The organism is Vreelandella sp. 21 (assembly GCF_050995515.1).
GTDB classification, from domain to species: Bacteria; Pseudomonadota; Gammaproteobacteria; order Pseudomonadales; family Halomonadaceae; genus Vreelandella; species Vreelandella alkaliphila.
In genome coordinates this window covers 3,683,369-3,741,039 of the sequence record NZ_CP194673.1, presented here as the reverse complement: position 1 = coordinate 3,741,039, position 57,671 = coordinate 3,683,369, and the positions used below count along the sequence as shown (strand labels likewise).

Genomic DNA, 57,671 nt, shown 5'->3' with positions numbered 1-57,671 from the left:
CGCGGGTCGCTTTGTTGGTGGCCCGGGGTTTGTCGCGGTATTCGCTTCAGGGCTTATGGGGTCAGTGTCTGGCTCCAGCGTAGCCAATACGGTTTCCACCGGTGTGATTACTATTCCCTTAATGCGTAAAGCGGGTTTTCCACCGCGTTTTGCGGCTGGCGTTGAAGCCGCGGCTTCAACCGGGGGCCAGCTTATGCCTCCCGTCATGGGGGCGGGGGCTTTTATCATGGCCTCTTACACCCAGGTTTCATATCTCACCATCATCGGGGTCGCTGCGCTTCCTGCACTGCTGTACTTCCTTTCGGTGGCCATGTTCGTGCGTATCGAAGCCAAGCGTAGCGGTACTCATCAGGTAGAAACGGAACAAGCTCCAAAACTGATTGATGTATTGAAGGGCGGTTGGCACTACCTGCTACCGCTCGTGGTGCTGGTCGTCGCCCTTATCAATGGCTTCACTCCCACCTATGCTGCCGGTATCGCTATCGTGTCGGTGGTCGTTGCTTCCTGGTTATCACGTTCACCCATGAAGCTTCAGGCAATTATCGACGCTTTGGTACTGGGCACCCGCAACATGGTTTCCACCGCCATTTTACTGCTGACGGTTGGTTTGATCGTCAATGTGGTGTCGACGACCGGCATTGGTAACATCTTTTCGTTGATGATCTCTGATTGGGCGGGCGGCAGCCTGTTAATCACCATCGTATTGATCGCGCTGGCCTCTCTTGTACTGGGGATGGGGTTGCCGGTGACGGCCGCTTACATCGTATTGGGCACACTATCGGCACCTGCGTTGTATGGTCTGATGGCACAAAGTCAGTTGTTAGAACTGATTATGGCCGGTGATTTGCCCGAGCAGGCACGGGCGATCTTTATGCTTGCCGCGCCAGATGCTTTGGAAGCGCTGAATGCCCCGATGGACGCTGCCAGTGCCCAACAACTACTGGCCGTGGTGCCGGACGATTTCCGTTCACAACTCTACGAGCAGGCGCTTTCGTCGCACACGATATCGATGATGCTGGTGGCGGCGCACATGGTGATTTTCTGGCTATCTCAGGACTCCAATGTGACTCCGCCAGTATGCCTTACTGCCTTCGCTGCGGCGGCTATCGCCAAAACGCCACCTATGCGTACCGGTTTTACCGCTTGGAAAATCGCCAAGGGGCTCTACATCATTCCCTTGCTGTTTGTGTGGTCGCCAATGATCACCGGGACACCGGCCGAGATGCTGGTGGTATTTGCCTTCGCGTTACTCGGTATTTACGCCATTATCGCAGGGCTGGAAGGCTATCTGGAAAGCGAGTTGCCCTGGTGGCTGCGCCTAGCCATGTTCCCCATTGGTGCTTTAATGCTGTGGCCCCACGGAAACTTGCTACTGGACTTCTTGGGCTTGGCACTGTTTCTGATGACGCTGGTGTGGAGTGCCAGACGTGACCGCCAGATGGTTCATGCGACGGCCTGACTCTAGGCGAGCATAAAGAGGGCAGCCCTCTTATAAATAGCGCTCAAATAAATGCCGCCATCAAAAGATGGCGGCATTTCAATGTAACGTCTTAATCAACGTGGGTGATAGGTTGTCGGTCTGGGTCAATATGCCAAGGCAGGCCGAGGCGTGTGTTGCGCTCTAGCTCAGCAATGACCTGCGCGCCCAGCAGCAAAATGATGGCACCGACTTCCAGGCTGAGCAGCACAATCACCAGCGTTGCTAGGGACCCGTAAACGGCGTTGACGAACGAGAGGTGAGTGAAATAGTAAACCAGTAGCAGCCGCACGCCTTCCCACAGCAGCGCCGCGACGAAACCGCCGATTACCGCTCGGCGCAACGCGATACGCACCACCGGTAGCACCTTATAGATAGCGCTAAACAATAAGAAAACCCCAGCAAAACTGAATAAATTAAGGACTGGTTCGGAAAACCCTGCAAACGGTAGTTGCCGCTCAAAAAGCGCCATCATCAGCGTATTGAGCGAGCTGGCCAGGGTGACGACCAGCGTTAAGGCCAGCAGCCCCGCCCCTAGCACTAACATGAAAGCGTACGGCAGCATCACCGATACCCACACACTACGTTTGATGTGGGGGCTTTCTGGCGCATGGAAGATAATCGCCAAGGCATCTTCGAGCATGCGAAAGGCGAAGGAGCTGAAGAGCAGCAGAATGGGTAAGCTAAGGATGCCGATGACGCCGCGAGACTTCAACAAACTGCGGACGGCGTCCATCAACACTTCGGCATGGGCCGGTGCTAGGTGGCGCGCTTGTACAGCAAGAACGCTGAGTAAATGCTGTTGATCTACCACTTTTGTCAACAGCACAACCAATACTGCAAATAGTGGCACGATCGAGAGCAAAATATTATAGCCCACCCCACCGGCGAGCAGGATGCCGCGATTCTTCAGGAAGTGACACACTACACGCCAGGCAAAATGAGCCAGCCGTGGCAGCAACAAAAGTAAGGCATTGAGTGCCGTTTGGTTGCGCCCCATTGTTTGCCATTCTCCTTGTGCGCCAATGCTATGCCTTGGCGGTGTGATTGTGCATCGACAACAAGCGTCAGTGGATAGACTGACGCACAGACCGGCAAAAAGATAGGCAATGATCGGCGTTGCGTTTATTCCTGGCACAGCGGCGCAGACCCGACCAGCTCATTGCGGCAGCGTTCAAGTGCCTGGGCAATGTAACGCCCCGCCATGCGTTCAGAAACGCCAATGCGTCGGCCGATCTCGGCTTGGGTCAGCCCCTCCAGGCGGTGCCAGGTCAACGCCTGGAGAAGCCGTGGTGGCAACGATGCCATGGCTCGCCGCAATTGGCGCTGGCATAGGGCGCTTTCGGTCGCCGTTTCTGGGCAAGAGTAGGGGCAGGCGAGGCAAAGGTGAGGGTCATCGAGTGGCTGGTGGTCAATGCGTGAGTAACAGCGGCGATGATGATCAATCATCAGGTTATTGGCGATGCGAAACAGATAGGCGCGTGGCTCTTCAAGGCCTTCGTTGCATGGCCGTTGGCTCAGGCGCAAGAACGCCTCCTGACAGAGATCATCGGCGAGGGCAGGGCAGCGAAGCCGTTGTCGTAAATAGCCATTTAGATCACCGGCGTGCAATCGATACAGACGGGTGAGGTCCAGGCGGTCAGTCATGTGAAAACGGTCATAGTGTCAGGGTCTCGAGTGATGTTGGTGCTTGTAGGGCCCGCCCTTACCGCGGGCCCGGTGGGACGGCTCAGGTCAGCTCCATTGGTTGAGTTGCCTTGGTGTAGGTGATGGGCCGGAAAGCAGCAATGGGGTTGGCTAGGTTGCCAGCGAATTTGAGGTTTTTTGCTGGGTCAGCCAAATCAAGCATCTGCTGATGGTCGCTGAGCTGAAGCCTGTTTAAGCAGGAGAGGGTGAACGCTGGTGCGAACAGATCGTGCTGGTCGAATTTCTCTGCGAACTCAGGATGGTCCTGCTGGTAATCAATGACGCAGCGTGCAACTTGCTCCCAGAAGGCGTCTTCCGTTATGTCGCCTTGCTCGACAAGAATTCCCGCCATGAAACGTAAGAAACAATCAAACACATCGGTGAATATCGATAATATTTTGAGCGACTCGGGAATATCGAGGCGGATTCGCGAAATGGCCTCGGGTAGCTCCACCTCGGTATTCATGATGGCGATCTCTTCGGCAATGTCCTTCATGATGGCACGCACTGGGACGCCGTCCTTAAGCTGTAAGATCAGGTTCTCACCGTGGGGCATGAAGACTAGTTCGTAGGCATAGAAGCAGTGCAGCAACGGGCGCAGATAAACTTTTAAGTAGCGACCCAGCCAGTCAGCAGTGGAAAGTCCGGAAATAGTGATCAGTTGCGGTAGCAGCGCGCGTTGATGTGCATCGACATGTAGCAAGGCGGCCATTGTCATCAGCTGATGACCTTCGCACTGGTAGCGCATGGGGCTCTCTCGCCAAAGGCAGGCCAGCATCTTCTTGTAGGCACTACGGCTATCGAAGGCTGGCTCGATGGTATCGCGGCGAAAGCCGATTGCAGCCTCCTCGCGGAGGATCGTGAAGCTCTGGGAGCGAAGCTCAGGGTCGCCGTCGACCAATGCCTTGATCCAGTCGTTAATGGTCGGTGTGGCGCGCATGTAATTGGGCGAGAGACCACGCATAAAGCCCATGTTGAGAATCGACAGTGCGGTTTTCACATAGCGCCGATTTGGCTGGCTCACGTTGAACCAGGTACGGATCGACTGCTGGGCCTGATACTGATCGTGACCGTAGCCCAAGCAGACGATGCGGTTCCGAGCTACCTCAGAGGCGAAAGTGATGGATAGCTTGTGGAACCACTGCCAGGGATGAGCGGGCATCAGCAGGTAGTCCGTGGGGTCGAGATGGCGCTCTCCCAGCCGTCGGTGAAAGTCATTTACTGTTGCTGTGCCGAGCTCCTCGCAAAGCAGTGCCTCGTAGTCTAGGCCTTCGATGGCACTGAAATGAGCGTCTTCGCGATGTACTGCGAGCCATACCAGGGTGATGGGCGCTGCGGCTTCTGGGGCAAAGGCGTGGTAGTCAACGGCGTCGAAGCCCATGCGGCCATTATTAGCCACGAACACTGGGTGGCCCTCCGTCATGGCGGCCTCCAGTGTCTGGAAGTCGGCATCGGCTAACCCATCGGCGTCGGGACGGTTGCTGTCTAGCTTGTAGGCGCTGCCGAACAGGGTGCTGGCAATCTCTTCCAGGTAAACCGGCAGCATCTCATCGCTGATCCCCAGGGGCTGGCGGAATTCGAGGATGAAGTGCTGTGCGTCGATCTCAGCTGATACGCCATCGACCCGCTTATCAAGGGAGTCGAGGTCGATCATCCAGTGATCCAGCGCCAGACGACGGGCGCGGAAGTGGTACTCGACCGCCGCGTTCGGGGCGGCCAGCCGGTAGTTGCCGTTGCCTTTGGTATCCACGTGCAGTGCCTCGGGGGCCAGCAGGCGCTCATGGGAGAACTCAGCAATCGCCTTGCGGGTCAGCCAGCGGTTGGCTTGAGCCCAGTGGTCGGGGGTTAGGTGGGAAGTGACCCGTGTGGGGTCGGCGGCCAGTACCTGGGTGATGCGCGGGTTCTCGCGGCTCACCGCCGAGGCGAACGCTTCTCGGTCGCAGAAGGCGAGGTGAGCGGTCTTCTCGGGCAGCTGCACTTCGCGTTCGTAAACAAAACCTACTCGGCGGTTGAGCGGATGGATCTTGCGGTTGTTGACGTCCGGCTCTACCACGATGCGCCGTGTGTCGGGGTCTTCAAACATAAAGGCCAGGATGGTGGTGATCACCTGGACGCTGAAGCCGGTCAGCGGCGTCTTGGTAGGCGCCACCAAAAAGTGCATCCCGCGGTCGCCCTCGGCCACATCATAGTGCTCACTGATGGGATCGTGGCGAGGGTCGTAGCACTCCACCAGAAAAGCAGGTTGATCGTTGAATAGTCCTAGGTAGCCCTGTGCTTGATTGCTTTCCTGCAGGTCGCGGTAGAAGGCAAGAACGCGCTCAGCCGAGTGGCCCTGCATTCCCCAGAAACTTGCTCGGGGAGCGGTAACCCAGTCGTGTATCAGGGGCAGGTCCTCGGGTAGGTGCAGTGGGCGGAGGCTGAAGCAGCCTAGCCCTTGAGCGTGGCGGCTGTAGTTGATGCGTGTGGTCGGGGTCGGTTGAAAGAGGTTCATGGTTAGGTCCTTGCAGAAACGGGATCAGTTGGCTGTGCTTGGCTCGCCGATGGCCCGGCCAGCAGCAAGCGATAGGCGAGGGCGCAGAGGGCGAAACCTAACGCCGCGACGAAAAAGGGGCTGGCCAGGCCCTGGGTGTCGACCAAGCGACCAGCGCCCCAGGAGGCGATGAGCACGCCGAGCCCCTGGAAGATATGGATTTTGCTGAAGTCGCTGGCGTAGCGTTTTGGTGTGCTGAGCTGGAAGAGACGTACTTCCAGGCGCACAGAGACGCGAAACAGTGCCCAGCCGAGTAGCAGCCGACCCGCTAGGATGGCGATAACCTCGCCACTGGCTTGGAGCAGTAGGCCCGTGAGGCCGATTGCCAGGGGCAGAACGATGGCCGCACCGCTCGGGCGTCGGCACAACAGATCGAAAGCCAGCAGCGCCACGGCGACACCGCCGGGAATCGCGAAGACCGCGCCAGCCAGCGTCGCACTCGGTTGGCCCGAGGCTAGCGCCCAGTACTGGGCGAAAAAGGGTCGTGCCAGATAGGCGCTGAAGGTGAACAGCAGCATCACCACACCCAAGCGCAGAATAGCGCCGTTGGCGCTCGGAGAGGTTGGAGTGGCGGGTGCCGCGTGGGGCACTTGTCCGCGGCTGAGCAACAGCAGGCAAACCGCCACCTGGAGAATATCGCTCACCGCCATCAACTGGAACACGCGAGCCGGCTGCCAGAGTTCCAGTACCAAGCCACCGACGATGGCACCGAGAATGCCGCCAGCATGTACCACCACTGACAGCATGCCGATTAGGGTGGCGTGGCGGTCCTGGGGTTCAAAGTGCATGAGGTACGGGTAGACCAGCAGGTAACTAGCCTTTGCCACCAACATGGCCAGCGACAGCCCCCAGAAAAGCGGAAGTGAAGTGACCAGCGCGCAGGACAGACTCAGGCCGCCGGCGACGAGTTGGGTGCCCACCAGCAGCTGCAGAGTGCCGAACCGTCGGGCCAGCAATGCCCAGATAGGCAGTGCCAGCATCACCACCAGGCAGCTCATGGCCAGGTAGCCGCCGACGTGGGCGGGGTCAGTCACACCGAATCTATCGGCAAAAAACTGCGGGTAGAAGGGCAGTAGCATGGAGTCGCTGACCACCGCCACGGCGGTGACACTTACCAGCCAGGGCGTCGGTCTCATGCAGGCTCCGCGTCCATCGGTTCAAAGACGGCCTCGCTCGGAGCGCCGAAGTGCTGGTAGGCGATGCGCTTCTCGATGGGGTAGACCTCTCTACCGGTCAAGGCGCGGATGATGCAGGCATTGCGATAGGGTCCCATGCCCAAATCCGGAGCCACCAAGCTGTGGGTGTGCAGTTCGGCGTTCTGCACGAAGAGTTCGCCGCGCCCGCCGTCGATGTCATAGAAGCGACCTACGGCGTAGCGTCCGGCGGTGTCGAAGGCGATGCGTGAGGTGATGGGCGCTAAGAAGTCTGGCACATGGTAGCGGTAGCCGGTGGCCATGATCAGCGCTGGGGTACGGTGACGGTAGTGGCGCCGCTGCTCGGTGTGCCACAGGGTCAGGTCGTACTCGCTGCGCTCGGCATCATAGCGGCAGGTTTCCAGGTTGGTGTTGGTGAGCAGGTCGGAACGGACCTTGCCGCCCAGCTCCTTGGCGTAGCGCAGGTCGTAAATCGCATCAATCAGCTCCAGGTTGATGCCCTTGTAGAGACTCTTCTGGCGCTGCATTAACCCGTTGCGGGTGGCTTCGGGCAGGGAGTGGAAGTAATCGATGTAGTCCGGCGAAGTCATCTCCAGGGTCAGCTTGCCGTACTCCAGTGGGAAGAAGCGTGGTGAGCGGGTTATCCAGTCGAGGCGATAGCCGAAGCGGTCGATGTCAGCGAGCAAATCATGGTAGATCTCGGCGGCACTCTGGCCGCTGCCAATGAGGGTGATAGCCTCCTGGCGCTGCAGCTCGGCCTTGTGCTGCAAATACTCGCTGGAGTGCAGCGGGCGTGGGTCTACTTCTCGGCAGCCCTCCGGCAGATAGGGGCTAGTACCGGTGCCAAGCACTAGTCGCCGTGCCAGATGGATCTGGGCCTCGCCGCTATGGGTGTCGCGGCAGCTCACCCGGTAAATTCCCGCGGGCTCGTCATAATCGATGCGAGTCACTTCGGTGCCGAAGCGGATGCTGTCTAGTTGGGCGGCTGCCCACTGGCAGTAATGGTTGTACTCCTTACGCAGCAGGAAGACGTTCTCGCGGATGTAGAAATTGTAGAGCTTACCCTGTTGTTTCAGGTAGTTGAGAACGCTGAAGCGACTAGTGGGGTCGGCCATGGTGACCAGATCTGACATGAAAGGCGTCTGCAGAGTGGCATCTTCAAGCAGCATGCCGGGATGCCAGTCGAAGCCGTCTTGGCGTTCTAGGAAGAGGCCATCAAGTTCATCAATTGGGTCGGTGAGGCAGGCTAAGCCAAGATTGAAGGGGCCAAGGCCAATGGCGATAAAGTCGTGGACAGTCTGTGTCATGATCATATCTCGCTGGAATCAGGAAGCTACTGCGCGGGTTGGCGTCTGGGCATCGCACCATGCTTGGCCGTGGTGAGAGATACGCTCGATGATGGCCACCAGATCTTTGAGACTGGTATCCGGGTTGAGTAGGGTGAACTTGAGATAAAGCCGCCCTCCGACGCGAGTGGCGGAAATTACCGCTTCGCCGTTGCGGGACAGTGTCGAACGCACGTGGGTGTTGAGCTCGTCTAGCTCTGTTTCGAGTAGCTCTGCTTCGAGTAGCTCTGTTTCCTGCAGGCTCGCCGGGCGGTAGCGGAACACCACGGTGCTCATGGGAGGATCGAGCAGCACCTCGAAGTCTGGGTGGCGGACCAGCTCGTTGTAAGCCTCGCTAGCCAAGTCGATGACCCGCTCGAACATCTCGCCGAGCGCATCGGCGCCCATGATGCGCAGGGTCAGCCATGGCTTGAGGGCGTCAAAGCGCTTGGTCGTCTGCAGGCTCTTGTTGACCTGGTCAGGGGTGCCCGCCTCGGCTTGGCATTGCGGGTTAAGGTAGTCGGCGTGATAGGTCACGTAGCGCAGGTCGCTGCGACGCCTTACCAGGAACGCGCTGCAGCTCACCGGTTGAAAGAAGGTTTTGTGATAGTCGATAGTGACCGAGTCTGCGTGCTCGATGCCCGCTAAACGGTGACGGTAGCGTCGCGAGCACAGCAGCCCACCGCCGTAAGCGGCATCCACGTGCAGCCAGATACCATGCTCCCGGCAAAGTGCGGCGATCTCCTCAAGGGGGTCGATGCTGCCGAAATCGGTGGTGCCAGCAGTGGCGACCACAGCGATGGGAATCAGGTTCATCGCCACACACTCTTCTAGGCGCGTCTTGAGGTACTCGGGGCTCATACGGTAGTGGTCGTCGCAAGCCACCGGCATCACCGCCTGATAGCCAAGCCCAAGAATTGCCGCCGACTTTTGCAAGCTAAAGTGACTGACCTCCGAGCCGAGAATGCGCAGTCGCCGAAAGTCTGCCGACAGGCCCTCATGCTTATTGCCGCCGTGCCCCTCAAGAGATGCGCCGTAATGGTCTCGGGCGATCATCAACGCCATCAGGTTCGATTGGGTACCACCACTGGTGAAGACGCCGTCGGCGTCCTGGCCTAAGCCAATGCGGGCAGCGGTCCAGTCGATGAGCGACTGTTCGACGAAGGTGCCTCCGGCGCTCTGATCCCAGGTGTCGAGGGATGAGTTGATCGGTGAGAGAATCGCCTCGGCGAGGATGCCTGGTAGCACAACGGGGCAGTTGAGGTGTGCCACGTAGCGAGGATGGTGGAAGTAAACGGCATCATCCAAATAGAGCCGTGACAACTCTTGCAGCGCAGGCTCTAGGCTGCCAAGCGGAGCGTCAAGATCGATGGCCTGGAACAATCCGCGCAGCTCTTCTGGGCGAGCGCCGGTGAAGGGGCGGTCTACTTGGGCGACCTTGCGCCTTACTAAGTCGATGCAACGAGTGGCCTGTTGCCAATAGGCTTCTGAATGGTCGGCATTGAACAGTTGGTTTGTTGCCAGCGGAGCGAATGCGCTGCTGAGGGACTTGCTCTCGTCTAGAACCTTTGTCGTCATGGTGTCATCTCGTTTATCCGTTGCGCTGCAAGGCAGTAGGTTCGCCGGTAGCTATTGATTGCGTCTCTTGCTGTGGCGCCGAGTGTTAGTAACGCCATTAAATTTCGTGAAATGATAATCATTACATTTTGTTCATAACACACGACGTATCAGTCGTCGCTTTCTGAACCGGCAGAGGCAATTTTTTGTAAGGTGGCGGGCGCCAGCGTCTAACGAGGAAAAAGAGGGCACATGAATGTCGCGATCTATAGGCGTCAGAAGACGCCTACCTGGCCATCACGAGTAGGTGTTAATTGATAATTGCTAGAGGGGCTTCTTAAAAGAGTTTAGTTTAATATCAGCTTAACCAATGCATACATTACTTTCCTGGTCTTCAAATACCGGTATTGCGTCAAGTTTATCGAAGGCGCCCGTTAAACAGTTGCCTGTTTTAATATCAAACGCTGCGCCATGAGCACTGCATAGCAAACGGCTTCTATCTGATGAAATGATACTTTCCGACCGGTAATTTAATGGTAAGTATTGGTGGGGGCAGGCATTAACGTAGCAATAAATGACACCATTTATGCGCGTTATAATGACGGGGAAAGATTCATCGTTACTGATAACTTCTATGCAGTGTGCATTGCCTTCTTCTATAAGATGAGAAGGGCAAACAATAGCCCCCTCTTGGGGGGCATTTGCATAATTACGCCAAGCGTCTTGCACAGTGTTTCCTTTTCGTCAGCGCTAATTTTGTTATTTAGCATTTTTGCTATTCTGCAGTACTTTGCAACACGCCTCGGTTAATTTGGTCCTCTTCGATGGATTCGAAAAGTGCTTTAAAATTGCCCTCTCCAAACCCATCATCGCCTTTACGTTGGATAAACTCGAAGAAGATCGGACCAATCACTGTTTTTGAGAAAATCTGTAGCAAAATTCTGGTTTCGCCACCGCCCACAACGCCTTCGCCATCAATCAAAATGCCGCGGTTACGAAGTTTATCGAGAGGTTCCTGGTGGTCTTTTACGCGCTCAAGTGATTTTTCATAATAGATGCTCGGCGGGCCAGGCATGAATTCAAGCCCCGCGTCAGCGATTAAATCAGTGCCGGTGTAAATATCGTTCGTTGCAATGGCGATATGCTGAATACCTTCGCCGTTATACTCGCGCAAGTACTCTTCAATTTGGCTGTGATCGTCGGCACTCTCGTTAATCGGGATACGAATTTTGCCATCGGGAGAGGTTAATGCGCGGCTAGTAAGACCGGTGACTTTACCGGTGATATCGAAGTAGCGTATTTCACGGAAGTTAAAGGTGTCGTGATAAAACTTATACCACGTATCCATATTGCCGCGAATAACGTTATGAGTGAGGTGGTCAAGATAGTAAAAGCCAAACCCTTTAGGCTTAGGGTTTACCTCATCTAACCACTCAAACTCATTTGAATAACAGCTGCCTTTTTCGCCATACGTATCAATAAAGTAAAGCAGCGAGCCGCCAATACCAACAACTGCAGGCGCATCGATGGATTTATTGCCAGTGAACTCTTCAGCCCCTAACTCAACGGCACGTTTTAGGGCGTGCTGAGCATCAACAACGCGCCAAGCCATGGCCGGTGCACAGGGGCCGTGCGCCTCAATAAACGCTGATGCATGCGAGTTAGGCTCGCTGTTAAGCAGATAGTTAATATCACCCTGACGATAAACGGTGATTGACTTATCACGGTGCTTTGCAACGGGGACGAAGCCCATTTGCCGAAACAGGCTGTCTAACTTTTCCGGCTCAGGATGGGCAAATTCAACAAATTCAAAACCATCGGTGCCCGCTGGGTTTGCATCGCTTATGGTTACTTTTGGCGCGTCATGAGGAAAAGGTCCCATCGCTGTCTCTCCTATTATTGTCTTATAAGTGAACAAGCTCAGTATAGGGAAGAGGCGGTGCAATTAGGTTGCAAACTAACCTAAGATATCGCCAAATAGCGCACAGCTTGTGCGCAACTGGAGTGTTCTATGCACGGGATTTCTTTGGATCGATATGATCTTGCAATTTTATCAGTATTGCAGAAGAACTCAGCCCTCACCAATTCAGAGTTGGGAGAACGTGTCAGCTTGTCTCCCTCTCAATGCTCCCGGCGTAAAGCGCGGCTAGAAGCCGAAGGGGTGATTAAGGGATATTCGGCGAGGCTTGATGCCTCCCGCCTGGGGTTTGGCTTGCGTGCGATCACTCGCGTTAATCTCAAAGCGCATGGTGAGAGCATGGATGATGATTTTGTAACGTTACTGACGAAGCACGCCATGGTGCGTGAGGCTTATTCTGTGTCGGGGGATGCGGACTATGTATTGCACGTTATTGCCAAGGACCTCACCGAGTTTTCAGACTTTATTCACCACCATTTATTACCTCATCCTAATGTCACCCAGGTTCGCTCTGAAATCATACTGCGTAGTATGAAAGAGGAGCAGGGGCTGCCGGTGAGTGGTGGCTAGGCGATGTCCGAAATCACTGATTTTTCAGGCAAAGCCTAAGTAGCTACGTTAGTTTTGTGCGGTGAGGGTTCTATGCGTCTTAAATTTTATTGTCAGAATCGAATCGGCATTCTTCGCGATATAGTGGCCCAGTTTGCTGACTACCGAATTAATGTCGCGCGGGGCGAGGTCGGGGGCGAGCAGGGCAATACCATCTATTTGCATGTCCCGAAGTTGCTTAATGCCCAGCTGAGTACGCTTAAGCCGGCACTGGAAGCTATCCCAGGCGTTTTTGGCGTCAAACGCGCGAGCTTGATGCCCAGCGAGCGTCGTCATTTGGAGTTGGATGCATTGCTGTCTTCGCTTTCTGACCCCGTTATGTCGATAGATATGCAGGGCCGCATTGTAGCGGCCAACCGTATCGCCGTTCAGGTATTGGGGGTGCGCGTTCAAGAAGTACCCGGGCTATCGCTGGATCGCTACCTTGACGAAGTCGACCTTCCCGAGGTGATTCGCCGCAACAACTCACGTATCAATGGGCTGCGGATCAAGCTGAAAGGCGATACCTATCTCGCCGATATTGCGCCACTGCACACCGAAGACACCAAGGTGGACTCATTAGCCGGGGCGGTGGTGACGTTGCATCGTGCCGACCGTATCGGGGCACGTATTTATCAGGTGCAGCGCCAGGAACTGCGTGGCTTTGAGGCCATCTTTCAGTCGAGTTCGCGATTGGCCGCCGTGATCAATGAGGCGCGGCGTATGGCGCCACTGGATGCCCCGTTGCTGATTGTAGGGGAAACGGGGACTGGGAAAGAACTGGTCGCCAGAGCCTGCCATTTGGCAAGCCATCGCGGGCAAGCGCCGTTTGTGGTGCTCAACTGTGCTGGGCTGCCAGAATCAATGGCCGAGACAGAGCTTTTCGGTTACGCGCCCGGTGCTTTTGAAGGCGCTCGGCCAGAAGGCAAGCTTGGCCTTCTGGAGCTTAACGAAGGCGGCACCGTGTTTCTCGATGAAGTCGGTGAAATGAGCCCACGTCTGCAGACAAAACTGTTGCGTTTTCTTCAGGATGGCGGCTTCCGGCGTGTGGGTAGCGACGAGGAAACCTTCCTGGATGTCCGGGTGATCTGTGCCACTCAACAGAACCTGCCGCAGTTATGTAGTGAAGGGCTGTTTCGGCTGGATCTTTATCACCGACTTAATGTGCTGTTGCTACAGGTCCCTCCCTTACGTGAATGTTTGGATGGTATCGAGGAGTTGGCTGCCTATGTGCTTGATCGTGCGGCGCGTCAGATAGGCTGCCCTTTGCCTGAACTTTCACCTGCTGCGTTGGAAAAAATCATCCGCTACGACTGGCCGGGCAATGTGCGTCAGTTGGAAAATGTGTTGTTCCAGGCGGTGTCGCTATGTGAAGAGAAAGCCATTCAGCCGGTGCATTTGCGTCTTCCTCACAGTGAAGTATCGCCTGAGCTGGCGGGTATTCCATTAGAAGGAAGCTTGAGCGACATGTTAGGCGAGGTGGAAAAGAATATCTTGAGTACGCTGTATCAGCAGCATCCCTCCAGCCGCCAGTTAGGCAAGCGGTTGGGTGTTTCCCACACAACCATTGCGAATAAACTCAAGCGTTACGGTATTGGTGCTCAAGATGGCACTTGAAACCGTACCTGGAACAGCACGTTAAGCCGTATTCAAGACTCTACTTAAGCAAAATCTTAAAAAAGTACGTATAGCAGGTGAATTAACTGTCACGATTTGTTTACAGTTTGTCAGAAAAATACAACGGCAAGACACCACTCTTCGGCATTTTTTTCTGGGTGTAACGATTGCTTTACAGTTTTATGCCGCTTCCGCGGGTAGCGCCTCGCCGAATGCGATTTAACCCCATTCCTGCCCTATGGCTATCTCCATAGACTCTTTATAGATTGCTCTTTATGACTGATTGACCGCAGTTGGTTGGCTTTTATAGGCAGTTAATCGCTCTTAAGTAGCTGTTCTAGCTGCTCATAATAAATAGCCTAAAAAACAATATAAATTTATAAGGTTTCCCAATGACAACGACAAATACGCCCCCCAAAACGCTGTGGCTGGGCCGCTGGGGGTTTGTGCTGGCAGCCACTGGCTCTGCAGTGGGCCTGGGTAATATCTGGAAGTTTCCTTACATCACTGGCGAGTTCGGGGGTGGCGCTTTTGTGCTGGTCTATTTGGCCTGCATATTGGCAGTAGGTGTTCCTATCATGATGGCTGAAATCAGCTTTGGGCGTCGCGGTAGGGGTAGCCCGATTGATGCTATCCGTCGAGTGGTACATGAGTCAGGGCGCGGCAGTTTCTGGTCGATCTTCGGCTGGATGGCCATGCTGTGTGGTTTCATGATTCTGTCGTTCTACGTGGTCGTCGCTGGCTGGTCATTTTCCTATCTGTGGAAAATGCTGAGCGGCGGACTGGCCGGTAATAGCGTCGATGATATGGCAGCAATTTTTGCCGCTAATAATGCCAACCCTTTCACGTTAGGCGCCTGGAGCACGCTAGTGACGGTGCTAACCATGTTCATCGTCGGTAAGGGAGTACAAGCAGGTATTGAAAAGAGTGTCAGTTGGATGATGCCAGGCATGGTGATCATGCTGGGCATACTGATTGGCTACGGTGCTTTTTCTGGTGGCTTTGCCGAAGCTTGGTCTTTTCTGTTTTCTTTCAATGCCGAAGGGTTAAGCAGTGAAGGGCTCTTAGCGGCACTGGGGCATGCCTTCTTTACCTTGTCGCTCGCGTCTGGTGCCATTCTTACCTACGGCTCTTACCTGCCAGAAGGGCACTCCATTGCGCGCACGACATTCAGTGTGGCCATTGCTGATACCGTTGTCGCGCTGATGGCAGGCTTGGCTATTTTCCCGATTATTTTCGCTAACGGAATGAATCCCGGCCAAGGGCCAGGGTTGATCTTTATGAGCTTGCCCCTGGCCTTCCAAGCAATGCCGTTTGGTACGTTGTTTGGCGTCCTGTTCTTTGTGATGCTGTCGATGGCCGCGCTTACGTCGTCGATTTCAATGATCGAAGCGACAGTGGCCTGGCTAGTTGCAAGCAAAGGGATGACGCGCAAACGGGCATCCTGGGGTGTGGGCATCGTGCTGTGGTTGGTAAGCACCTTGGCAATGCTGTCTTTCAATATGGGCGCGGATTGGACGGTGGCAGGCCGCACTTTCTTCGATTGGCTGGATTACCTGACCTCCCGTTGGATGATGCCATTAGGCGGTTTAGGTACGGCACTGATGGCAGGCTTCCTGCTGCGTACTGAGCTATTTAGAGAGGAGCTAGGGCTCTCCCGTACCCAACACACGCTGTGGCTGTTTATGGTGCGTTACGTCAGCCCGTTAGGCATCGTGTTAATTTTCATCGATGCGCTGGGCCTTGCCACCCTTCAAGTAGGCACTCAGTGGCCGTGGCTGCTAGCCCTGCTGGTGGTTATTACCGTGGTGGGAGAGTTAGCTAGCCCACGACTGCGGCATCAGGCTTCCTGAAGCAACTCATTAGAATAAGACATTAAGAAGAGTCATCAAAGCGCTCTCATCGATAGTCGATGGGAGCGCTTTGCGTTAGAGAAATACGTTGCTGGGATGTTAATCAACACGCTTCACTGTGCCGCTAAGGCATCAAAGGCATTGGCGTTAGGGCATAAGCGGCGGCACTCATCAAGCTCGGCACTTGCCCGCATCGCTTTCCAACAATCGCCAACGGCTGCGCAAGCGTTGCAGGTGTCACGCAGTGTACGATAGTCGGCATGCTTCATCAGAACATTCCCATGAAGCTCACTCTCTTTAAGACCGAAGCGCTGCATCATAACTGGCATTAAGGTTTTGGCTGGGCTGAAATGAGCGGGTTGGCCTGCTGCTAGCTGCCTTGCCACTGCCTGCTCAAAGCGTGGCTCTAGCGGTCTTTCCAGGTCGTTGATAAGTGCATCATAGCTAGCGCCTGCTTGCTGGTTTATGTTGCGGGCTAACGTCGCGGTTGATGCTGTATAGCAGCGCTCTGTGAGGCGGCCCCACCAAGAGGTGGTATCTGTATGCTGGGCAGTATCCATGGTCATTCTCCCTCGGCGGTTCTTGATGATGACATCAGTATCAACCGACGAGAGATAAACTATCTTGACGCGGATCAAGTTGGTTTCAAGTGAAACAGAGATGCGGAAGGAGGGAGTGGAGGGAAGTGATAGAAAAGTAGCTGCTTATAGGGCGTCATCAGAATGTGAGTGCTGCTCTCGCCGCCTATTATACGGCCGCGGCGAGAGCATCTAATCAAGCGGCTCAGTGATTAACAACACTCGCTTCGATACGCTCTTCGGCCGCTGCATTGACTAACTGCTCATGAAAGAAGGCAAGTGCGGCAGGCGCGTCAACACCACGACTCTTTATCGACTCACTCCAGGCATCTTGTAAGTTGCTTGCAACGCCCCTCAGGTAATCGATGTCTTGTTCCGATGCTTGGGTAAAGGTGGCGCCATTCTCTTCACCAAATTCAACGCCGCGCTGGTCGGAAATATCCATCATGTAGCCAAACAAGCGTGAAAGCCGCTCACCCGATACGCTTTCAATCGCCGCGCGGTCTTCGTCCGACACTTGGTCCCAGAACATCGGGTTCATAACAATCGCAAAGCTGCCGCGATAGAAACCGCCGTCTACGGTAAGGGTGTGCGGGGCAACTTCAGCCACGCGGAAGCTGCGCAAGCTCTCAAGCGTTAGCATCGCGCCGTCAACAACGCCCTGGGATGCCGCTTCGTAGGTGCCTGTGGGCGGAATGGAGACACCGGTTACCGACATTGCCTCGGCTAAGCCACTCATCACTCCGCCGCCCACGCGCAGCCGTTTGCCAGCAAGCTCATCGATGGAGCTTATTTGGTCACGGGTAAATATTTGCCCTGGCCCATGTACGCCCATCGCAACGACATCAACACCACGGTGCTCATTGGCTTGCTGCAAATACTCTTGGTGGGTATGCCAATAGGCCGCAGAGGCATCTTCTGAAGAGAACTCCTCAAAGGTAGGGAATTCAGGTAGCTGCGTGGCTAGAAAACGTCCCGCCATATGGGCGTGAAAAATCCAACTGGCGTCTGCAATACCATCAGCAACGATCTCCATTTGTGCGGGAGGAGGCCCCATGTCATGCACCACTTCTACCGTGACACGGTCATCAGTGGCTTCTTCAATCCACGCCTTCCAGGTCGGCCAAACAATGGTATTAATCCCGTGATTCGGCCCACCCCACGTGCTCACGGTGATCGTTGCCTGGGCAAATGAAGACATGCTGAACGCCATGCTGGAAAGCGCGATCGCACCCACGAGTAAGCGAGCTGGTTGTTTCATGCGGAAACTCCAAAACGACGTTATTAACGTCTGTGTTGTTATTGGTAACGCCTAACACCGAGCAAGTGGCGCCTTCTCAGGAGGCGTAAATCACAACGCTTACCTTGCCTCTAGATAGTTTCAATAGCAACTAATTTAAAGTTGGTTGAGTTGATACTTAAGTCTTAATTTTGAAGTTTTGGAGGCTCGTTCTAACGGGCAGTAAGGCTTGGTGGTCTCAATCGGCTGATTCAACGAATCGGGATAGCGGTCTCTTCTTTGATATTGCGCAGCACGAAATTGGAGCTGACCTGTGAGATACCGTCCAAGGTGAAGAGTTTTTCATTCAGAAATCGGTCATAAGCCGCCATATCTTCAATCACCACTCGCAGCACGAAATCAGCGTTGCCGGTGGTGGCATAGCACTGCAGCACTTCTGGATATTGCAGAATGCGATTTTCGAACTCGACGGTATTGTCGATGTGGTGGCGAACCAACGTCACCATGACCAGTGCCGACAGTGGCTGGCCCACTAGGCTGGGTTCCACCAACGCCGCAAAGCGGCGGATAACGCCACTCTCCTCTAGGGCTTTTACGCGTCGCCAGCAGGCGGCGGGGGAGAGCCCGATCTGCTCGGCAAGCTCATTGTTGGTAATACGCCCCTGTTGCTGAAGCAGGGTAAGAATGCGCTGATCATGTCTGTCTAAGGTAATTTCTTTGGTTGTTTCTTTCATAGTGCCATTTCATTTATTTGTGGTTTGTTGAATATCATTGCGTCAAAACTAAAAAAATGAAAGTAATGATTAATAACCAAGCTTTTGAAGAGTGAATTAGCAAGCACCTTTAGTGCGCTCTTGGCTAGACTCAAGCGTATTACAACCATAACTCTTCAACCGTACTGGTGATCTCTCATGACAACCCCCTCAACCGCTGAGCAGGCGGGTTCTATTACCCCGCCTCTCGACATTGCTCTTGATAACGATGCTCTTGATGACTATGCATTGGCTGACCGCTATACCCGCGGAGAAGGTCGCGTCTTTCTAACCGGCACCCAGGCATTGGTACGCATCGCCTTACGCCAAGCCGAGCTTGATCGCCACAGTGGCCGCCAAACGGCAGGGCTCATCAGCGGCTATCGTGGCTCGCCATTAGGCGGTGTAGACCAAGAGATTTGGCGGGCGAAAGCCGCTATGGAAGCGCATCACATCGATTTTGTCCCTGCGATTAACGAAGACTTGGCTGCCACCATGATGCTTGGTTGCCAGCAGGTGGAGACAGATCCTGAGCGACAAGTCGAAGGTGTCTTCGGTATGTGGTACGGCAAAGGGCCAGGCGTTGACCGCGCGGGCGATGCGTTAAAGCACGGTAATGCCTACGGTAGCTCACCGACTGGCGGTGTGCTGGTGGTCGCGGGTGATGACCATGGGTGTGTGTCATCCTCAATGCCACACCAGTCGGATGTCGCTTTCATGGCATGGTTTATGCCGGTTGTAAGCCCTGCATCATTGGCGGAATACGAACGCTTTGGGCTATGGGGCTATGCACTTTCACGCTTCTCGGGTTGCTGGGTGGGTTTCAAAGCCGTTTCTGAAACCGTAGAGAGCGGCGCATCGGTAGAGGTGCCACCTTTGCCGGAATATGTAACGCCGGATTTTGAAATGCCGGAAGGTGGGCTGCACTACCGCTGGCCTGACCTGCCGGGGCCGCAACTTGAGACCCGGCTTGAGCACAAGCTGGTCGCCGTTCAGGCGTTTGCCACGGCCAACCCGATTGATCAGTATTTATTTCGCCAAGAACAGGCGACGTTTGGGCTAGTTACCACAGGCAAGGGCCACCTGGATTTACTTGAGGCGCTGCGTTTATTGGGGCTGGATGAAGCGAAGCTGCGCGAATTGGGGGTAGAAATATACAAGGTCGGGATGGTGTGGCCGCTCCATCGCCCCGGCATTCTTGAGTTTATTCATGGCAAGCGCGAAGTGCTGGTCATTGAAGAGAAGCGCGGCATTATTGAAAGCCAGTTGAAGGAGTACATGTCGGAACCCGACCATCCAGGCGAGGTCATCGTGACCGGCAAGCAGGATGAAACTGGCAAACCGCTGATTCCGTTTGTTGGAGAGCTGGGCCCGCGTCTCTTGGCAGGCTTTGTAGCAGAGCGTCTAGCGCGCTTTTTCAAAATTGATTTTAGCGACAAATTGGCAACCGTTGACGCTTGCCAAGCCGGCGTTAAAGAGCTCGGTGGTGTACGCCGCATGCCGTATTTCTGCTCCGGTTGCCCGCACAATAGCTCGACCAAGGTGCCGGAAGGCAGTAAAGCCCTGGCGGGGATCGGCTGTCATTTTATGGCCTCGTGGATGGACCGCAGCACCGAATCGTTAATTCAGATGGGTGGCGAAGGCGTTAACTGGGTGGGCAAGAGCCGCTTTACCGGCAATGGCCATATTTTCCAGAACTTAGGTGAAGGCACCTGGTTTCACTCGGGCTCGATGGCGGTGCGTCAGGCAGTGGCTGCCAACGTCAATATTACCTATAAAATCCTGTTCAACGACGCGGTTGCCATGACGGGCGGTCAACCTGTGGATGGGCAAATCAACGTGCCGATGATTGCTCGGCAATCGCTGGATGAAGGCGTTCGTCGGGTAGTGGTGGTCAGTGATGAGCCCGAAAAATACCGTGGTCATGAAAAAGAATTTCCTAAGCAGGTGACCTTCCACGGGCGCGAAGAGATGGACACGCTGCAGCGTGAACTGCGCGAAATTCCTGGCTGCACTGTGTTGATTTATGACCAGGCATGCGCGGCTGAAAAACGCCGTCGGCGCAAGCGTGGTTTGATGGAAGACCCCGCCCGCCGAGTGTTCATTAACCATCATGTTTGTGAAGGTTGTGGTGATTGCTCCGTACAGTCCAACTGTTTATCGGTGGTGCCTCGCGAGACCGAACTAGGCCGCAAGCGCAAAATCGATCAGTCATCCTGCAACAAGGATATGTCCTGCGTCAGTGGTTTTTGCCCCAGTTTTGTCACTGTTGAAGGTGGCGGGCTGCGTAAAGGCCAAGGGGTCGCTGCCGATAACGCCTTTTGGCAACGTATAGCGCATTTGCCTAGCCCTGCTATTGCCCCTTTGGCGGCTCCTTATGACTTGCTGGTGGGGGGCGTTGGCGGCACAGGCGTTGTGACCGTTGGGCAGTTGATCACCATGGCAGCCCACCTGGAAGGCAAGGGCAGCAGCGTGCTCGACTTTATGGGGTTTGCGCAAAAAGGCGGGGCAGTACTTAGCTATGTGCGTCTGGCATCTCAGCCCAGTGAACTGAATCAGGTACGCATCGAAGTCGGTCAGGCCGATGCGATGATCGCTTGCGATATGGTCGTGGCCAGTTCGCAGAAAGCGCTGAATGTGCTGCAGCCGACCACGCGTATCGTGGCGAATCTGGCCGAGCTAGCCACGGCGGATTATGTCCTTTATCGCGATGCGGATATGCAGCCCAGCAAACGCCTTAACATGCTGCGTGAAGCGGTAGGAGATGAACGCTTTGCTTCCCTGGATGCCAATCGCCTAGCCGAGCAGCTGCTAGGCGATACGGTATTTTCCAATATGATGATGCTGGGATTTGCCTGGCAGCAGGGGCTGGTGCCGCTTTCTGAACCTGCGCTGCAGCGTGCTCTGGAACTTAACGGCGTCGCTGTGGAGAAGAACCGTCAGGCATTTGCCTGGGGCCGCTTGGCAGCAGTGGAGCCCGACTACCTTCAGCAGCATCTGGACACGATGCCGCTGTCCGCGAATGCCACACTGGACGACGTGGTTGCGCGTAATAGTCGCCACCTGGAGCGCTATCAGAACCGTGCCTGGGCTGAGCGTTACGTTACTCAGGTAACGAAAGTGCGTGAGGCCGAAGCCGCGCTGAACGGTGGCCAATCATTGAGTGAAGCCGTCGCCTATCAGCTCTATCGTTTGATGGCGTATAAAGATGAGTATGAAGTGGCGCGCCTTTATACCCAGAGCGAGTTTCTGGATGAGGTCAAAGCAACGTTCTCGGGTGATTACCAGCTAACCTTCCATTTGGCACCGCCGCTGCTAGGTGGTCGTAAAGATGCCCAAGGGCGTCCGGTGAAGCGCCGTTTTGGCCCTTGGGTGCTGAAGGCAATGGGCGCGCTGGCCAAGATGCGCGGTTTGCGTAACACGGCGCTTGACCCTTTCCGCTTCAGCGCTGATCGCAAGCTCGACCGCGCTTTATTGGCTGGCTACGAGCAGTTGATTGATGAGTTAGTGGCCCGTCTTGATGGCACGAATCACGCCACGGCCATAGCGCTTGCTAAGCTGCCAGAAGAAATTCGTGGTTTCGGGCCAGTCCGTGAAGCTGCCGCTGAGAAAGCTAACGAGCGCCGCGAGACGTTGTTGAAGGAGCTACGTGAAGGCCGCTCGAAGACCATCGCTGTCGAAGCTGCTTGAGGCGGGTTATTGCTGATCGTGTTAGAAAGCGCTTTTAAAAAGTTTTCATCAGGCCACGCGATGCGTGGCCTTTTGATAGGTAGTGATACAGTGATTCAACTACGTCTCTTTTCGGCGGCGTACCAGCAGCCAGTGGCTTAGCAGGGCGAGTAGCCCCATCAGTCCGATCGTCAAGGCCATGGTGCGCGAGCTGCCGTCGTGGAATTGCCCGACTAACCCACCTACCACAGCGGCAATCGTCATTTGCAGAAAACCAAACAACGAAGACGCCGCGCCTGCACATTGAGGGTTGGGCGCCAGTGCACCGGCCATTGTTTGTGGCATCAAAATGCCTACCCCCAGCATGAACACCATATGCGGCCCCACCACCGCCCACGGATGATGAACGCCAACGGCAGCCAAGCTCGCCATGACGACGCCCCCAGTTGCGCAAATTACGCTGCCCAGAGTGATAAGACGATCACGACCCAAGCGGTGGCTATAGCGGCCGCTGACCAGTGTACCGACGAAGAAGCCCGCGACAATCAGCGTGAACAGCACGCCATACAACGTGGGCGCGACACCGAGGTACTCGATGAGGACAAAAGATGAGCCAGAAAGGTACGCGAATAGCCCGGAGAACGCGGCCGCATTCACCAAGGTGTAGCCGATAAAGGCACGCTGAGTCAGTAGTAAGCGGAAGTTAGCCAGTACTGTTTTCGGGTGGATCGATTGCCGTCGCTCCTTCGTCAACGGCTCGGGTAGCATAAATATCAGCACCGCCAGCATCACTGCCGCGTAGAGCGCCAGCACCACGAACACCGATTCCCAGCCAAAAAACAGCAGTAACCCTGCGCCCACCACAGGGGCCAGAGCAGGGGCGAGGGCCATCGTGCTTGCCATATAAGAGAGAATGCGCCCAGCCTCGATAGGGCCATGAATATCACGCACCGATGCCCGTGCTAATACCGGTCCAGCAGCACCGCCGAAGGCTTGTAGAAAGCGGCCTGCCAGCAACCACTCAACGCTCGGCGCCCAGGCACACAGTAGGCTCGCAGCGAGAAACAGCGATAACCCTGCGATCATCACCGGTCGGCGGCCAAAGCGATCAGAGATTGGCCCGCACAATAGTTGGGCCAGAGCGAATCCAGCCATATAGAGGCTAAGGGTCAGCTGTATTCGGTCTGGGCCAGTATTCAGCGCTTCTGCCATGGCGGGCATGGCTGGCAAGTACATATCCGTCGCCAGCGGGCCAAGCGCAGTCACCGCGGCGAGAGCTATGACGGTGGCGGTAGAGGGCAGCTTTAGCACCCCTTAACTCCTTTTGGTTGGATGTGATGCCCCTTCGGACACGAGTCGGGCGCCTTCCCGAGTGGAAAGACGCCCGCTTATGTTAGCCTGCTTAGTATAGCTTAATTTGACTTGGCTTCAGCTTAGTTGGCGTCAGGCTGTGCTCCGGGGGCGGCTTTTTCGAAGGCTGGCAGCGAACGACAATTGGCAGCGATGCGCTGGATCGTCGGGTAGGCTGACAAATCGCACTCGAAGCGTTCTGCGTTATACACCTGGGGAATCAGGCAGATATCCGCAAGCGTTGGAGTGTCGCCATGGCAAAATTCGCCGCTGCTGGGGTCAGTAGAGAGCGTCGCTTCCAGGGCTGCGAAGCCCTCGGTAATCCAATGGCGATACCAGGCTAACTTGGCCGCCTCATCCACCCCCAGTTCATTGACGAGATACTTGAGCACCCGCAGGTTGTTGAGTGGGTGAATCTCGCAAGCCACCGACAGGGCAAGCGCACGAACCCTTGCGCGCGCTAAGGCATCAGCCGGTAGCAGCGCAGGCTCTGGGTGTACCTCATCGAGATACTCGCAGATCGCCAGCGACTGGTTAACTACTGAGCTATCGTCCAGTACCAGGCTAGGCACCATCCCCTGAGGGTTGCGAGTTAGATGCTCGCCACCCCGCTGCTCGCCTTTCACCAAGTTGACCGGAACCTGGTCGTAGTCCAGGCCTTTCAGGTTTAAGGCGATCCGCACCCGGTAAGCAGCCGACGAGCGGAAATAGCCGTAGAGCGTCGTCATGTTGCCTTCCTTATGTTGTCTTTCTCATATTGCTTTTTATTTGGGCTGGTACTTTACGACTTGCTGATCGATGGTACCGAATAGGTTGTTGCCATCGCGGTCAAACATCTCGATGCGTACCCGGTCACCAAAGCGCATAAAGGGGGTTTTCACCTGGCCGTACAGTATCTGCTCGACCATGCGCACTTCGGCCAAGCAGCTATAGCCGACGCCACCGTCAGCCACTGGTTTTCCAGGGCCGCCATCCGGGTCTGGGTTGGAAACAGTGCCCGAACCAATGACCGCGCCCGCGCCGAGATAGCGGGTCTTGGCCGCATGGGCAACCAGCTGCGGGAAGCTGAAAATCATATCGGGACCCGCTTCTGGCTCGCCAAACTTCTCGCCATTCAGGTGCACGGTCAGCGGTAGGTGTACCTTGCCATCCTGCCAGGCATCGCCCAGCTCATCGGGGGTCACCGCGATGGGCGAAAAAGAAGAGGCAGGCTTGGCTTGGAAAAAGCCGAAGCCTTTAGCGAGTTCGCCTGGAATGAGGCCGCGCAGGCTGACATCGTTAACCAGCATCACTAGCTTAATATGCTTGGCGGCTTCCTCGGGCGTTACAGCCATCGGCACGTCATCGGTAATGACGGCGATTTCGCCCTCAAAATCGATGCCATGCTCTTCGCTCACCGCTTCGATATCTTCGGTAGGTGCCAGGAAGCAGTCGCTACCGCCCTGGTACATGAGCGGATCAGTCCAGAAGGTTTCGGGCATCTCGGCGTTACGTGCCTGGCGTACCAGTTGGACATGGTTTAGATAGGCGGAGCCATCAGCCCACTGGTAGGCGCGCGGTAACGGGGAGTGCAGGGCACTCTGGTCAAGCGCAAAAGCACCTTCAGCGTCGCCACTGTTTAGTTGCGCATAGCGTGCTTCAAGCTGCGGGCTAACGGCTTCCCAGCTTTCAAGAGCCGACTGAAGTGTGGGCGCAATATCAGCAGCGCTTACCGCGCGGGAAAGGTCGCGAGAAACAATGATGAGTTCTCCGTCGCGGCCCTTGTTAAGTGTTGCAAGTTTCATGGTGATTCAATCCTTGTCGTCAGGGGGCGATAAGTTTTAGGGCTGGTTTGGGTTGAAGTGCGAACGCAGCGTTGACCAAACATCCACATAGTCACGTTGGCGGAAGTCAGCATCCAGAGCCGCAGGGGTTGGGTGGAAGAAGTAGCGGCTTTCAAACATGAAGGCTAGCGTATCCCCCAGGAACTGTGGCTTCAGCTCAGCGTTGGAAGCTTTTTCAAATGTCTCAGCATCCGGGCCGTGTGGTGACATTGAATTGTGCAGGCTGGCACCACCTGGAGTGAAGCCTTCCGCTTTCGCATCGTATTCGCCATGAATAAGCCCCATAAACTCGCTCATCAGGTTGCGATGGAACCATGGCGGCCTGAAGGTGTTCTCGGCAACCATCCAGCGCGGCGGGAAGATGACAAAATCAAGATTGGCCATTCCCGGCGTATCGGAGGGGGACGTTAATACGGTGAAGATTGACGGATCTGGATGATCGAAGCTCACCGTATTGATGGTGTTAAAATTAGCGAGATTATATTTATACGGCGCACAGTTGCCGTGCCACGCCACCACATCTAGCGGTGAATGGTTGAGCTTTGTCTCCCAGAAACGACCAGAGAACTTAGCCACTAAGCGGTAGTCGCCTTCCAGGTCTTCATAGGCTGCCACGGGGCTTTGGAAGTCACGCGGGTTGGCTAAACCGTTAGCCCCGATGGGGCCGAGGCCGGGTAGCTCTAAAGGACTGCCGTAGTTCTCGCAAATATACCCCCGTGCAGCGTCAACACCCTGAGCTCTGCGCACTTGGAATTTCACGCCACGTGGAATAACGGCAATTTCACCGTTATCGACCTCGAGTTCACCAAACTCGGTGCGTAGACGAATTGCACCCAGTTGCGGAACGAAGAGCAGTTCCCCGTCAGCGTTGTAGAAAAACCGCTCGGTCATGTCTTCATTGAACGTATAGACATGTACGCCCACGCCAGCTTGGGTTCCCGCATCCCCGTTGACCGCAATGGTGAATAAACCATCAATAAAATCAGTCGGTGCATCCGGTATCGAAACGGGATCCCAGCGCATTTGGTTAGGGTCCGCTGCGGGCTTGTCTAGCGGGGCTGTGTGTACGTTGTTATTTTCCAGTGGCTGATACGCGCTCTGAACAACCGAAGGGCGAATGCGGTAAAGCCAGCTACGAAAGTTTTGATGCCGGGGCGCAGTGAATGCGGAACCAGTGAGTTGTTCTGCGTATAAGCCGTAAGCGCACTTTTGCGGTGAGTTTTGCCCAATCGGCAGTGCACCCGGCAGCGCTTCGCTTGAAAAGTGGTTATGAAAGCCATTTTGATATTTCAATTGTTCAGTCATTGTTAAGGCCTGCTTTATTTGAACGTTATTTTGTTAAATCTGTATTTTGTTAAACCTATCTATTTATAAACCTATCTTTTTATAGATCTAAGAAGCGGCGATTAATCGCCATCACCAACCGCATGGGAAATTGCTTCTTCGAGCACGGTTTGATCGCCGATGTGGTTAGCCAGTAGCAGAATCAGGCGGGCATTGATGCGTTCGCTTTCGGCTTCGCTGCGGTCGCGATGTAGCGCGGTGAGTGCCGCGTAAAAAGCATCCGGGTCAGTGAAGTTGGGATTTAATTCAAGCTTTGGCATGGCAGCTTTCCTGAAAGGTAGTGTCAGCGGTACCCGCAAGATAAACGCCTAGCGCGCGGTATAATGCGTCTTCAACCTGGTGGGCAGTAATAGCGTGCCAGCGAGCAGCAACGTGCTGGTCAGGACGGATAAGGTATCCGGCACCTGCTTTCAGGCCGTAGCGTTGCGTCACTAATCCTTGGGTATCGTTTATAACGGTAGTACGCGGTAGCGTGCTAAGCGCATGTGGCGTGGGGCCAACGATCACTAGGTTTATATCAAAGCAGCGGTCTAGCAGGACACCCAGGTCTTTGAATAATGTGGCGGCATGTTCATCCTCAACGCGGCCGTCAAGCAGCAACGTAAAGCCATCGCCAAACTGGTTGAGTAGCCAGGCGTTCTGTTCGCCTAATCGAATAGGCGCGTCTTTGGTTGGGCTGCCAGGGCGCACCTCGCTTGGGCCACCATCAACATCAGGTGTATTAAGCGGTGAGTTGTCATAGCGACACGGCATGGAAAGGCGGCCGCTGTTGACTAGGCTACGTGCGAAGGCATGTTTCTCCGCCAGTTCCAACGTCACATCGCGGAATACTTGGCTGATATGGCTCTTCGGGGTAATAAAGTCAGTGGCACGGGTAGAGTTAAGCAGGTTTTCTGCCGCGCCGTGCTGGCGCTCGGTGTTATACGTGGACAATAGTGTTTTCGGCGCCTGGGCTTTGAGAACACGCGCCAGTTTCCAGGCTAAGTTTTCCACCCCCTGCAGGGCGCCGTTGGCACCTCTGGCACCAAAGGGGGATACCTGATGAGCGGCGTCGCCCATAAATATCACGCTGTGATGAATGAAGTTATCCATCTTACGGCAGCGGAAGGTGTAGACACTGGCCCACTCAAGCTCAAACTCAACGTCCGGGCCAAGCATCGCCTGCACGCGTGGGCGAATGTTCTCTTCTTTCTTTTCTTCTTCCGGGTCAGCGTCCCAGCCTAGCTGGAAGTCGATACGCCACACATTGTCTGGTTCTTTGTGCAGCAGCACCGATTGGTTGGGATGGAAGGGCGGATCAAACCAGAACCAGCGCTCTGTCGGGAAGTCAGCCTTCATCACCACATCAGCGATCAGGAAGCGGTCTTGAAATACTTGGCCTTTGCACTCAAGGCCGAGCATGTCGCGGATGCGACTGTTGGCACCATCCGAGACAAGCAGATAGTCACAGGTCAGCGAGTAATCACCATCCTGAGTCGAGACTGTGAGGGCGGTGCTGTCAGGCTGAGCATCGACATCAATGACCTTATGTTTCCAGCGAAGATCAATTTGCTTAGCAAAGTCGTGGGCGCGGTTGACCAGAAACTCTTCAAAGTAATACTGCTGCAAGTTGATAAAGGCGGGAATGCGGTGGCCATCTTCTGGCAGCAGGTTGAAGTCATAGACCTCACGATCCTGAAAGAAAACGCGGCCATGTTGCCAAGTGACGCCTTTTTCAAGCATCGGCTCGACGCACCCTAAGCGGTCAATAATTTCCAGTGATCGCTTGGCAAAACATAGCGCTCGCGACCCCACGCTAACGGTGTTGTTATCGTCCAGGACAATTGAGTGAATGCCCTGCTTAGCCAGATCGATGGCGGCAGCGAGGCCGCTAGGTCCGGCACCGACAATCACCACTGGGTAATGGCGAACGTCTTGAACATCAAGTTCAGACGGGCGTCGGTAAGGATAGACAGGATTTTTATAGGTTGTTGGCATCTATTGCTCCCCTACAGCGTCGGGTGCATTACACCCGACAGCTGGGCATGATCAGTGGGTGTCTCTAGTAAGCACTTACTGATTTTCGACGGCGTCCTGCAGGGAGTGCCACATAGCGGTATCGCGCTCTGCTGTCCAGATACGTGGATCAGGGTATTCGCCACCTGCTTCGTCATAGCAGCGAGTGATATCGAAAGGCACACAGTGATCGAAGATGACCCAGTGGCCATACTTCGGTTTCAGAACCGCGTAGGTCTCTGCGTAGCACTCGGAGAGTGATTTACCCGCCGCCTTACCGGCTTTGACGCTTCCATACATATCATTCAAGAAGTCGCGGGTGCCTTGAATGGCTTCCTGGCACTGTTCGGCAGTTTGCAGCGCATCGCCACGGCCGGGAACGAGCTTCTGGGGCTGCATGGCCTGTAAGCGATCAAGTGTTGTAGGCCAGTCCTCATGGTAAGCATCGCCGGTGTATGGGGTAGCGCCATACTCAACGAGGTCACCGGCAAACATCACTTTTTCTTTCGGTAACCAGACGATGGTGTCGCCCTTGGTGTGTCCGCGGCCCAGGTGGATGATCTGTACCTCGCGCTCACCCATGAAGACGGTCAGTTTTTCCTGGAAGACAGTAGTTGGCCAGGTTAAACCAGGGACAGAATCGACCCCTTTGAACAGGCGCGGGAAGCGGCCGACTTCTGATTCATAGTCTTGCTGGCCACGCTCGACAATTAGGTCATAGGTATTCTGGCTTGCGTAGATATTCTCAGCGTTATATGCAGAAGCCCCAAGTACACGCACCGCATGGTAGTGGCTCATGACCACATGCTTAATCGGTAGGTCAGTTACCTCGCGGATACGGCGGATAACGTCCTGGGCCATGATGGGGGTTGCCTGGGTGTCGATGACCATTACGCTGTCATCGCCAATCACTATGCCCGTATTGGGGTCACCTTCGGCCGTGTAAGCATAGAGCCCCTCTGCCAGCTTGGTGAAACTGATCTGTTTCTCTTCGGTATCGGCATGGGACGCGAATTTCTTACTCATGGTATCTCCGGTGCTAACAGGGTGGTTCAGGTGTTTATTGGAATGTTGTATGTTAGGAGGATAGTTTCTAATGAAACTAAATGTCCAGCACTCCATAGGCGGGCCAGGCGTCCTTATGCATGAATTAGACAATAACTCTCAATAAATCAGATGATTATTGCAAGATAATACCTAAGTATAATAATTAAAATCGGCAAATTAGTTGCAAGAGAGAGTATCTGTCGGCACTGTTTTGGCTTATTCTGACAGGGCTTGCCCTGAGCGTTGGCAACCTAACGCTGATGACATTTTTGTTTGATAAAGGCGAGTAAACGGTGAGTCGTTTTATTCGAAACAGCGTTATTGGATGGAGCTAAGAGGACTCTCTTCCTCAAGGTGGTCAGTATGATAGGCGCGTTGCTGGTGCCCATATTCCCAGCTATGGTGCTGATTTTTATCATCACCACCCCTGATTAAACGGTGGCTCTAGGAGAAACACAATGACGATGGATAAAGCCGCAAGCGATGCGCCTCAGGAGTCTTCAGCCAGGGCAGAGCTGGATCTCAACCAATTTTTACCCTATCAGCTTAACCGCTTAGCTGACCGCATCAGTCAGGCGTTAGAGAAGCTATATGCCGAGTCTTATGAGCTCAACATTGCCCAGTGGCGTGTACTTGCGTGGCTTAGCCACTGTGATGATTTAACCGCTAAGAAGGTGTGTGCCTACACCAATATGGATAAGGCACGCGTGTCTCGGGCTATTCAGTCGCTGGAAGAACGTGGACTGATAAGCCGCATGCCATCCCAGCAAGACCAGCGACTGCATGACCTACATCTGACAGATGCAGGGCAAGAGCTGCTTAATAAGTTAGTACCTGAAGCTCAGGCGTGGGAAGCCGATCTGGTATCGACCCTAAGCGTTGGCGAATATCGTGACTTGCTCAATACCATGCGCAAGCTTGAGCGCCAGTTGGAGAGAATTGGTTAAAAGCGAGACACAGGAAAGACCAGCCAAGATAGTAGAAAGTGCCCATATTCCGTCAGAGGCGTGTCATTGATATCAATAATGATGTGATTTTTGTAACAAAAGATGGGCTCTAAATGATCTTCTAATAGCCGTTGGTAATGACTTAGGAAGGCGGCCATTTTTTATATAACTATTTGTAAATTAATAATTATATCAAGATTAATACTTAAGTATTAACATCTATTAGTCGATGGGTCGTTGCATGATCCACGTATCTGCAGGCATTGTGATAAATAACGTGATTCACTAGATTTGTAAAAGATAAAAATAAAGTATCATGTTTTGCGCTTCCACTTCGTGACGACCAGAGGAAAGAAAAGTGAATAAAACAACAAACCTGATGATTGGCGCTATCGCCGCTGCAACGCTGAGCACCACCGCCTTGGCGCAAACGACCATCACCGTGAGTACCTGGGCGGGCCCTAATCACGGCATCAACACCATTGTATGGCCTACGTGGAAAGCGTGGATTGAAGAGGCAACAGAAGGTCGCGTAACCGTAGACGTGATACATGATATGGGACCCCCAGCGTCACAAATGGAGATGGTCGCCGATGGTATCGCTGATGCTACCTGGGTTTTTCACGGCTATAACACTGGCCGCTTTCAGTTAACCAAGCTGCCGGAGTTTCCCACCTTTCAAGAGTTTTCATCTGAAAATGCCTCCAGTGCCTATTGGCATACGCATCAAGAGTACCTGGAAGCCGCTGGTGAACACCGTGGTGTAGATGTTGTTGCTGCCGGTGTCCACGGGCCTGGCTGGATCTTCAGCAGCGAGCAGTATGAAACCTTAGAAGACCTTAAAGGTAAGCGCATTCGGGTTGGCGGTGGCGTGATGGGCGATCTCTCCAATGCCCTAGAGCTAACCGGTGTCGCATTGCCGCCCACAGGCGTTTATGAAGCAGGTTCTCAGGGCGTCATCGATGGGGCCATGCTTGTTCCTGAAGGGCTGCGCAGCTTCCGTGTCGCAGAGATTTTCCCCTACACCCTCACGGTAGACGGCGGTTTCTACCGCGGCAGCTTCACTATCGTCGTCAACCCGATGATCTGGGATGAAATGTCGCCCGAAGATCGTGAAGCCGTTGAATCCGTCTCTGGTGAGCGCTTGTCGCGTCTGTTCGGTTACATGATGGATGTCGTGGATGTCCGGGGCGTCGACTTTGCCGAAGAGCTTGGCCATACCTTTACCAAACTCGGTGACGAAGATCTCAATACGCTGAAAAGCATGAGTGACAGCATGATTGCTGAGTGGGCTGAGTCTGTTTCAGAGAACCGTAACGTGGATGCGATGGCCGCTATCGAGTTCTATCGTGAGCAACTCGTTGCTGCAGCGGAAGAAGAGAGCGTTAGCAGTCTAGTGCCAGACGAATTAGTACCAGACGACGCAAAGTAAATCCCCACTGGCGCTAGATGGAGAGTGACCATGCAAACCCAAATGGCACGTGCTACGCGCGTTAGTCGGGTTCTGCAGCTGACATTAGAGGGGGTGGCTGGCGCTACCCTCTTTGGCATGATGCTGTTGACCACTGCTGACGTAGGCGGCCGCTACTTTTTTAATTCCCCCATTCTAGGGGCTGTTGAATTAACCCAGCTAATGCTGGCGGCATTGGTATTTCTCTCGCTGCCAGTCGTTTGCTGGCGTCAAGAGCATGTCAGTGTTGATCTGCTCGATGCGGTATTTCCTGCAAAACTTATCTGGCTACGTGAAGTGATCGTTAACCTGATAGTGACGGCAGCTTTGTGGTTGATGGCGCAGCGTGTATGGGCGCTGGCAGAGCGTGCCTTCTCATGGGGAGATGTGACGGAGTTTCTGCGCATACCGCGGGGCTACCTGATCGGACTGATCGCTATCATGCTCGCGCTTTCAGCACTACTGACCCTTATACGAGCCGGTTTCTATTTGCTTGAGGGGCTTAAGGTAATCGAAAAAGGTGGCCCATTGAGTATAGGAGAGCCCCATGACTGAAGCGTTGTACGGTTTCGCAGTATTGTTAATACTTGTGTTCCTGCGTGTGCCACTGGCGTTCGCGATGGGGATCGTTGGTTTCGCCGGGTTCTATCTATTAACGGGTAACTGGAATGCTGCTGAAGCAATGGCGGCGCGCCGGGTAGTAGACACCGCCATGGATTATGGCCTGTCGGTGATTCCATTGTTCATTCTAATGGGTAACTTTGTTTCTCATGCAGGCCTGTCCGATGCCTTGTTTCGAGCATCAAATGGTTTCCTAGGTCACCGTAAGGGTGGTCAGGCAATGGCGACAATTGTCGCTTGCGGTGGTTTTAGCGCGATATGCGGATCGAGCTTAGCGACGTGTGCCACCATGGGCCGAGTCGCCATGCCGCAAATGCGCAAATATGGCTATAAGGATTCACTGGCTGCCGCTTCCATCGCGGCGGGTGGCACCTTGGGTATCTTGATACCACCCAGCGTCATGCTGGTGATTTATGGGATCCTGACCGAAACCAGTATCCGCGAGCTTTTTGCCGCTGGCTTTATCCCCGGCATTCTTGGCATCTTTCTTTATATTGGTGCCATCAAGTGGGTGCTTTGGCGCGACCCCACCGCTGGCCCTGCGGCAGAGAAAGTGCCATGGCCAGAACGGATCAAGGCGCTAAAAAGCGTAGGCAGTACGCTAGCACTGTTTGTACTGGTGATTGGCGGTATTTACCTCGGGGTGTTTACGCCCACTGAGGCGGCCGGTATCGGTGCAATGGGCGCTTTCTTAATCGCGCTAATGCGTCGGGCACTGACCCCACAAGTGTTAATGAACGTGTTAATGGACACCGTGCGCACCACCGCGATGCTGTTTGCCGTGGTACTAACGGCGCTGATTTTCGCCAACTTCATCAACCGTGCGGGGCTGCCTGGCGACCTGCTAGCACTGGTTAATGGCCTGAATGTGGCGCCTTTTGTGGTCATCCTGGTGATTATCGCGATCTATGTCGTACTGGGCTGTGTGTTCGAAAGTATGTCGATGCTGCTGCTCACCGTACCGGTATTTTTCCCGGTAGTGGCGGGGCTGGGTTATGACTTGGTATGGTTTGGCATTCTGGTCGTTATCGTCATTGAGATTAGCCTGATAACACCTCCCGTCGGTATGAACGTGTTCGTATTGCGAGCCGTATTGCCGGACGTATCCACAGGCACAATCTTCCGTGGCGTCACCCCTTTCTGGGTTGCGGGTACCATACGTGCGTTGTTGGTGCTTATCTTCCCCGCCATCGTGCTGCTCCTACCACGACTGATGTATTAAAACGCTTTTATTAACTTTCGTACGATACAAAAAGATGACAGGGCGTTTGCCCTGTCATTTTTTTTGCCTTGCTTTTATGTCTGGCTATTAGGCTGAGCCGTTACTGGCGCTTTGCGACCAGCGTTAGAATGTCATAGCTGGCGACCAGCTCATCATGCTGATTGGTCACCGCCACGTCCCACATCACCACGCCTTGCGGGTGGCCGTCAGGAGATGCCCGGCCCTGGTCAATCTTACGCTTACAGGTGAGGCGGGCGCGGATGGTATCGCCGACCAACACAGGTGTAATAAAGCGCAGCGTATCCAGGCCGTAGTTCGCCAGTACGGGACCTTCGCCTGGGTAAACGAACAAACCAGCAGCTGCCGACAGCACAAAGTAGCCGTGGGCAATGCGTTGGCCAAACTGGGTCTCTTTAGCGGCAATGTCGTCGAAGTGCATGTAGAAGTGGTCGCCGGAGAGGCAGCCAAAGTTGACGATATCGGCTTCAGTGACGGTGCGGCGGTGGGTTAGCAGTGACTCGCCAACCTGCAGGTCGTCGAAATGACGGCGGAACGGGTGGATATCGTTCTCGATCACCTTCGCGCCACGTACATATTCCCCTGTGACGGCCGCGAGCATGGTCGGAGAGCCCTGAATGGCGGTGCGTTGTAGGTAATGGTGAACAGCACGAATACCGCCGAGCTCTTCGCCACCACCTGCGCGGCCGGGGCCGCCATGCTTGAGCATCGGCAGCGGAGAACCGTGGCCAGTGGATTCCTTTGCTGCCTGGGCATCCAGAATCTGCAAGCGGCCATGCTGGGCCGCCAGCACGGGGATCATTTTGGCAGCAATGGCGGGGTCTTTGGTGGTCAGCGTGGTTACTAGGCTGCCCTTGCCTTTGGCGGCGATGGTCAAAGCTTCGTCGATGCCGTTGTAGGGCATTAACGTCGCGACGGGGCCGAAAGCTTCGATGTCGTGCGCGCCACCGTCGCTCAGTGGGTTGCGGTTGATCAGTAAGTGAGGAGAGATGAACGCGCCCTTTTCCACCTCCTGGCCGACAGGCTTGAAGCTGCCGTCTCTGCCAAAGACGCACTCACTAGTTTCCAGCAGCTGTTCGATCGCATGATTCACGTCTCTCAACTGGTCACGGGAAGAGAGTGCGCCCATGCGCACGCCTTCTTGATGAGGATCACCGACGACGATGTTGGCAAGGCGCGCCGTGATTGTGTCTGCCAATGCATCGAGATGCTCGGCAGGCACTAAAATTCGGCGGATCGCGGTGCATTTCTGGCCTGACTTGGCGGTCATCTCCTTGACCACTTCTTTGGCAAAAATCTCGAACTCTTCGTCTTCAGGACTTACATCTGGCGCCATAATGGCGCTGTTGAGCGAGTCCGCCTCGGCGTTAAACGGAATGCTCTTGGCCATGATGTTAGGGTGGCTTTTCAGCATTAGGGCAGTGCTTGCCGAGCCGGTAAAGGTGACAAAGTCCTGCTCTTCCAGGTGGTCGAGTAGGTCACCGGCTCCACCGATCACTAGTTGCAGCGCACCTTCCGGCAGCAGGCCAGAATCGTTGATGACGCGTACGGCTGCTTCGGTTAAGTAGCTCGTCGCCGTTGCCGGTTTGAAGATACACGGCATGCCTGCCAGAAAGGCGGGCGCGAACTTCTCCAACATACCCCAGATAGGGAAGTTGAACGCATTAATATGCACCGAGACGCCGCGGCGGGGTACCAGAATGTGGGTGCCGTTGAAGTGGTTCTCTTTGCCTAATTGGGTCACTGGGCCTTCGTGGGCCACATTGCCTGAGGGCAGTTCCTTGCGGCCCGTGGAAGCGTAGGTAAACAGGGTGCCGAAACCGCCGTCGATGTCGATCCAGGAGTCGGCCTTGGTGCAGCCGGTGTGGTGAGAGATGGCATAGAGCTCACGCTTACGCTCTTGGATATAGGCGGCCAGCGCCTTAAGAATGGCGGCCCGCTGCTGAAAATCCAGCGCCAGAATGTTCTTCACGCCGGTGTTGCGGGCGTACGCCACCGCTTCGCGGAAATTGATCTCTTCTTGGTGAGTATGCGCAACGGTGGTGCCGTTGATGGCGCTGATAAGGGCTTTGGACTCGGTTTGTCCGAGCCACTGGCCTGCGATGTAACTTTGCAAAACTGGCATTGCGTGTTCTCCCGTACAACATAAACAAAGCCGACGCAGTCGCCGGCTTGGAAGTAGGTGGACTAGGGGTTATACCTCGTCAAAATCGAGCACCACTTTGTCACTGATCGGATAGCACTGGCAGGACAGTACGTAGCCGGCATCTATTTCGTAATCTTCCAAGGCGTAATTGGCGTCCATTTCCACCTCACCTTCGATGACTTTTGATTTGCAGGTGGAACACACGCCCGCCTTGCATGAGAACGGCAGGTCGGCGCCGTGCTCGTTACCCGCGTCCAAAATGTTTTGGGTATTGCGGGACAGGTTATATTCGATGGTGCGGCCGTCGATAATCACCTTGATATGCGAAGTTTCAGCCTCAAGTTGACCAGCTCTGGCTGCCTGGCGGCGCTTGGCGCCCGCTGTCGGCAGCCCAGTGGTGAACAGCTCGAAGTGCACCTTCTCCTTCGGCATTCCATGTTGAGTCAGAACATCACGCACGATCTCGGTCATCTCTTGCGGGCCACAGATAAACGCAGCATCGAGCTTGGGTACGTCTACCCAACGGTCAAACAGGGCATTGCACTTATCGGCATCGATACGACCATTGTAAAGATCGATTTCCTGCTGCTCGCGGCTGAACACGTAAATGATATTAAGGCGTTCGAGATAACGATCCTTGAGATCCTGCAGACGTTCGCGAAACAGCGTGCCCGTGGTAGAGCGGTTGCCATAAATCACGGTAAAACGACTTTTCGGCTCGCTTTCCAACGTAGTGGAAACAATCGACATGATGGGGGTGACGCCACTGCCTGCGGTCACCGCCAGATAGTGCCCTTCACGACTGGGGTCGAGAGGCACGAAGAACTTGCCCTGTGGTGGCATCACTTCCAATTGCTCCCCAGGCTGCAATTGCTGGTTGGCAAAGGTGGAGAAGCTACCACCTGGGACTAGCTTGACGGCGACTCTTAGCTCGTGTTCGTGGACGCCGGTGCAGATTGAATATGAGCGGCGGACATCCTCACCTTCGATGTCGCGGCGCAGTGTCAGGTACTGGCCTTGGGTAAAGCGAAAGGCGTCCAGCAGATCGTCGGGAATATCGAAAGCAATGGAAACGGCATCATGGGTTTCCTTGCGTACATCCTTGACGGTCAAGGCGTGAAATCGGCTCATGGGAAATGGTCTCGTCGTTTTACAGACACTTGAAATAATCGAAAGGCTCCAGGCAATCGCGGCAGCGATAGAGCGCCTTGCAAGCCGTAGAGCCGAATTCGCTGACGCGTTCGGTTGTGTTGCTGCCACATAAAGGGCAGGGCACTACCGGGTCAGACTGGCCCGTCAGGCTGCGCTTGCTGGCGCTCCCTACCGGCGGCGCGATGCCGTAAGCGCGCAATTTTTCGCGCCCGGCGTTGGTCAACCAATCGGTGGTCCAGGCAGGTGACAGGCGGCGCTGAATCAGCGGGTCTGAGTAACCAGCGGCCACCAACGCTTCATGAATATGCTGTTCGATAACTTCCGTCGCCGGGCAGCCGGAGTAGGTGGGGGTCACATTGACCGCCAGCCGATCGTCCACCCAGTCGATATCGCGCACAATTCCCAGTTCAACCACGCTGACCACCGGCACTTCTGGGTCTGGCACTTGCTCTAAAACCGCCAGCACGGCGTCGATATCGCCTTTTTCACCAGCGGGTGGCAGCCCGCGACGGTCGCTGCCGATCAAGTCACTTGAAGGCCAGTCATCGGTAGGCCTGTTATCGATATGCGTCGACGGTGGGTTACCAGACGGTTGCATCAGGATACGTCCTCGGCAGGTATTGCATTTCCGCCAACAGAAAGCCCAGGTGCTCGGTGTGATGGCCGACTTTGCCGCCGGTATACATCCAGGCGTCGTAGGAAGGTCGCTCAAGCGTGGCTTCCTCAAGCACCTCTTCCACCGTTGCTTTCCAGCGAGCGGCAATGGTTTCAGGATCAGGCGCGATGCCGGCCTCTATCATGGCCTGATCAATCTCGTCGACCTGCAATAGCTCGCCGGTGAACTGCCAAAGGTTGTCGAGCGCGCGCTGCATACGCGTGTGGCTTTCTTCGGTGCCATCGCCCAGGCGAATCACCCATTCAGAGGAGCGGCGAAGGTGGTACGTTGCTTCTTTAAGCGATTTAGCAGCCACTTCGGCAATTCGCGGGTCGCTGGACCCAGCCAAGCCATCAAGTAGATGAACGTGCCAAGCATCGAACAGGAACTGACGTCCTATGGTGTCTGCAAAGTCACCGTTGGGCTGCTCGGTGATCAACAGATTACGAAAGTCCTGGGCATCGCGGCGAAAGGCCAGATGATCGGCATCGATATTGTCAGTTACCAGGTCAGCAACCATCAGTTCAGCCGCATAGCCAAGCCAGTTGCGTGCCTGTCCGAAGAGGTCGAGCCCTACATTCATTAAGGCCAGCTCTTCTTCCAACGCTGGAGCTTTGCCACACAGCTGTGCGTGCCGCTGGCCAAGCACCAAGGCGTTGTCGCCAAGGCGTAGCAGGTAATCGGTCAGCGGTGCTTGTGTTTTTTGAGCCATGTTTTTCAGAGCAGTGTTTTTCAGTGCCATGTTTTGCATCACAGCCTCCCTTACATGTGGCCGACTTCTTTCGGCAGTTTGTAGAAGGATGCGTGGCGATAGACCTTATCGTTAGACGGGTCAAACAGCGGCTCTTTCTCATCAGGAGAAGACGCAGTGATTTCGCTGGCCGGAACCACCCAGATGCTCACTCCTTCATTACGACGGGTGTAAAGCTCGCGGGCATTTTCGATTGCCATGCTGCGATCAGCGGCGTGTACGCTGCCGACGTGCTTGTGGTTAAGGCCGTGCTTGCTGCGTATAAAAACTTCGAAGAGGGGCCAGTCAGCCATGAGAGATGCCTCAGTGGTCATAGGAGTCTCGCGAGACTCCCTATTGTTCTAAAAAATAGTGTTTTAAAAGTCGGGTTTTAAAAATAAGACGTTGCCAGCTTAGGCTGCTCGGCGTTGACGCTTGGCGGCATAAGCCACGGCGGCTTCACGCACCCAGGCACCGTTATCAATGGCGCTACGACGTGCTTCAATGCGCTCGCGGTTGCAGGGGCCGTTGCCTTTCACGACGTCGAAAAATTCCTGCCAGTCGATTTCACCGAACTCGTAGTGGCCGGTCTCTTGGTTATATTTGAGATCCGGGTCGGGAGCGGTGCAGCCCAGCAGCTCTAGCTGCGGTACGGTTTGGTCGAGGAAGCGCTGGCGCAACTCATCGTTGCTGTGGCGTTTGATCTTCCAGGCCATCGACTGAGCACTGTTGGGTGAGTTTTCGTCGGATGGCCCGAACATCATTAGCGATGGCCACCAGAAACGGTTGATGGAGTCCTGCACCATGGCTTTCTGGTCGTCAGTGCCCTCTTGCATCATGGTCAACAGAATTTGATAACCCTGGCGCTGATGGAAGCTCTCTTCCTTGCACACGCGAATCATGGCGCGCGCGTAGGGGCCGTAAGAGGTGCGCTGTAGCGGTACCTGATTGACGATGGCTGCGCCGTCGACCAGCCAGCCGATGGTGCCCATGTCAGCCCAGTTTAGCGTTGGGTAGTTGAAGATACTGGAGTACTTGGCGCGGCCATCGTGAAGCTTGTCGATCTCTTCGTCGCGGTCGGCACCCAGAGTTTCCATGGCGCTATAGAGGTACAGGCCATGACCCGCCTCATCCTGAATCTTGGCCATTAGCTGCAGCTTGCGCTTAAGGGTCGGCGCACGTGTCAGCCAGTTACCTTCCGGCAGCATACCGACGATCTCGGAGTGTGCGTGTTGCGAGATCTGACGGATCAACGTCTTGCGATAGGCGTCCGGCATCCAATTCTTAGGTTCTATTTTGATTTCATCATTGATGCGCTCCTGGAACTGGCGTTCCTCAGGGCCCATCTCATCAAGCGTTTTAAGTTTTTTAGAACCGGTTTCAACGAGCTGCGCGTACATAGAGACCTCCGCGGCGTCGGACTATCAGGGGGTTGACTTATCTTGCTTAAAGTATAGTGACACAAAATATTTTATCAATAACTATTTTTGTGTGTCACTTTAAGACTTTATGATTACGGATAAAGCCAATGTGTTTGGTTTATAAAGGAAAAGTGGCTCAGCGTAAGTGATTCTTAATGTGGAGTTTTTTATTATCAAAATTGGCTATGTGGGTATAAAAAGGCCCTTGCAGGGTTGCCTGCAAGGGCGTCGTTCTAACGTCTCAGTGTATGGCTAAACCAACCGGTTAAGGCGCTAAGGAGTGAATCAGCGAAGGTCCTTGACGCGTCTGGCCTTACCCAGCGAACGCATCACGCTCTCTACCTGACACACTTCAACCTGGGTGCTAATGCCAATGTACGTCTTAATGGCATGCTGAAGCTGTTTTGCTGCTTGCTCACAGGCTACTGGATCGCGGGCGATGTCATGATGGCTCGCCTCGACCCGCACAAGCACCATATCCATATTGCCTTGGCGGCTGACTTCGATCTCGTAGTGGGGCGAAAGCGTCGCAATCTTGAGCAGTTGCTCTTCGATCTGAGTGGGGAACACATTCACGCCGCGGATGATCAGCATGTCGTCGCTGCGACCAGTGATTTTGTCGATGCGGCGCATGGGGCGGGCGGTGCCCGGCAGTAAGCGGGTCAGGTCGCGGGTGCGGTAGCGAATCACCGGCAGGCCTTCTTTGGTTAGGGTGGTGAACACCAACTCGCCGTATTCGCCGTCTGGCAGGACGTCACCGCTGATTGGGTCGATGATCTCGGGGTAGAAATGATCTTCCCAGATGGTCGGGCCATCTTTGGTTTCCAGGCACTCCATGCCCACGCCGGGCCCCATTACTTCAGAGAGGCCGTAAATATCGAGGGCGTCAATGCCCAGGCGCTGCTCTAAGGCCGTGCGCATGCTATCGGTCCAGGGTTCGGCACCGAAAATGCCAGTGCGCAGGGGCAGTGTGCGCGGGTCGATCCCTTGTCGCTCCATCTCGTCTGCGATGTTGAGCATATACGAGGGGGTGACCATGATGATGTCCGGCTGGAAATCACGAATTAACTGAACCTGTTTCTCAGTCTGGCCGCCCGACATGGGGATGACCGCGCAGCCCAGGCGCTCGGCACCGTAATGCGCGCCCAGTCCGCCGGTGAACAGGCCGTAGCCATACGCCACATGTACTTTGTCGTTGCGGCTGCCGCCAGCGGCACGGATCGAGCGCGCCACCACATCGGACCACACATCAATGTCCTTCTGGGTGTAGCCCACCACCGTCGGTTGTCCGGTGGTGCCGCTGGAGGCATGGATGCGAACGATCTCGCTCATCGGGGTGGCCAACATGCCAAATGGGTAGTTGTCGCGCAAATCAGCCTTGGTGGTGAACGGCAGTTTGGCGAGATCTGCCAGCGTGTGGATATCGTCGGGATGTACCCCAGCCTTGTCGAAAGACTGACGGTAGAACGGCACATTGTCGTAAGCGTGCTTCAGGCTCCACTTCAGGCGCTTGACCTGAGTGGCGCGCAGCTCGTCGACGCTGGCGGTTTCCAAGGGGGCGAGAGTCGCAGTGTCGATACGCGTAGCGGGCTGATTCATCAGGGTCTCCGGTCAAGCAAATTGTTATTGGGCTAACGTTTTATGAGCGAGCCATGGTTAGGGTAACGATTTGATTAATGGTTTGAATAATGGGCCTATAAGCGCTCGATGATCAGAGCAATGCCCTGTCCGACACCGATACACATGGTGCATAGTGCAAAGCGTCCTTGCCGACGTTCGAGCTCATGCAGTGCCGTGGTGACCAACCGAGCGCCGCTCATACCCAGCGGATGTCCGAGTGCAATGGCGCCCCCATTGGGATTAACATGTTCGGCATCATCGCTAAGGCCCAGGTCGCGCATGACTGCCAAGGCCTGAGCGGCGAAGGCTTCGTTAAGTTCGATAACGTCCATTTGGTCAAGGGTGAGCCCAGTCTGGGCGAGTACTTTACGGGTAGCGGGAGAGGGGCCAAACCCCATAATGCGCGGCTCCACCCCGGCGGTGGCCATGCCTACCACACGAGCGCGAGCCTTGAGTCCGAAACGTTCAGCCTGCTCGGCAGATGCCATCAGTAGCGCACAGGCACCATCGTTAACCCCAGAAGCATTTCCCGCGGTGACACTGCCGCCTTCGCGGAAGGGCGTGGGAAGCTTGGCGAGCTGTTCTGCGGTCGTATTGGCACGCGGGTGCTCATCGGTATCCACCACCAGCGGGTCTTGTTTGCGGCGGGGTATTTCGACAGGAATGATCTCTTCAGCAAGGCGGCCAGCCTCAATAGCGGCGGCGGTACGCTGCTGGCTGCGCAGGGCGAAGGCGTCCTGGTCTTCCCGGGAAATGCCAAATTGTTCAGCCACGTTTTCAGCGGTTTCGGGCATTGAGTCCACGCCAAACTGAGCTTTCATGGCGCGATTGATAAAGCGCCAGCCGATGGTGGTGTCGAAAATATCGGCTTGGCGTGAGAAGGCTTGTTCGGCCTTACCCATCACAAAAGGCGCGCGAGACATTGATTCCACCCCACCGGCGATCATTAGTCCTGCTTCGCCGGTCTTGATGGTACGGGCGGCGTTGCCGATCGCATCCATGCCTGAACCACAAAGGCGGTTAATGGTAGTGCCGGGCACCTCGACCGGAAGCCCGGCAAGCAATGCAGACATACGCGCCACGTTGCGGTTGTCTTCGCCCGCCTGGTTGGCGCAGCCGTAAAAGATGTCGTCGATCAGCGACCAGTCGACGCCTGGGTTGCGTTCCCTCAGGGTGCGCATGGGAATGGCCCCCAGGTCATCGGCACGCATACCCGAAAGCGCGCCGCCGTAGCGACCTATTGGGGTGCGAATGGCATCAATAATCAGCGCGTCTTTCATCGGTTATCTCCAGCAGCAGTATTTTCTGCGTCAGTATCTTCCAAGCGGCGTACGCTGCCGCGAATTTTGTAGGAACGCCCGCGGAACAAGGCAACGGTATCGCCGTGCTGATTGCGCAGCGTGATGTCATAAATGCCGGTGCGCCCACGGCGGCTGCGCTCTTCGGCGGTGGCGGTCAGTTCGTCACCTAGCTGGCCAGGGCCGAGATAGTCGATGCTGCAGCCTGAGGCTACCGTGGCCTCATCGTAGCTGTTGCAGGCAAACGCAAAGGCGGAATCGGCCAGGGCAAACAGAAACCCGCCATGGCAGTTGCCGTGACCCTGCACCATATCCTGGCGCACGGTCATGGTCAGTTCTGCAAAGCCGGGGGCGACACGGGTAATGCGCATGCCCAACCCTTGGCTGGCATGGTCACGGGCAAACATTGCCTCGGCACAGGCTTCCGCCAGCTGCTGTGGGGTCAGTTGGGTATCACTCATGAAAGCTTTCCTCGCTCAGGGCGTTGCGACGCAGCAGGAACGAGCTGCGATAACGCTCTTCGCCGTAGCTCTGCTGTAGATGCGTCAGGGTGCGGTGAACGAAGGGCAGACCCAGTGAGTCTGCCCAGGCCAATGGGCCGCGGGGGTAGTTGACGCCAGCCTGCATGGCCAGGTCGCCATCCTGGGCACTGCAGACACCCTGGAGTACGGCATCGGCAGCTTCATTGGCGAGCATGGCTACGGTGCGCAGTACCACCAGCCCCGGGGTGTCGGTTAGCCAGGCCACGTCTATCCCCAAGCGTTGGAAGAAAGCCGTCGCCAGTTTGCGGGCCTCGGGCGATGCCGTGTGACTGGCAGCAAGCGCGATGGCGCTAGCGCTGCGGTAGTCCAAACACAGGTCGAACAGTACCAGGGCGTCGAGCCCTTCATTGACCGCACGTTCAGCGGCGCACCGCCCGTCGCTAAGGGCCAGCACTAGATCACCCAGATATAAGCGAGGCGTGCCATCTGGCTGGAGTGATTCGCGACGAACTACGACGAGCCCAGCTTCCTGGGCGCGTTCCAACAGCGGAGCGATCACGCCAGGGTCGCCCTGTACGACAAGTGCGGGTAGCTCCGTATTTGCTGGTCCGGCAAACGTAGGCTGTGGCTTAGCAGCGCTTTCAGCGTAGTCAAAGAAGCCCTTGCCAGACTTACGTCCCAGGCGCCCGGCTTCAACCAACGCTTGCTGTACTAAGGAGGGCTCGAAACGGGTATCGCCGTAGTAAGCGTCAAACACCGAGCGGGTCACCGCGTAGTTAACGTCATGACCGATCAGATCCATCAGCTCGAAAGGCCCCATGCGGAACCCACCGGCTTGACGCAGTAATGCATCGATAGTGGCGGCATCGCTGGCACCTTCCTGCAGCAGGCGTAGGCCTTCAGCATAAAATGGCCGTGCCACGCGATTAACAATGAACCCAGGGGTGGAGCTGGCGTGCACCGCGACCTTGCCCCAGGCAACGGCGGTGTCATAAAGGGTGTCGGCAATCTCGGTGGTGGTGGCTAGGCCAGACACCACTTCCACTAGTTTCATGATCGGTGCGGGGTTAAAGAAGTGCAGCCCCGCCATGCGCTCAGGACGCTCAAGATTCGCAGCAATAGAAGTGATCGACAGTGACGAAGTGTTGCTGGCGAGCAAGGTGTCCGGCGAACACAAAGCTTCTAGCTGGGCGAACACCTGACGTTTGATCTCAAGGTTTTCGACAATAGCTTCGATAACCAAATGACTGTCGGCCAAGGCATCGATAGCATCGGCAGGCTGTAGGCGAGCAATAATGTTATCCACATCCCCTTGGATCATCTTACCCTTGGCAACACGCTTTTCCAGCTGACGGCGAATGTTATCGATGCCTGCTTTGGCGGCACCCGGCTGGTTGTCGTGCAGAATGACCGAGTGGCCAGCCTGGGCGGCAACCTGAGCAATACCGGCGCCCATGGCACCTGCGCCAATCACACCAATAACGGCAGACGTGGGAAGGGCTGGCATATCACTCTCCCTTGAAGGTGGGGCGACGTTTCTCGATAAAAGCGCTGACGCCTTCGCGGTAATCTTCCGTGCGTCCGGCAAGGCGCTGCAGGTCGCGTTCCAGGTCGAGCTGCTCGTTGAAACTGTTATCGCTGCTGGCGTGCAGGGCACGTTTGATAAGCGCCAAGCCGCGCGTTGGTTGAGTGGCCAAGTGGCGAGCCATGTTCATGGCTTCTTCCTGAAGCGCCTCATCATCGACGCAGCGCCAGATCATGCCCCACTGTTCGGCAGTCTCTGCGGGCAGCTTGTCGCCAAGCATGGCTAGACCCTTGGCACGCGCCATACCCACCAGATTAGGCAGTGTCCAGGTGCCGCCGGAGTCGGGAATTAATCCAATCTTGCAGAAGGCCTGAATGAAGCTTGCCGAACGAGCAGCCAATACGATGTCGCAGGCCAGGGCGATGTTGGCACCGGCTCCTGCCGCCACACCATTCACCGCACAAATGGTTGGGAACGGCATGTCTTTAAGAGCGCGCAACATAGGGTTGTAGCGTTTTTCAAGCGACTCGCCGAGGTCGGGGGCTTGTTCGCCGGGCGCAACGCTGCGGTCGGAAAGATCCTGACCAGCGCAGAAGCCGCGGCCGTTACCGGTCAATAACAAAGCGCGAACGCTTGAGTCCTGGCGCACGGCTTTTAGCGCCTTGCGCATCTCGGCATGCATCTCTGTATTGAAGCTGTTCAGGCTGTCGGGGCGGTTTAGCGTAATACAGGCAACGCCATCTTCCACGGTGTACAGCAGGGGCGCTTGGCTCATGGGTAATATCCTTGTGTCAGTGCCCTTGAAAAGTGGCAGGTCGTTTTTCTTGGAAGGCGCGAATGCCCTCTTCGCGGTCGGCGGTGCCCGCCAATAAGGTGAACGCATGGCGTTCAAAGCGCAGGCCAGTGGCTAGGTCGGTATCCATCGCCTTGTGTAACGACTCCCTTGCTAAGCGCACGGCCAGCGGTGCCTTGGCGGCAATGCGCGTTGCAATGGCCATGGCGCGCTCAAGGGTTAATTCGGGCTGGGTAATCTCGCTAATCAGGCCTGCTTCAAGGGCGCGGCGAGCAGAAATTGGCTCGCCAGTTAGCACCATTTGGGTAGCCAGTGATTTACCCACCGCTCTAAGCAGACGCTGGGTACCACCAGCACCGGGCATGATGCCCAGATTGATTTCAGGCTGGCCGAACAGGGCACTTTCACCGGCAATAATGATGTCGGCATGCATGGCTAGCTCACAGCCACCGCCCAAGGCGTAGCCGTTAACGGCAGCAATGATTGGTTTGCGGAAACGCGTAATGGTGGCCCAGTGGTGCTGGCGAGGATCTTCCAGCATGCCGACTAGGTCACGTTCAGCCATTTCATTAATATCCGCACCGGCGGCGAATGCTTTCGCACTTCCGGTGATCACCACGGCGCGAACGTTGTCGTCACTATCGGCGCTGTTCAGGGTGTCGGCGAGTTCGCCAAGCAGCTGGGTATTCAGCGCATTCAGTGCTTCAGGGCGATTCAGCGTGATGCATAAAACGCCTTCCAGGGGCGGAGTTATTTTTAGAGTAGTGGGCATTGTTACCTCAGTTCGGCCTGTGGCGCACAGGATGAATATCTGCCGAGTATAGGTTTATTTTGATACACATCAATATTGTTTGACTGTTTTTAGTGTGTCACTTGTTGGTGTTTTTGATAATTTATGTCTTGTTAACAATGACTTGTATGTATTTATAGCGAGTAAGTGATAGTTATTAGACCATGGTATGAAAGGTGGAAAGTTGGCCCGAAAAGTGATCTTTAGCCCGTATATATCGAGTTTATTGATCGTGGTGGGCTAATTCTTAAGCAAGCGGTGCCAGGGAAAGCGTTTGATGTTTTGTTACGGGAAAGATAGTCTTTGTTCTTATAACGTATCAAAAAAATAAGTGAGTGCAGGAGCGCCCCATGACGCAATCAGCGCAGCAGATGTTTGACCTTCACCGTGACATTCTTGACCAGGCTGTCGGCGCCATCTCTAGCCGTAATTTTTGGACGCCCTACCCAGAAAGTATGCGCAAATACCCCGAAGATGCCGTTAAAGCGGCACCATCGAGATTTGAGTCACTGCTTAATCAACCATTTACGCTGAATAGTGTTGGCAGCACTCACCACGTGGGTGGCGAAGTCTCACCTTATGGTTTTGAACTCGGCATTACTTATAACCAGCCAAGCCCCGACGAGCTGATAGTGGCCATGCAAGTAGCAATGCGTGACTGGCGAGATGCTGGGGTGCAAGCGCGCGTGGGGGTGTGTTTGGAAGTCCTGTCGCGCCTTAATGCCATGAGCCCGGAGATCGCCCAGGCGGTGATGCATACTAGTGGTCAGGGGCCGTTGATGGCGTTTCAGGCAGGTGGGCCGCATGCTCAGGATCGCGGCCTTGAAGCCGTGGCCTATGCTTGGCAAGCGATGGCGCAGATTCCTGCTACCGCACAGTGGGTTAAGCCCCAGGGCAAGCATGATCCCATTGTCATGGATAAGCGTTTTCACATCGTGCCACGTGGCATCTCGTTGGTGGTGGCCTGCTCTACTTTTCCCACCTGGAATACTTATCCTGGCTTGTTTGCCAGTCTGGCGACGGGCAACCCCGTCATTCTTAAGCCGCATCCTGGCGCTATTTTGCCTGTGGCGATGACCGCACGGGTTGTTCAACAGGTACTGGAGGAAGCGGGCTTTGACCCTTGTCTGGTTAGCTTGGTACCCGACACTGTCGATGCGCCGCTGACGAAAACGCTGGCGCTTGACCCTGCGGTAAAGCTGATCGATTTCACTGGCTCCAATACCTTTGGCGATTGGCTAATAGATAACGCCACTCAGGCTCAGGTGTTTGCTGAGAAAGCCGGTGTCAACACGGTCATTATCGACAGCGTGGATAACCTTAAAGCGGTCACGGCGAATCTTGCCTTCTCGCTGAGCCTTTATTCCGGGCAGATGTGCACGACCCCTCAGGCTATTTATGTACCCAAAAACGGTATTGAAACAGCGGATGGCCATTTGAGTTTTGACGACGTGGCGGCAGCGCTTGCGAAAGCTGTACAGGCATTTCTGAGTGACAATGACCGCGCCTGCACGGTGTTAGGTGCCCTGCAGTCAGTAGACACGCAAGCACGGATTGATGCGTGCCGTGGCTTGGGCGAAATAGTCCTGGATAGCGAGTCACGAAAACACGCCCAATACTCTGACGCCCGCATTCACACGCCGCTTATCCTCAAGGTAGATGCAGCACAGAAGGCTACCTATGGTGAGGAACGCTTCGGCCCCATCAGCTTTGTTATCGCGACTGAGAACACCGCGCATAGCATTGAACTGGCCCGTGACGTGATCCGGGAAAAGGGCGCGATAACCCTAGGTGGCTATACGACTGATGAGGCAGTGGCCGAGCAGTTCGAAGAGCTGGCGATGGAAGTGGCGACGCCGCTTTCGTTGAACCTGGATGGGGGGATATTCGTCAACCAGTCGGCTGCTTTCAGTGACTTTCACGCCACAGGCGGTAATCCGGCAGCTAATGCCTCGCTATGTAATCAAGCCTTTGTTGCCAGTCGCTTTGTGGTGGTGCAAAGCCGTCGCCACGGCCAACCGAACTAACGGAGAACGTGATGCCTTACTATCGACTTGAAGGGGTGACGCCAGTGGTGCACCCGACCGCTTATGTCCACCCGACCGCAGTGCTCATCGGGGATGTGATTGTTGGCCCCAATTGTTACGTTGGCCCCGGCGCGGTGATGCGCGGTGACTTCGGCCGACTGGTGCTGGAAGAGGGTGCGAACCTGCAGGATACCTGCGTCATGCACGGCTTTCCGGGCTGTGTCACTAAGGTTGAGAAAGATGGCCATATCGGCCACGGCGCGGTTTTGCATGGCTGCGTGGTTGGGCGTGATGCCATGGTCGGCATGAACGCTGTAGTGATGGATGGTGCTCACATAGCGGAGCGCTCTATTGTTGCGGCAGCAGCATTCGTCAAGGCAGGCTTCGAGTGTGAGCCACAGTCGCTGGTGATGGGGGCTCCTGCAAAGGTTAAACGCCCGCTGAGTGATGAGGAGTTTGCTTGGAAGCAGCAGGGTACTCAAGAGTATCAGCGTTTAGTGACCCGTTGCCGTGACAGCTTGGAACCTTGTGAACCGCTGGCAGAGCTCGATGCTGACCGGCCAACCTTGCTAGCCGGTGATACACAACCTAAGCAGCAGACGCTGGATAAGTCGCCACAGCCATGAGCGGTGATATGTGGCGACTAATTCAGTGGCCTCGTTAGGCGTTCATTCCAATCCACCGAAGCGTTGGTAGAAACTAGGGCCAGGGGCTGGTAATGGGCCCTCGGCAGTTTCTAGGTGCCGGTCCAGCCAGCGCTCTGCGCGCTCGTAGAGCAATCGATAGAGGTTGCGGCAGAGCTGATGGGCGTAGCGACCTTCCCACGCCGTGGGGAGTAATTCGTCAGGCAGTAGGGGGTCACGTAACTGAACCTTACGATACTCGTGAATCAGCAAGGTGCGAGCAATGAAGCACTCTTCCTGCCCTAAATGGTTCTCTGCGTTGAGCGCATTCCACAGTGGGCGAAACTTAACCAGAAAACGCTGGTAAAGCTCGGCGAGTTCGTCGAGGTTCCAGCTGTCTCTGACCTGCAGGCGCAGCGGCTTACTGGTCATGGGCTCCATGGTCTGGGTTTGCATTACGATCGTGTCGTCTGCCGCATCAAGCTCTTGCAAAGCCACTATGGTTTCCGCGCATGACAGCGTGGGATGCGCCAGCACGCCCTGAGCGAAACTACCAAAACCGAGCCATTCAAGCTCATCGCGAATCTGCTGGCGACGGTCGGCTGGCAACTGCGCCAGCAGCGCCAATGTCCACTGGCCCGACCAGGGGGGCTGGGCACCGTGATAGACACGCTTGAAAGCTTGTTCAAAACGACGTCGTCCAGGGCCGCTCAGCCGGTAGTAGCTGCGACGACCGACCTTTTCGCCACGTAGCCAGGTTTCATGGGTCAGCCGATAAACCGATGTGCGCACCAGCCGCTCATTGATACCGATGGGCTCCACCAGTTTCGATAGACTGCCGAGCCATACAGTACCGCCCCGCGGAACGATAGAGTCGCCATAGACAGTAATAATCAGTGAGCCGGCGCGAATAGGCCGACGCTTCTGGAAGTCATCAATAAGCGTAGCGACGCAGTCTGTAGCTGACGACATGGTGTGTGTTGATTCCCTTGACGATGAAGTTGTCGCAAAACGACAGAAAATATAGCTTTTATAGAAGATTATCGTATCACGTTTTTTTGTGATTTGGCCTGGGCTGTTGCCAGGATTAGTCCTGTTCAGCAAGGCAGTTAGGCGCTCGTCCAGGTTATGAGTGGAAGTCATGAAGAATGCTAATCAGCAGTTCAAGGTTTTCTGCTTCATTGTCTTTTAGCCAAATGCAGTGCGACTCATGCGTGATAGAAACATCGGCTAGAGGCAGAAAACTGACGTTAGAAAACTGAGTGTCAATCAGCGATTTTGGTACCAGCGCGACCCCCATGCTGTTGGCGACCAATGCGATCACTGTCAGCCATTGTGACACCTCATGCGTTACATTTGGGGTTAGATCGGCAACGTGGAACAGGCCCATGATGCGGTCGTAGTAGTGAGGGGAAAGGTCACGGCGAAACGTGATGAATGAGTCGCTGCACAGATCTTTGAGGCGAATTGACTGCCGTTGTGCTAACGGATGGTGACTGGGTACGCAACCAAGCAGGGGCTCACTGGCCAGTGTCAGCTTTTCCAGCGTCTCGGGAAGTGGCATGGCATGAATAAAACCGATATCGAGTTGTCCAGACTCTATTCCCTCAACCTGATCGGATGAACTACGCTCCAGCAGCTTTACCTCAATGCCAGGGTGGGCCGATTTGAGCTTCTGTAATGCAAGCGGCAAACCGCGGAATAGCATAGCGGGTGTAAAGCCGATTCTCAGAATACCCGAAGCACCCTCTGCGATACGCTGCATCATGATGCGCGACTCTTCCAATTCCTCAAGCAGGCGCCTTGCTTGTCGCTGAAATACCTCACCCGCAGTCGTTAGCTTAACGCTCTTACTACTTCGCTGAAGTAGCTTTACACCCAGCTCGTCTTCAAGCTGGCGCAGGCTCGCGCTTAGCGGCGGCTGCGAGATATGTAGTTTTTCAGCGGCCCTACCGAAATGCAGCTCTTCGGCCAGCACCAGAAAATAGCGCAATTGTCGAAAGGTGAGTGCCATCTGAAGCTTCCATCGTTATGAGCAGAGTTATGACAAACGACCTCAACGATACAGTAAATAGTATCGATAGATCCTTAAACGGTATTGGATGCCCAGTGTGAATGGTTACTAGTATGCGAAAGACGCTATCGAAACTATAACAAGGAGAATCGGTATGTTGAACGCTATTCACCGCAATATTCCAGATAACCGTGGGCACAATGCCTTTTCCAGTGACCCAGAGCTATCCAGTCTGTTAGATGTTTACCTAGATCCTGACTTGCGCCAGCATACCGCGCCTTCTTTCGATGAGCTGGGCAAGCTGGTGGGAGATGAGCTTGAAACATTAGCGCTGGCTGCGGATAAAAACCCACCGATCCTTCATCTGCGTACCCGCAACGGAGCTGATGCACAGCATATCGAAAAACACCCTGCCTACCAGCGGCTGGAGCACTACGCTTACTCACATTTTGGCCTGGCGGCGATGTCGCACCGTGGCGGCGTGCTGGACTGGCCAGAGCCGATGCCGCCGGCGGTTAAATACGGTCTGACCTTCTTGTTTGTACAGGCTGAATTTGGATTGTGCTGCCCGCTGAGTATGAGCGACTCGCTAACACGCACGTTACGCAAGTTTGGTTCTGAAGCGTTAATTGCCCAGTTTATTGATCATCTGACCTCCCAGGATGAAGCGCAGCATTTTCAAGGGGCCATGTTCATGACCGAGCAGGATGCTGGGTCAGACGTTGGTGCGATTACCACGGAAGCCCGTTACGAGAACGGCGTGTGGCGTCTTTATGGTGACAAATGGTTCTGTTCTAACCCGGATGCCGACCTAGCTATGGTGCTGGCGCGCCCGGAAGGTGGGCAGGGCGGTACGCGCGGGTTGACGCTATTTTTACTGCCACGTCGTTTGCCTGATGGCCGTTTGAACAACTACCGCATCCTGCGTCTTAAGGACAAAATGGGTACCCGCTCCATGGCCAGTGGCGAGATTGCCCTGGAAGGTGCAGAAGCCTATGTGGTGGGGGAAGAGGGTAAGGGCTTTAAGCACATGACCGACATGATCAATATGTCGCGACTTTCCAACGGCGTGCGCTCTGCTGGCCTGATGCGCCGCGCGATGAGCGAAAGCCTGTATATCGCACGTAATCGTTATGCGTTTGGTCGCCACTTGATTGAGCTGCCGTTGATGCAGCGCCAATTGCTCAAGATGATGCTAACCGCCGAGCAGGGGCGCAGCATGGTATTCCATACGGCCGAATGTTTGCGACGAGCAGACAAAGGCGATCAAGAAGCCGCAAAACTGTTGCGCATTTTGACGCCACTGATCAAGTTTCGTACCACTCGGGATGCCCGTAAGGTTACGACTGATGGTATGGAAGTGCGCGGTGGGTGTGGCTATATCGAAGAGTGGTCGGATGCTCGGGTAGTGCGCGACGCCCATTTGGGGTCGATTTGGGAAGGCACCAGTAATATTGTCGCGTTGGACGTGTTTCGTGCGATTCGTCGTGAAGGCACCTTGCCTGTTTTGAGTGATTATCTGCATCGCCTGATCGATGCTTCCGCCCTGGCCGAACGAGCACGCTGCTTACTCAAACAAGTGCTGGATAAGGCTGTTCTGGCGGCGGAGCAAGTAGCGGAAAATGCTAATAACGAGCACGAAGTGCGACGCATTGCCAGTACGCTTTATCACGCCACCTCGGCGGTTTTTCTTGCCTGGGAAGCACAGCAGCAACGTGATAATCAGCGCCGCGCCGCTCTGGCAGCGCTGGTGCTGCGCTACAAGCTGTTACCACAGGACCCGACTGTCATTGATGATGTGCCCGCAGAACATTTTGCTGAGCTGCTGGCAGAGCGGCCTATGGTGGCATCCCGTGTCGCGCAGTTGATAGCTACTCTGAATCTCCCTGAACCTGCCGCTGAGCAAGTGCCAGAGGTGGCATCATGAGTACCCCCGCTGCTTCTTTGAGTGGTATTCGTATTCTTGATCTAAGCCGGGTACTGGGTGGCCCATATTGCACTCAGGTACTGGCGGATCATGGGGCGGATGTGATCAAGATTGAGCCGCCGCAAGGTGATGAAACACGCGGCTGGGGGCCGCCATTTCAAGGCGACGCCTCTTCCTATTTTCATGGCCTTAATCGTGGCAAGAGGGGGATGGCGCTTGATCTGCGCCAGGATGAAGGTCGCGCCTTATTGCTGGAATTGCTTGAAAGCGCGGATGTGCTGGTTGAGAACTTCAAACCGGGCACATTGGAAAAGTGGGGGCTGGGATATGATGTCCTGAGTGCACGCTTTCCGCAGTTGATTCATTGTCGAATCAGCGGTTTTGGGGCCGATGGTCCGATGGGTGGTCTGCCTGGTTACGATGCAGTGATTCAGGCCATGGCCGGGCTGATGAGCGTTAATGGTGAGCAGGGCGGGGATCCCCTGCGAGTGGGCTTGCCGATTGTGGATATCGTGACGGGGTTGAATGCGGTGATAGGCATTACCCTGGCACTGCATGAGCGGACGCGTAGTGGTCAAGGCCAGTTTGTCGAAGCGGCACTATTTGACTCGGGACTGTCGTTGATGCACCCGCATTTCCCGAACGTGTTTTATGGTGGTCCAGCCCCACAGCGTACCGGCAATGCGCATCCAAATATTGCCCCCTACGAGGTGTATAAGACCGCGACGCAGCCACTGTTCTTAACGGTGGGCAACAACGGTCAGTTTGCTAAGCTGTGCGCCGAATTGGGCTGCACCGAGCTTATCCCGGATTCGCGCTTTATCGATAACGGTACACGTCTGGTCAATCGTGAGGCGTTACGTGAGGCGCTGGAAGACGCCATGAAACATCAGGATGGCCTGATGCTAGCGGAACGCCTGATTCAAAGCGGTGTGCCCTGTGGCCCTGTGCTGGAAACCTCCCAGGTACTCGCTCATCCCCATACAGCCCATCGAAAAATGGTTGTTGAAATTGGCGCCTACAAAGGCACCGGCTCGCCGATCAAGTTAAGCCGCACGCCTTGTCATTATGAGCGCCCACCTCCCACCTTTTCGCAGCACACGGAGGATATTCTCAAGGACATGGGCGCCTCGTCTGAACGTGTTGCGCAACTGAAAGAAAAGGGTATTACGCCCACCGAAAAAAACACCTGATCAAGGCCGAGAGTAACCCTCTTTGGCCCATAAGACATCACTAACAACGTCAACAATAAGTGAGACTTCATCATGAAACGTACTCTATTGAACGCCAGCATTATTGCCGCTTCTTTTTCATTCTCCCTATTCACGCTGGGAGGCGTAGCGACTGCTCAGAATCTGCCCGATACCATGACATGGACGGCTTATGATGTCGGCTCCCAGGGCCACTCGGAAGCATCAGCCATTGCAGATGCCTTTGGGCGCGCCTATGACACGCGTATCCGTATTCAGCCTGCCGGCTCCGCGATTGGTCGTTTGCAGCCGCTTGTTTCAGGGCGTGCCGATTATGCCTTCCTGGCGACCGAGTCATTCTTTGCATCAGAAGGCACCTTTGATTTTGCCGAGCTCCGCTGGGGGCCCCAGAACTTGCGTGCTGTCGCTGGCAGGCCTTCTACCTTTGGTATTCCAACGGCCGCTGATGCGGAAATCCACAGCCTTGCAGACCTGCGCGGCAAACGCGTTGCGTATACCGCGGGCAACCCTTCTGTGAGCGTGAAGTGCGATGCCATCTTAGCCTTCGCGGGGCTTACGCGCGATGACGTTGAAGCGGTGATGTTCCCTGCTCACGGTGCCGCCATGAGCTCACTGGTGCAGGACCAGGCTGATGCGGTATGCACCACGACCACGGCCAGCCAACTTTACGAGCTGGAGGAATCACCGCGTGGGCTGAGCTGGGTGGATATCCCCGCCGATGATGAAGAAGGCTGGGAGCGGATGAACCAGGTTGCTCCTGTTTTCCAGCCTTTCACCGAGACCATTGGTGCCGGCCTGTCTGACGATAATCCCGCTAACATGCTGGCCTATCGCTACCCCATCATTGTCGCCATGGCCGATAAGGATGAAGACGAGGTGTATGCCTACATCAAGTCGTTGGATGAATCTTACGACCTCTACAAGGAGGCAACGTCTGCCATTCACCGCTGGTCGATTAAAGACTCTGGTGTCCCGCCGATTGATATCCCATTCCACGCTGGGGCCGTGCGCTATATGCAGGAGCAGGGCCTGTGGAGCGATGAAATGAATGCCTGGAATGAAGCGCGCATTTCGCGTCTTGAAGCCTTGCAAGCAGCGTGGGAAAGCACGCTGGAAGAGGCTGGCGACCTTGATGACGACGCCTTCAAAGCACGCTGGGAAGAGCGTCGTCAGGCCACGCTTGACGAACTTTAATTGCTCAGAGGCCGGAGCCAGCACTGGCTCCGGCTGCAATGGTGCTTATAGGTAACGGCCATGACGAATAACAGTGACAACAATACATTACGTCTCAACAAGGTTTCTCGCGGAATCGTTATGCTTCTGGGGTTGGCTGGGCTGCTGATGGCCATCAACCAGACGTTCTCGCTCGCCCTGTTTGGCTTTGCTCCACTGGGGAATGCTTTTCTTTACTACCTGATCGGTATTTTTCTTGCCTCGGCGCTATTGTGTTATCCGGCGCGTGCCGCTGATAGCCAGCGCCTGCCCTGGTATGACTGGGGGCTGGCAGTCACCGCATTAGGGTGTGCCATTTATCTGGGAATGAACGGTCTGCGCATGATGCAGGAAGGCTGGGAGTTCTTTGCACCCACCGAGGCGACAGCCATTGCCAGTGTCATGATATTACTGGTGCTGGAAGGGGTGAGACGCTGCGGTGGATGGGCGATTTTTACGGTGGCGCTGGTTTTTGGCCTGTACCCCATTTACGCAGGAAATATGCCGGGTTTTCTATGGAGTAACCCTTTTACCCTGGGAGAAACCATTCGCTCCCATGTAATGGGCGTAGAAAGCATAGTCGGTGTGCCTATGCAGGTGGTAGCCAATCTAATCATCGGCTTTGTGGTGTTCGGAATCGCGTTGACCATTACGGGGGGGGGCGAGTTTTTCATGAACTTTGCGACCGCGTTGATGGGCAAAAGCCGAGGTGGGCCTGCCAAGGTGGCGGTGGTTTCCAGCGCTTTTATGGGTAGCCTTTCGGGCAGTGCGGTGTCCAATATTCTGACTACTGGCGCCATCACTATCCCAGCGATGAAACGTAGTGGGTATTCGAGCGAATATGCAGCGGCGGTCGAAGCTTGCTCTTCCACCGGCGGCACGTTAATGCCCCCAGTTATGGGGGCGGTGGCGTTTATTATGGCCTCCTTTCTGGGTGTCAGTTATTCCGAGGTGATGGTTGCCGCACTGCTCCCCGCCATTCTGTTTTATATGGCGCTTCTTCTACAGGTAGATAACTACGCTGCTCGTAATGGCCTGAAAGGCATGCGCGAAGAAGAAATCCCGAGCGCCTGGCAAACCCTCAAGTCCGGCTGGCCTTACCTGTTTAGCCTGGCTCTGCTGATTTACATGCTGCTGGTGATGCGCCTGGAAAGCTACGCGCCGTACTACGCGACGCTGGTCTTACTGGGTATTTCAATGGTGCGTCGCCACCAACGGCTCAATGTGCAAAAAGGACTGGACTTCTTATTCCAGCTTGCGAAAAGCGTGGGCAATCTGGTGGCAGTATTGGCGGGCATCGGGTTGGTGGTTGGCGGCCTTTCCTATACCGGGGTGGCGGGCTCGTTTTCGCGCGAGCTGCTGCTTTATGCTGACGGTAGTATTCCTCTCATGCTGGCGGCGGGAGCGATCACAAGCTTTGTACTCGGCATGGGGATGACGGTCAGCGCTTGCTACATTTTCCTCTCTATTCTGCTGGCACCTGCGCTGGTCTCGGCAGGGCTTAACCCGCTGGGTAGCCACTTATTTATCCTTTACTGGGGCATGCTGTCATATATCACACCACCGGTAGCATTAGCGGCGATTACCGCGGCGGGTGTGGCCGGTGCCAACAATACGAAAACCAGTCTACATGCTGTACGTCTGGGCGGGATCCTGTTTGTGCTGCCTTTCCTGTTTGTTCTCAACCCTTCTCTGATCCTGCAAGGTGACCTGTTGCGCATTGTCTTGTCGTCCATCACCGCCTTTGTCGCCATCTGGCTGGTGGCCGCTGCGATGGAAGGCTATCTCTATCGGGTGGGGATCATTGGTTATATTGCGCGCCTATTTCTGCTGCTACCGGCGATACTACTGATCTACCCCGGTTGGGTGACAGACATAATCGGCTTCAGTGCACTGGCAGGGGTGTATGGCGTGTATTGGGTTATGCAGCGAAGGCTTGTTGATCATACGGTATCCTCCCCGGAGAAACTGCTATGACGGCCTGCGTTACCTACCAATGTTACGACAGCGTGGGGGTTGTTTGTATTTCCAACCCGCCTGTTAATGCCCTCAGCCATGCGGTGCGTAGTGGATTAATGAGCGCATTCAATCAGGCAGAGGCCGATACGCAGGCCAAGGTGCTAGTACTGTTGGCCAAAGGGCGTACCTTTATTGCCGGTGCGGATATTAACGAGTTCGGTAAACCTGCCCGCGCTCCGTTACTGCCCGATGTGATTTTGCGAATCGAGAATTGCGTAAAGCCGGTTGTTGCGGTGATGCACGGCACAGCACTGGGCGGTGGGCT

General features: G+C 55.2%; 48 protein-coding genes (2 of these 48 running past the window's edge). 16 read left to right on the top strand and 32 right to left on the bottom strand.

The genetic code is table 11. The features are described from left to right. Positions 1–1,459, top strand: the 3' portion of a protein-coding gene (locus tag ACN06F_RS16910; RefSeq protein WP_433924381.1) for a TRAP transporter permease. It extends 674 nt beyond the left edge of the window; only the last 1,459 of its 2,133 coding nucleotides appear in the window; the start codon falls outside the window, past its left edge; the stop codon is at positions 1,457–1,459. A 91-nt stretch (positions 1,460–1,550) separates the two neighbouring features. Here ACN06F_RS16910 and ACN06F_RS16905 read toward each other — a convergent pair whose 3' ends face one another. From ACN06F_RS16905 to hppD, 8 genes are all read right to left on the bottom strand, one after another. Further along, the gene (locus ACN06F_RS16905) at positions 1,551–2,477 is read right to left on the bottom strand and encodes a YihY/virulence factor BrkB family protein (RefSeq protein ID WP_433924380.1); all 927 of its coding nucleotides are present in this window, start codon (positions 2,475–2,477) and stop codon (positions 1,551–1,553) included. A gap of 125 nt (positions 2,478–2,602) precedes the next feature. Beyond that, on the bottom strand, positions 2,603–3,124 hold the full coding sequence (locus ACN06F_RS16900) for an RNA polymerase sigma factor (protein WP_038479171.1): 522 nt from the start codon (positions 3,122–3,124) through the stop codon (positions 2,603–2,605). 82 nt (positions 3,125–3,206) lie between these two features. Then, positions 3,207–5,654: a GNAT family N-acetyltransferase gene (locus ACN06F_RS16895; RefSeq protein ID WP_433924379.1), complete on the bottom strand. Its 2,448-nt coding sequence runs from the start codon at positions 5,652–5,654 to the stop codon at positions 3,207–3,209. Positions 5,655–5,656: 2 nt separating this feature from the next. Then, a complete protein-coding gene (locus ACN06F_RS16890) occupies positions 5,657–6,829 on the bottom strand; it encodes an MFS transporter (protein WP_231657846.1) in 1,173 nt (390 codons plus the stop codon). After that, entirely contained in the window at positions 6,826–8,154 is a 1,329-nt protein-coding gene (locus ACN06F_RS16885; RefSeq protein WP_231657847.1) for a lysine N(6)-hydroxylase/L-ornithine N(5)-oxygenase family protein, read from the bottom strand. The genes ACN06F_RS16890 and ACN06F_RS16885 overlap by 4 nt, the downstream gene beginning before the upstream one ends. 18 nt (positions 8,155–8,172) lie before the next feature. Continuing rightward, on the bottom strand, positions 8,173–9,750 hold the full coding sequence (locus ACN06F_RS16880; RefSeq protein ID WP_433924378.1) for a pyridoxal phosphate-dependent decarboxylase family protein: 1,578 nt from the start codon (positions 9,748–9,750) through the stop codon (positions 8,173–8,175). 342 nt (positions 9,751–10,092) lie between these two features. After that, on the bottom strand, positions 10,093–10,458 hold the full coding sequence (locus tag ACN06F_RS16875) for a Rieske (2Fe-2S) protein (protein WP_198348872.1): 366 nt from the start codon (positions 10,456–10,458) through the stop codon (positions 10,093–10,095). A 46-nt stretch (positions 10,459–10,504) separates the two neighbouring features. Beyond that, positions 10,505–11,611 (bottom strand): 4-hydroxyphenylpyruvate dioxygenase, encoded by a 1,107-nt coding sequence (gene hppD / locus ACN06F_RS16870; RefSeq protein WP_038479155.1) that lies wholly within the window; start codon positions 11,609–11,611, stop codon positions 10,505–10,507. 129 nt (positions 11,612–11,740) lie between these two features. Here hppD and ACN06F_RS16865 point away from each other — a divergent pair, with 129 nt between their 5' ends. From ACN06F_RS16865 to ACN06F_RS16855, 3 genes are all read left to right on the top strand, one after another. Then, positions 11,741–12,217, top strand: a complete 477-nt coding sequence (locus ACN06F_RS16865) for an Lrp/AsnC family transcriptional regulator (protein WP_038479152.1) — start codon at positions 11,741–11,743, stop codon at positions 12,215–12,217. 72 nt (positions 12,218–12,289) lie between these two features. Then, positions 12,290–13,852 (top strand): sigma-54-dependent transcriptional regulator, encoded by a 1,563-nt coding sequence (locus ACN06F_RS16860; RefSeq protein WP_038479149.1) that lies wholly within the window; start codon positions 12,290–12,292, stop codon positions 13,850–13,852. 392 nt (positions 13,853–14,244) lie between these two features. Beyond that, the gene (locus ACN06F_RS16855; protein WP_038479146.1) at positions 14,245–15,705 is read left to right on the top strand and encodes a sodium-dependent transporter; all 1,461 of its coding nucleotides are present in this window, start codon (positions 14,245–14,247) and stop codon (positions 15,703–15,705) included. Positions 15,706–15,818: 113 nt separating this feature from the next. On the opposite strand, the gene ACN06F_RS16850 is transcribed toward ACN06F_RS16855, so the two are convergent. The 3 genes from ACN06F_RS16850 to ACN06F_RS16840 all read right to left on the bottom strand — a co-directional run bounded on the left by ACN06F_RS16850 (position 15,819) and on the right by ACN06F_RS16840 (position 18,257). Continuing rightward, the gene (locus ACN06F_RS16850) at positions 15,819–16,265 is read right to left on the bottom strand and encodes a DUF6455 family protein (protein WP_095603562.1); all 447 of its coding nucleotides are present in this window, start codon (positions 16,263–16,265) and stop codon (positions 15,819–15,821) included. Between the two features lie 223 nt (positions 16,266–16,488). Further along, complete coding sequence (locus ACN06F_RS16845; protein ID WP_433924377.1) at positions 16,489–17,544, bottom strand: TRAP transporter substrate-binding protein; 1,056 nt, start codon at positions 17,542–17,544, stop codon at positions 16,489–16,491. Between the two features lie 230 nt (positions 17,545–17,774). Continuing rightward, positions 17,775–18,257: an Lrp/AsnC family transcriptional regulator gene (locus ACN06F_RS16840; protein ID WP_433924376.1), complete on the bottom strand. Its 483-nt coding sequence runs from the start codon at positions 18,255–18,257 to the stop codon at positions 17,775–17,777. Positions 18,258–18,434: 177 nt separating this feature from the next. On the opposite strand from ACN06F_RS16840, the gene ACN06F_RS16835 reads away from it, so the two are divergent. Next, complete coding sequence (locus ACN06F_RS16835) at positions 18,435–21,965, top strand: indolepyruvate ferredoxin oxidoreductase family protein (protein ID WP_433924375.1); 3,531 nt, start codon at positions 18,435–18,437, stop codon at positions 21,963–21,965. A 99-nt stretch (positions 21,966–22,064) separates the two neighbouring features. Here the strand turns inward: ACN06F_RS16835 and ACN06F_RS16830 are convergent, their stop codons facing one another. From ACN06F_RS16830 to ACN06F_RS16800, 7 genes are all read right to left on the bottom strand, one after another. Further along, entirely contained in the window at positions 22,065–23,255 is a 1,191-nt protein-coding gene (locus ACN06F_RS16830) for a multidrug effflux MFS transporter (RefSeq protein ID WP_433924374.1), read from the bottom strand. A gap of 122 nt (positions 23,256–23,377) precedes the next feature. Next, the gene (gene maiA, locus ACN06F_RS16825) at positions 23,378–24,022 is read right to left on the bottom strand and encodes a maleylacetoacetate isomerase (protein WP_433924373.1); all 645 of its coding nucleotides are present in this window, start codon (positions 24,020–24,022) and stop codon (positions 23,378–23,380) included. 36 nt (positions 24,023–24,058) lie between these two features. Then, a complete protein-coding gene (locus ACN06F_RS16820; protein ID WP_264017486.1) occupies positions 24,059–25,078 on the bottom strand; it encodes a fumarylacetoacetate hydrolase family protein in 1,020 nt (339 codons plus the stop codon). 36 nt (positions 25,079–25,114) lie between these two features. Beyond that, entirely contained in the window at positions 25,115–26,422 is a 1,308-nt protein-coding gene (hmgA, locus tag ACN06F_RS16815) for a homogentisate 1,2-dioxygenase (protein WP_433924372.1), read from the bottom strand. 101 nt (positions 26,423–26,523) lie between these two features. After that, entirely contained in the window at positions 26,524–26,721 is a 198-nt protein-coding gene (locus tag ACN06F_RS16810) for a DUF2783 domain-containing protein (protein WP_433924371.1), read from the bottom strand. After that, on the bottom strand, positions 26,708–28,438 hold the full coding sequence (locus ACN06F_RS16805; RefSeq protein ID WP_433924370.1) for an FAD-dependent oxidoreductase: 1,731 nt from the start codon (positions 28,436–28,438) through the stop codon (positions 26,708–26,710). The genes ACN06F_RS16810 and ACN06F_RS16805 overlap by 14 nt, the downstream gene beginning before the upstream one ends. A gap of 75 nt (positions 28,439–28,513) precedes the next feature. Next, complete coding sequence (locus tag ACN06F_RS16800) at positions 28,514–29,482, bottom strand: MBL fold metallo-hydrolase (RefSeq protein WP_038479115.1); 969 nt, start codon at positions 29,480–29,482, stop codon at positions 28,514–28,516. A 479-nt stretch (positions 29,483–29,961) separates the two neighbouring features. Between ACN06F_RS16800 and ACN06F_RS16795 the strand changes: the two genes are divergently transcribed. The 4 genes from ACN06F_RS16795 (at position 29,962) to ACN06F_RS16780 (ending at position 33,743) form a co-directional block, all read left to right on the top strand. Then, positions 29,962–30,450, top strand: coding sequence for a MarR family winged helix-turn-helix transcriptional regulator (locus ACN06F_RS16795; protein ID WP_038479112.1), 489 nt, complete (start codon positions 29,962–29,964; stop codon positions 30,448–30,450). Between the two features lie 358 nt (positions 30,451–30,808). Beyond that, on the top strand, positions 30,809–31,882 hold the full coding sequence (locus ACN06F_RS16790; RefSeq protein WP_433924369.1) for a TRAP transporter substrate-binding protein: 1,074 nt from the start codon (positions 30,809–30,811) through the stop codon (positions 31,880–31,882). Positions 31,883–31,912: 30 nt separating this feature from the next. Continuing rightward, positions 31,913–32,455 carry a TRAP transporter small permease gene (locus ACN06F_RS16785; RefSeq protein WP_038479106.1) on the top strand — a complete coding sequence of 181 codons (543 nt, stop codon included), beginning with the start codon at positions 31,913–31,915 and terminating at the stop codon, positions 32,453–32,455. Continuing rightward, positions 32,448–33,743: a TRAP transporter large permease gene (locus ACN06F_RS16780; protein WP_433924368.1), complete on the top strand. Its 1,296-nt coding sequence runs from the start codon at positions 32,448–32,450 to the stop codon at positions 33,741–33,743. Before ACN06F_RS16785 ends, ACN06F_RS16780 begins: the two co-directional genes overlap by 8 nt. A 100-nt stretch (positions 33,744–33,843) precedes the next feature. Here the strand turns inward: ACN06F_RS16780 and paaZ are convergent, their stop codons facing one another. From paaZ to paaF, 12 genes are all read right to left on the bottom strand, one after another. Continuing rightward, the gene (paaZ, locus tag ACN06F_RS16775; RefSeq protein ID WP_433924367.1) at positions 33,844–35,886 is read right to left on the bottom strand and encodes a phenylacetic acid degradation bifunctional protein PaaZ; all 2,043 of its coding nucleotides are present in this window, start codon (positions 35,884–35,886) and stop codon (positions 33,844–33,846) included. A gap of 69 nt (positions 35,887–35,955) precedes the next feature. Next, positions 35,956–37,038: a 1,2-phenylacetyl-CoA epoxidase subunit PaaE gene (paaE, locus tag ACN06F_RS16770; RefSeq protein WP_198348881.1), complete on the bottom strand. Its 1,083-nt coding sequence runs from the start codon at positions 37,036–37,038 to the stop codon at positions 35,956–35,958. A 19-nt stretch (positions 37,039–37,057) separates the two neighbouring features. Beyond that, positions 37,058–37,657, bottom strand: a complete 600-nt coding sequence (gene paaD / locus ACN06F_RS16765) for a 1,2-phenylacetyl-CoA epoxidase subunit PaaD (protein WP_433924366.1) — start codon at positions 37,655–37,657, stop codon at positions 37,058–37,060. Further along, positions 37,641–38,465 carry a 1,2-phenylacetyl-CoA epoxidase subunit PaaC gene (gene paaC, locus ACN06F_RS16760; protein WP_433924365.1) on the bottom strand — a complete coding sequence of 275 codons (825 nt, stop codon included), beginning with the start codon at positions 38,463–38,465 and terminating at the stop codon, positions 37,641–37,643. The genes paaD and paaC overlap by 17 nt, the downstream gene beginning before the upstream one ends. 11 nt (positions 38,466–38,476) lie before the next feature. Next, positions 38,477–38,758: a 1,2-phenylacetyl-CoA epoxidase subunit PaaB gene (paaB, locus tag ACN06F_RS16755; protein WP_009723077.1), complete on the bottom strand. Its 282-nt coding sequence runs from the start codon at positions 38,756–38,758 to the stop codon at positions 38,477–38,479. 99 nt (positions 38,759–38,857) lie between these two features. Further along, on the bottom strand, positions 38,858–39,844 hold the full coding sequence (gene paaA / locus ACN06F_RS16750; RefSeq protein WP_038479094.1) for a 1,2-phenylacetyl-CoA epoxidase subunit PaaA: 987 nt from the start codon (positions 39,842–39,844) through the stop codon (positions 38,858–38,860). A 306-nt stretch (positions 39,845–40,150) separates the two neighbouring features. Beyond that, positions 40,151–41,464 (bottom strand): phenylacetate--CoA ligase PaaK, encoded by a 1,314-nt coding sequence (gene paaK / locus ACN06F_RS16745; protein WP_271911780.1) that lies wholly within the window; start codon positions 41,462–41,464, stop codon positions 40,151–40,153. Positions 41,465–41,559: 95 nt separating this feature from the next. Beyond that, on the bottom strand, positions 41,560–42,765 hold the full coding sequence (gene pcaF, locus ACN06F_RS16740) for a 3-oxoadipyl-CoA thiolase (protein ID WP_271911779.1): 1,206 nt from the start codon (positions 42,763–42,765) through the stop codon (positions 41,560–41,562). Beyond that, a complete protein-coding gene (gene paaI, locus ACN06F_RS16735; protein ID WP_271911777.1) occupies positions 42,762–43,244 on the bottom strand; it encodes a hydroxyphenylacetyl-CoA thioesterase PaaI in 483 nt (160 codons plus the stop codon). The genes pcaF and paaI overlap by 4 nt, the downstream gene beginning before the upstream one ends. Continuing rightward, positions 43,237–44,772 (bottom strand): 3-hydroxyacyl-CoA dehydrogenase PaaH, encoded by a 1,536-nt coding sequence (gene paaH, locus ACN06F_RS16730; protein WP_271911776.1) that lies wholly within the window; start codon positions 44,770–44,772, stop codon positions 43,237–43,239. The genes paaI and paaH overlap by 8 nt, the downstream gene beginning before the upstream one ends. A gap of 1 nt (position 44,773) precedes the next feature. Next, positions 44,774–45,565 (bottom strand): 2-(1,2-epoxy-1,2-dihydrophenyl)acetyl-CoA isomerase PaaG, encoded by a 792-nt coding sequence (paaG, locus tag ACN06F_RS16725; RefSeq protein WP_009723071.1) that lies wholly within the window; start codon positions 45,563–45,565, stop codon positions 44,774–44,776. A gap of 16 nt (positions 45,566–45,581) precedes the next feature. Continuing rightward, on the bottom strand, positions 45,582–46,355 hold the full coding sequence (gene paaF, locus ACN06F_RS16720; RefSeq protein WP_038479077.1) for a 2,3-dehydroadipyl-CoA hydratase PaaF: 774 nt from the start codon (positions 46,353–46,355) through the stop codon (positions 45,582–45,584). 368 nt (positions 46,356–46,723) lie between these two features. Here paaF and paaN point away from each other — a divergent pair, with 368 nt between their 5' ends. Together paaN and paaY are read left to right on the top strand one after the other, a co-directional pair. After that, positions 46,724–48,400: a phenylacetic acid degradation protein PaaN gene (paaN, locus tag ACN06F_RS16715; protein WP_433924364.1), complete on the top strand. Its 1,677-nt coding sequence runs from the start codon at positions 46,724–46,726 to the stop codon at positions 48,398–48,400. Positions 48,401–48,411: 11 nt separating this feature from the next. Then, positions 48,412–49,026, top strand: a complete 615-nt coding sequence (gene paaY, locus ACN06F_RS16710; RefSeq protein ID WP_120386176.1) for a phenylacetic acid degradation protein PaaY — start codon at positions 48,412–48,414, stop codon at positions 49,024–49,026. A gap of 42 nt (positions 49,027–49,068) precedes the next feature. Here paaY and paaX read toward each other — a convergent pair whose 3' ends face one another. Together paaX and ACN06F_RS16700 are read right to left on the bottom strand one after the other, a co-directional pair. Next, positions 49,069–49,995, bottom strand: a complete 927-nt coding sequence (paaX, locus tag ACN06F_RS16705) for a phenylacetic acid degradation operon negative regulatory protein PaaX (RefSeq protein WP_433924363.1) — start codon at positions 49,993–49,995, stop codon at positions 49,069–49,071. Between the two features lie 154 nt (positions 49,996–50,149). After that, positions 50,150–51,037: a LysR family transcriptional regulator gene (locus ACN06F_RS16700; protein ID WP_415964873.1), complete on the bottom strand. Its 888-nt coding sequence runs from the start codon at positions 51,035–51,037 to the stop codon at positions 50,150–50,152. A gap of 154 nt (positions 51,038–51,191) precedes the next feature. On the opposite strand from ACN06F_RS16700, the gene ACN06F_RS16695 reads away from it, so the two are divergent. The 5 genes from ACN06F_RS16695 to ACN06F_RS16675 all read left to right on the top strand — a co-directional run. Next, positions 51,192–52,964 (top strand): acyl-CoA dehydrogenase family protein, encoded by a 1,773-nt coding sequence (locus tag ACN06F_RS16695; RefSeq protein WP_433924362.1) that lies wholly within the window; start codon positions 51,192–51,194, stop codon positions 52,962–52,964. Then, entirely contained in the window at positions 52,961–54,157 is a 1,197-nt protein-coding gene (locus ACN06F_RS16690; RefSeq protein WP_433924361.1) for a CaiB/BaiF CoA transferase family protein, read from the top strand. The genes ACN06F_RS16695 and ACN06F_RS16690 overlap by 4 nt, the downstream gene beginning before the upstream one ends. 72 nt (positions 54,158–54,229) lie before the next feature. After that, positions 54,230–55,369: a TAXI family TRAP transporter solute-binding subunit gene (locus tag ACN06F_RS16685; protein ID WP_433924360.1), complete on the top strand. Its 1,140-nt coding sequence runs from the start codon at positions 54,230–54,232 to the stop codon at positions 55,367–55,369. 60 nt (positions 55,370–55,429) lie between these two features. Further along, positions 55,430–57,364: a TRAP transporter permease gene (locus tag ACN06F_RS16680; protein WP_433924359.1), complete on the top strand. Its 1,935-nt coding sequence runs from the start codon at positions 55,430–55,432 to the stop codon at positions 57,362–57,364. After that, positions 57,361–57,671, top strand: the 5' portion of a protein-coding gene (locus ACN06F_RS16675; protein WP_433924358.1) for an enoyl-CoA hydratase/isomerase family protein. 1,147 nt of this gene lie beyond the right edge of the window; the window shows 311 of its 1,458 coding nt (coding positions 1–311); the start codon lies at positions 57,361–57,363; its stop codon lies beyond the right edge, outside the window. Before ACN06F_RS16680 ends, ACN06F_RS16675 begins: the two co-directional genes overlap by 4 nt.

Excerpts from the sequence above, each read along its gene's own strand:
- paaH (WP_271911776.1), bottom strand. The coding sequence starts at position 44,772 with ATGCCAGCCCTTCCCACGTCTGCCGTTATTGGTGTGATTGGCGCAGGT.
- paaD (WP_433924366.1), bottom strand. The coding sequence starts at position 37,657 with ATGCAACCGTCTGGTAACCCACCGTCGACGCATATCGATAACAGGCCT.
- ACN06F_RS16835 (WP_433924375.1), top strand. The coding sequence starts at position 18,435 with ATGACAACCCCCTCAACCGCTGAGCAGGCGGGTTCTATTACCCCGCCT.
- ACN06F_RS16695 (WP_433924362.1), top strand. The coding sequence starts at position 51,192 with ATGTTGAACGCTATTCACCGCAATATTCCAGATAACCGTGGGCACAAT.
- ACN06F_RS16905 (WP_433924380.1), bottom strand. The coding sequence starts at position 2,477 with ATGGGGCGCAACCAAACGGCACTCAATGCCTTACTTTTGTTGCTGCCA.
- paaK (WP_271911780.1), bottom strand. The coding sequence starts at position 41,464 with ATGAATCAGCCCGCTACGCGTATCGACACTGCGACTCTCGCCCCCTTG.
- ACN06F_RS16860 (WP_038479149.1), top strand. The coding sequence starts at position 12,290 with ATGCGTCTTAAATTTTATTGTCAGAATCGAATCGGCATTCTTCGCGAT.
- pcaF (WP_271911779.1), bottom strand. The coding sequence starts at position 42,765 with ATGAAAGACGCGCTGATTATTGATGCCATTCGCACCCCAATAGGTCGC.
- paaN (WP_433924364.1), top strand. The coding sequence starts at position 46,724 with ATGACGCAATCAGCGCAGCAGATGTTTGACCTTCACCGTGACATTCTT.
- paaC (WP_433924365.1), bottom strand. The coding sequence starts at position 38,465 with ATGCAAAACATGGCACTGAAAAACACTGCTCTGAAAAACATGGCTCAA.
- ACN06F_RS16885 (WP_231657847.1), bottom strand. The coding sequence starts at position 8,154 with ATGACACAGACTGTCCACGACTTTATCGCCATTGGCCTTGGCCCCTTC.
- ACN06F_RS16820 (WP_264017486.1), bottom strand. The coding sequence starts at position 25,078 with ATGAAACTTGCAACACTTAACAAGGGCCGCGACGGAGAACTCATCATT.
- ACN06F_RS16810 (WP_433924371.1), bottom strand. The coding sequence starts at position 26,721 with ATGCCAAAGCTTGAATTAAATCCCAACTTCACTGACCCGGATGCTTTT.
- hmgA (WP_433924372.1), bottom strand. The coding sequence starts at position 26,422 with ATGACTGAACAATTGAAATATCAAAATGGCTTTCATAACCACTTTTCA.
- hppD (WP_038479155.1), bottom strand. The coding sequence starts at position 11,611 with ATGGGACCTTTTCCTCATGACGCGCCAAAAGTAACCATAAGCGATGCA.
- ACN06F_RS16900 (WP_038479171.1), bottom strand. The coding sequence starts at position 3,124 with ATGACTGACCGCCTGGACCTCACCCGTCTGTATCGATTGCACGCCGGT.
- ACN06F_RS16845 (WP_433924377.1), bottom strand. The coding sequence starts at position 17,544 with ATGAAACAACCAGCTCGCTTACTCGTGGGTGCGATCGCGCTTTCCAGC.
- paaZ (WP_433924367.1), bottom strand. The coding sequence starts at position 35,886 with ATGCCAGTTTTGCAAAGTTACATCGCAGGCCAGTGGCTCGGACAAACC.
- paaG (WP_009723071.1), bottom strand. The coding sequence starts at position 45,565 with ATGAGCCAAGCGCCCCTGCTGTACACCGTGGAAGATGGCGTTGCCTGT.
- ACN06F_RS16855 (WP_038479146.1), top strand. The coding sequence starts at position 14,245 with ATGACAACGACAAATACGCCCCCCAAAACGCTGTGGCTGGGCCGCTGG.
- ACN06F_RS16895 (WP_433924379.1), bottom strand. The coding sequence starts at position 5,654 with ATGAACCTCTTTCAACCGACCCCGACCACACGCATCAACTACAGCCGC.
- ACN06F_RS16690 (WP_433924361.1), top strand. The coding sequence starts at position 52,961 with ATGAGTACCCCCGCTGCTTCTTTGAGTGGTATTCGTATTCTTGATCTA.
- ACN06F_RS16805 (WP_433924370.1), bottom strand. The coding sequence starts at position 28,438 with ATGCCAACAACCTATAAAAATCCTGTCTATCCTTACCGACGCCCGTCT.
- paaB (WP_009723077.1), bottom strand. The coding sequence starts at position 38,758 with ATGGCTGACTGGCCCCTCTTCGAAGTTTTTATACGCAGCAAGCACGGC.
- ACN06F_RS16865 (WP_038479152.1), top strand. The coding sequence starts at position 11,741 with ATGCACGGGATTTCTTTGGATCGATATGATCTTGCAATTTTATCAGTA.
- paaE (WP_198348881.1), bottom strand. The coding sequence starts at position 37,038 with ATGAGCCGATTTCACGCCTTGACCGTCAAGGATGTACGCAAGGAAACC.
- ACN06F_RS16685 (WP_433924360.1), top strand. The coding sequence starts at position 54,230 with ATGAAACGTACTCTATTGAACGCCAGCATTATTGCCGCTTCTTTTTCA.
- ACN06F_RS16700 (WP_415964873.1), bottom strand. The coding sequence starts at position 51,037 with ATGGCACTCACCTTTCGACAATTGCGCTATTTTCTGGTGCTGGCCGAA.
- ACN06F_RS16880 (WP_433924378.1), bottom strand. The coding sequence starts at position 9,750 with ATGACGACAAAGGTTCTAGACGAGAGCAAGTCCCTCAGCAGCGCATTC.
- ACN06F_RS16850 (WP_095603562.1), bottom strand. The coding sequence starts at position 16,265 with ATGGATACTGCCCAGCATACAGATACCACCTCTTGGTGGGGCCGCCTC.
- maiA (WP_433924373.1), bottom strand. The coding sequence starts at position 24,022 with ATGACGACGCTCTACGGCTATTTCCGCTCGTCGGCTGCTTACCGGGTG.
- ACN06F_RS16800 (WP_038479115.1), bottom strand. The coding sequence starts at position 29,482 with ATGAGTAAGAAATTCGCGTCCCATGCCGATACCGAAGAGAAACAGATC.
- ACN06F_RS16780 (WP_433924368.1), top strand. The coding sequence starts at position 32,448 with ATGACTGAAGCGTTGTACGGTTTCGCAGTATTGTTAATACTTGTGTTC.
- paaF (WP_038479077.1), bottom strand. The coding sequence starts at position 46,355 with ATGCCCACTACTCTAAAAATAACTCCGCCCCTGGAAGGCGTTTTATGC.
- ACN06F_RS16795 (WP_038479112.1), top strand. The coding sequence starts at position 29,962 with ATGACGATGGATAAAGCCGCAAGCGATGCGCCTCAGGAGTCTTCAGCC.
- ACN06F_RS16680 (WP_433924359.1), top strand. The coding sequence starts at position 55,430 with ATGACGAATAACAGTGACAACAATACATTACGTCTCAACAAGGTTTCT.
- ACN06F_RS16840 (WP_433924376.1), bottom strand. The coding sequence starts at position 18,257 with ATGAAAGAAACAACCAAAGAAATTACCTTAGACAGACATGATCAGCGC.
- paaY (WP_120386176.1), top strand. The coding sequence starts at position 48,412 with ATGCCTTACTATCGACTTGAAGGGGTGACGCCAGTGGTGCACCCGACC.
- paaA (WP_038479094.1), bottom strand. The coding sequence starts at position 39,844 with ATGTACGCGCAGCTCGTTGAAACCGGTTCTAAAAAACTTAAAACGCTT.
- ACN06F_RS16785 (WP_038479106.1), top strand. The coding sequence starts at position 31,913 with ATGCAAACCCAAATGGCACGTGCTACGCGCGTTAGTCGGGTTCTGCAG.
- paaI (WP_271911777.1), bottom strand. The coding sequence starts at position 43,244 with ATGAGTGATACCCAACTGACCCCACAGCAGCTGGCGGAAGCCTGTGCC.
- paaX (WP_433924363.1), bottom strand. The coding sequence starts at position 49,995 with ATGTCGTCAGCTACAGACTGCGTCGCTACGCTTATTGATGACTTCCAG.
- ACN06F_RS16890 (WP_231657846.1), bottom strand. The coding sequence starts at position 6,829 with ATGAGACCGACGCCCTGGCTGGTAAGTGTCACCGCCGTGGCGGTGGTC.